This is a genomic window from Nitratireductor aestuarii, assembly GCF_014641695.1.
Taxonomy (GTDB): domain Bacteria; phylum Pseudomonadota; class Alphaproteobacteria; order Rhizobiales; family Rhizobiaceae; genus Chelativorans; species Chelativorans aestuarii.
Window position 1 is genome coordinate 1 of sequence record NZ_BMIF01000011.1, and the last position, 57671, is coordinate 57671.

The 57671-nt window shown below is 60.7% G+C and carries 42 protein-coding genes and 1 pseudogene (1 of these 43 running past the window's edge); 13 read left to right on the plus strand and 30 right to left on the minus strand.

The window, feature by feature from the left end:
- Nucleotides 1-1255 precede the first annotated feature (1255 nt).
- The 3 genes from IEX27_RS16105 to IEX27_RS16115 all read left to right on the plus strand — a co-directional run bounded on the left by IEX27_RS16105 (nt 1256) and on the right by IEX27_RS16115 (nt 5058).
- Nucleotides 1256-2383, plus strand: coding sequence for a porin (locus tag IEX27_RS16105; RefSeq protein ID WP_188722111.1), 1128 nt, complete (start codon nt 1256-1258; stop codon nt 2381-2383).
- Nucleotides 2384-2668: 285 nt separating this feature from the next.
- Nucleotides 2669-3604: a tyrosine-type recombinase/integrase gene (locus tag IEX27_RS16110; protein ID WP_188722112.1), complete on the plus strand. Its 936-nt coding sequence runs from the start codon at nt 2669-2671 to the stop codon at nt 3602-3604.
- Nucleotides 3605-3945: 341 nt separating this feature from the next.
- Nucleotides 3946-5058: a pyridoxal phosphate-dependent aminotransferase gene (locus IEX27_RS16115; protein WP_188722113.1), complete on the plus strand. Its 1113-nt coding sequence runs from the start codon at nt 3946-3948 to the stop codon at nt 5056-5058.
- A 78-nt stretch (nt 5059-5136) separates the two neighbouring features.
- On the opposite strand, the gene IEX27_RS16120 is transcribed toward IEX27_RS16115, so the two are convergent.
- Nucleotides 5137-6468 (minus strand): NCS2 family permease, encoded by a 1332-nt coding sequence (locus IEX27_RS16120; RefSeq protein WP_188722114.1) that lies wholly within the window; start codon nt 6466-6468, stop codon nt 5137-5139.
- Between the two features lie 295 nt (nt 6469-6763).
- Between IEX27_RS16120 and IEX27_RS16125 the strand changes: the two genes are divergently transcribed.
- The 3 genes from IEX27_RS16125 to IEX27_RS16135 all read left to right on the plus strand — a co-directional run bounded on the left by IEX27_RS16125 (nt 6764) and on the right by IEX27_RS16135 (nt 11250).
- Nucleotides 6764-7924, plus strand: a complete 1161-nt coding sequence (locus tag IEX27_RS16125) for an isovaleryl-CoA dehydrogenase (RefSeq protein WP_188722115.1) — start codon at nt 6764-6766, stop codon at nt 7922-7924.
- A 192-nt stretch (nt 7925-8116) separates the two neighbouring features.
- Nucleotides 8117-9724 carry a carboxyl transferase domain-containing protein gene (locus IEX27_RS16130; protein ID WP_188722116.1) on the plus strand — a complete coding sequence of 536 codons (1608 nt, stop codon included), beginning with the start codon at nt 8117-8119 and terminating at the stop codon, nt 9722-9724.
- Between the two features lie 212 nt (nt 9725-9936).
- Entirely contained in the window at nt 9937-11250 is a 1314-nt protein-coding gene (locus tag IEX27_RS16135) for an FAD/NAD(P)-binding protein (protein WP_188722117.1), read from the plus strand.
- On the opposite strand, the gene IEX27_RS16140 is transcribed toward IEX27_RS16135, so the two are convergent.
- Both IEX27_RS16140 and IEX27_RS16145 read right to left on the minus strand, forming a co-directional pair.
- Complete coding sequence (locus IEX27_RS16140) at nt 11247-11861, minus strand: DUF922 domain-containing Zn-dependent protease (protein WP_188722118.1); 615 nt, start codon at nt 11859-11861, stop codon at nt 11247-11249. The genes IEX27_RS16135 and IEX27_RS16140 overlap by 4 nt on opposite strands.
- 193 nt (nt 11862-12054) lie before the next feature.
- Complete coding sequence (locus tag IEX27_RS16145; protein WP_188722119.1) at nt 12055-15780, minus strand: TonB-dependent receptor; 3726 nt, start codon at nt 15778-15780, stop codon at nt 12055-12057.
- 566 nt (nt 15781-16346) lie between these two features.
- On the opposite strand from IEX27_RS16145, the gene IEX27_RS16150 reads away from it, so the two are divergent.
- A complete protein-coding gene (locus IEX27_RS16150) occupies nt 16347-18299 on the plus strand; it encodes an acetyl/propionyl/methylcrotonyl-CoA carboxylase subunit alpha (protein ID WP_188722120.1) in 1953 nt (650 codons plus the stop codon).
- Between the two features lie 29 nt (nt 18300-18328).
- On the opposite strand, the gene IEX27_RS16155 is transcribed toward IEX27_RS16150, so the two are convergent.
- Both IEX27_RS16155 and IEX27_RS16160 read right to left on the minus strand, forming a co-directional pair.
- Nucleotides 18329-18595: an SEL1-like repeat protein gene (locus IEX27_RS16155; RefSeq protein ID WP_188722121.1), complete on the minus strand. Its 267-nt coding sequence runs from the start codon at nt 18593-18595 to the stop codon at nt 18329-18331.
- 346 nt (nt 18596-18941) lie between these two features.
- Entirely contained in the window at nt 18942-19637 is a 696-nt protein-coding gene (locus IEX27_RS16160) for a glutathione S-transferase family protein (protein ID WP_188722122.1), read from the minus strand.
- Between the two features lie 423 nt (nt 19638-20060).
- Here IEX27_RS16160 and IEX27_RS16165 point away from each other — a divergent pair, with 423 nt between their 5' ends.
- Nucleotides 20061-21557 (plus strand): AMP nucleosidase, encoded by a 1497-nt coding sequence (locus IEX27_RS16165; protein ID WP_188722123.1) that lies wholly within the window; start codon nt 20061-20063, stop codon nt 21555-21557.
- A gap of 206 nt (nt 21558-21763) precedes the next feature.
- Entirely contained in the window at nt 21764-22795 is a 1032-nt protein-coding gene (locus IEX27_RS16170; protein WP_188722124.1) for an endonuclease/exonuclease/phosphatase family protein, read from the plus strand.
- Nucleotides 22796-22811: 16 nt separating this feature from the next.
- Here IEX27_RS16170 and IEX27_RS16175 read toward each other — a convergent pair whose 3' ends face one another.
- On the minus strand, nt 22812-24500 hold the full coding sequence (locus IEX27_RS16175; protein WP_188722125.1) for an electron transfer flavoprotein-ubiquinone oxidoreductase: 1689 nt from the start codon (nt 24498-24500) through the stop codon (nt 22812-22814).
- A gap of 234 nt (nt 24501-24734) precedes the next feature.
- Between IEX27_RS16175 and IEX27_RS16180 the strand changes: the two genes are divergently transcribed.
- Nucleotides 24735-25598, plus strand: coding sequence for a uracil-DNA glycosylase (locus IEX27_RS16180; protein ID WP_188722126.1), 864 nt, complete (start codon nt 24735-24737; stop codon nt 25596-25598).
- 12 nt (nt 25599-25610) lie between these two features.
- Here IEX27_RS16180 and IEX27_RS16185 read toward each other — a convergent pair whose 3' ends face one another.
- Entirely contained in the window at nt 25611-26549 is a 939-nt protein-coding gene (locus tag IEX27_RS16185) for a DMT family transporter (RefSeq protein WP_188722127.1), read from the minus strand.
- 147 nt (nt 26550-26696) lie between these two features.
- On the minus strand, nt 26697-29006 hold the full coding sequence (locus IEX27_RS16190; RefSeq protein ID WP_188722128.1) for a xanthine dehydrogenase family protein molybdopterin-binding subunit: 2310 nt from the start codon (nt 29004-29006) through the stop codon (nt 26697-26699).
- A gap of 126 nt (nt 29007-29132) precedes the next feature.
- Between IEX27_RS16190 and pepN the strand changes: the two genes are divergently transcribed.
- From pepN to IEX27_RS16205, 3 genes are all read left to right on the plus strand, one after another.
- Nucleotides 29133-31766, plus strand: coding sequence for an aminopeptidase N (gene pepN, locus IEX27_RS16195; protein ID WP_188722129.1), 2634 nt, complete (start codon nt 29133-29135; stop codon nt 31764-31766).
- A 206-nt stretch (nt 31767-31972) separates the two neighbouring features.
- Nucleotides 31973-34282: a PAS domain-containing sensor histidine kinase gene (locus IEX27_RS16200; RefSeq protein WP_188722130.1), complete on the plus strand. Its 2310-nt coding sequence runs from the start codon at nt 31973-31975 to the stop codon at nt 34280-34282.
- Nucleotides 34283-34361: 79 nt separating this feature from the next.
- The gene (locus IEX27_RS16205) at nt 34362-35543 is read left to right on the plus strand and encodes a serine hydrolase (protein WP_188722131.1); all 1182 of its coding nucleotides are present in this window, start codon (nt 34362-34364) and stop codon (nt 35541-35543) included.
- A 3-nt stretch (nt 35544-35546) separates the two neighbouring features.
- On the opposite strand, the gene IEX27_RS16210 is transcribed toward IEX27_RS16205, so the two are convergent.
- From IEX27_RS16210 to IEX27_RS16315, 22 genes and pseudogenes are all read right to left on the minus strand, one after another.
- Nucleotides 35547-38504 carry a bifunctional [glutamine synthetase] adenylyltransferase/[glutamine synthetase]-adenylyl-L-tyrosine phosphorylase gene (locus IEX27_RS16210; protein WP_188722132.1) on the minus strand — a complete coding sequence of 986 codons (2958 nt, stop codon included), beginning with the start codon at nt 38502-38504 and terminating at the stop codon, nt 35547-35549.
- Nucleotides 38505-38551: 47 nt separating this feature from the next.
- The gene (locus IEX27_RS16215; protein ID WP_188722133.1) at nt 38552-39958 is read right to left on the minus strand and encodes a sensor histidine kinase; all 1407 of its coding nucleotides are present in this window, start codon (nt 39956-39958) and stop codon (nt 38552-38554) included.
- Nucleotides 39958-40632 carry a response regulator transcription factor gene (locus tag IEX27_RS16220; protein ID WP_188722134.1) on the minus strand — a complete coding sequence of 225 codons (675 nt, stop codon included), beginning with the start codon at nt 40630-40632 and terminating at the stop codon, nt 39958-39960. Before IEX27_RS16220 ends, IEX27_RS16215 begins: the two co-directional genes overlap by 1 nt.
- 93 nt (nt 40633-40725) lie before the next feature.
- Nucleotides 40726-42252 carry a Do family serine endopeptidase gene (locus IEX27_RS16225; RefSeq protein ID WP_188722135.1) on the minus strand — a complete coding sequence of 509 codons (1527 nt, stop codon included), beginning with the start codon at nt 42250-42252 and terminating at the stop codon, nt 40726-40728.
- Between the two features lie 175 nt (nt 42253-42427).
- Nucleotides 42428-42892: a cytochrome c-type biogenesis protein gene (locus tag IEX27_RS16230; RefSeq protein ID WP_188722136.1), complete on the minus strand. Its 465-nt coding sequence runs from the start codon at nt 42890-42892 to the stop codon at nt 42428-42430.
- A 2-nt stretch (nt 42893-42894) separates the two neighbouring features.
- Complete coding sequence (locus tag IEX27_RS16235; protein ID WP_188722137.1) at nt 42895-44871, minus strand: heme lyase CcmF/NrfE family subunit; 1977 nt, start codon at nt 44869-44871, stop codon at nt 42895-42897.
- Nucleotides 44861-45319, minus strand: coding sequence for a cytochrome c maturation protein CcmE (gene ccmE / locus IEX27_RS16240; RefSeq protein ID WP_188722138.1), 459 nt, complete (start codon nt 45317-45319; stop codon nt 44861-44863). The genes IEX27_RS16235 and ccmE overlap by 11 nt, the downstream gene beginning before the upstream one ends.
- Nucleotides 45316-46425 (minus strand): c-type cytochrome biogenesis protein CcmI, encoded by a 1110-nt coding sequence (gene ccmI / locus IEX27_RS16245; protein ID WP_188722139.1) that lies wholly within the window; start codon nt 46423-46425, stop codon nt 45316-45318. The genes ccmE and ccmI overlap by 4 nt, the downstream gene beginning before the upstream one ends.
- A gap of 128 nt (nt 46426-46553) precedes the next feature.
- Entirely contained in the window at nt 46554-46931 is a 378-nt protein-coding gene (locus tag IEX27_RS16250) for an RT0821/Lpp0805 family surface protein (RefSeq protein ID WP_244630405.1), read from the minus strand.
- Between the two features lie 145 nt (nt 46932-47076).
- Complete coding sequence (locus IEX27_RS16255) at nt 47077-48501, minus strand: ATP-binding protein (protein ID WP_244630406.1); 1425 nt, start codon at nt 48499-48501, stop codon at nt 47077-47079.
- The gene (locus IEX27_RS16260) at nt 48494-49159 is read right to left on the minus strand and encodes a response regulator transcription factor (RefSeq protein WP_188722140.1); all 666 of its coding nucleotides are present in this window, start codon (nt 49157-49159) and stop codon (nt 48494-48496) included. The genes IEX27_RS16255 and IEX27_RS16260 overlap by 8 nt, the downstream gene beginning before the upstream one ends.
- A gap of 37 nt (nt 49160-49196) precedes the next feature.
- On the minus strand, nt 49197-49415 hold the full coding sequence (locus tag IEX27_RS16265) for a hypothetical protein (protein ID WP_244630411.1): 219 nt from the start codon (nt 49413-49415) through the stop codon (nt 49197-49199).
- 152 nt (nt 49416-49567) lie between these two features.
- Entirely contained in the window at nt 49568-53458 is a 3891-nt protein-coding gene (locus IEX27_RS16270) for a baseplate multidomain protein megatron (RefSeq protein WP_188722142.1), read from the minus strand.
- 6 nt (nt 53459-53464) lie between these two features.
- The gene (locus IEX27_RS16275; RefSeq protein ID WP_188722143.1) at nt 53465-53920 is read right to left on the minus strand and encodes an NlpC/P60 family protein; all 456 of its coding nucleotides are present in this window, start codon (nt 53918-53920) and stop codon (nt 53465-53467) included.
- Nucleotides 53917-54804 (minus strand): phage/gene transfer agent baseplate hub protein, encoded by an 888-nt coding sequence (locus IEX27_RS16280; RefSeq protein ID WP_188722144.1) that lies wholly within the window; start codon nt 54802-54804, stop codon nt 53917-53919. The genes IEX27_RS16275 and IEX27_RS16280 overlap by 4 nt, the downstream gene beginning before the upstream one ends.
- Nucleotides 54804-55442, minus strand: coding sequence for a DUF2460 domain-containing protein (locus IEX27_RS16285; protein ID WP_188722145.1), 639 nt, complete (start codon nt 55440-55442; stop codon nt 54804-54806). The genes IEX27_RS16280 and IEX27_RS16285 overlap by 1 nt, the downstream gene beginning before the upstream one ends.
- A 44-nt stretch (nt 55443-55486) precedes the next feature.
- A complete protein-coding gene (locus tag IEX27_RS16290) occupies nt 55487-56044 on the minus strand; it encodes a phage tail tape measure protein (RefSeq protein WP_188722146.1) in 558 nt (185 codons plus the stop codon).
- Nucleotides 56029-56226, minus strand: a pseudogene (locus IEX27_RS16295) (phage tail assembly chaperone); the annotation flags it as partial. The pseudogene IEX27_RS16295 and the gene IEX27_RS16290, both read right to left, overlap by 16 nt.
- Before the next feature lie 38 nt (nt 56227-56264).
- Nucleotides 56265-56600, minus strand: coding sequence for a gene transfer agent family protein (locus IEX27_RS16300; protein ID WP_188722213.1), 336 nt, complete (start codon nt 56598-56600; stop codon nt 56265-56267).
- The gene (locus IEX27_RS16305; RefSeq protein ID WP_188722148.1) at nt 56600-57016 is read right to left on the minus strand and encodes a phage major tail protein, TP901-1 family; all 417 of its coding nucleotides are present in this window, start codon (nt 57014-57016) and stop codon (nt 56600-56602) included. The genes IEX27_RS16300 and IEX27_RS16305 overlap by 1 nt, the downstream gene beginning before the upstream one ends.
- Nucleotides 57017-57065: 49 nt before the next feature.
- On the minus strand, nt 57066-57470 hold the full coding sequence (locus tag IEX27_RS16310) for a DUF3168 domain-containing protein (RefSeq protein ID WP_188722149.1): 405 nt from the start codon (nt 57468-57470) through the stop codon (nt 57066-57068).
- 144 nt (nt 57471-57614) lie between these two features.
- A protein-coding gene (locus IEX27_RS16315; protein ID WP_188722150.1) for a phage head closure protein crosses the window boundary here: on the minus strand, nt 57615-57671 show its 3' portion. It continues 279 nt past the right edge of the window; the window shows 57 of its 336 coding nt (coding positions 280-336); its start codon lies off the right edge, out of view; its stop codon occupies nt 57615-57617.

The window sequence follows — 57671 nt, forward strand, 5'->3', positions numbered from 1 at the left end:
GCTCACCCGAGACCCCCTGTCCCCTTCAAAAATCTCCATCTGTCCAACTGTCCTTATGCCTGGGAATAAGGACAGGGTCTGAACAGTTTTATCCAATATTCACAGGCGGCCTCGCTCGGACGGATACGTTGTCCGTTACGCCCTCAACGCTGAAATACTGCGTCTGAGAGAGCTCAACAAAGGGTTTCAGGCCATTAAGCTGAATAGCGTCTAGAAGGTTGCCCTCATGGGACCCCAAGGGGTGGAGAGTTTCAAAGCCGAACTGTTGGTTTCCAGTCTGACCTGTCCATGTGAATGTGCCAGAGTGTTTGGTCCACGGATTTCTTAGAGGTGATGAATTGCCGTCAGGCTGCGCAGCTCCCGTTATTAGCTGAGGTGCGTTACACGTCCCCGTACCGCATGTCCCTGATCCCGCAGTAGTGTCGCTACTGGTGGCCGTGGTGATTGTCTGCAATTTAACCCCATCCGAGTTGGAAATACTGAATTCCATCGTCTCGGCGGCGATGGTTCGATGGGTATGGCTGAATTCCCAGTCGACAACTTCACCCTGGATTAGACACACAGTTTGATACAAGCGGGAAGCCTGCCAGGTGCTTAGTTCAGCATGCTGTGCGCCTTCAGCTGACACAAGATAGCCCGATGGGGTAAATACCTGGCCGGATTTCCAGATATCAATCAAGGGAACGAGTGTATTTGTACTTTCGAAATCTGTTGTTCCCCCATTATTAGTGCACCAAGGATCAGCGGGATCGTGTGTCGTACTCCAGCCGTCAACATCACTAATGGGCATTAGTGCCGAACCTACGGAGGCCTTAGGGCACACGTTCTTATCGCGAGGAAGAACAGGCTGTTCAAATCCCAGATTGACAAAGCTTCGCTGCACGGCTTCCGCGGTGCCGGTCCAGCCGAGCGACAGGAGCGCAATTGCGAAAATTAGCTTGAGCGTTGTTATGCGAACCAAGGGTTCAAGCCTCAATCTGATGTTGACGTCTGAATCGGCGAAACAAACGCGCAACTTCACGCCGCAAGGCAAAGGCGATTCGCACAGGACTCACTCGGCAGTGCTTCTGCTGAAGCTGATACGAAGAGGCCGGCAATAGGGAACTAAGCGGAACCACATCGGGCCAGCTGCCGTGCCAGCGCGCCGCGCCAAGAGTCCCAAAAACACGCTTTTTGTCCGAAAATACGCCTCCAAAAGCACCTAACCTATTGAAAAGATAGGTTGTAGTGTCTGTTTCTGACTGGAGGTCAGAAAATGAACATTAAGAGCCTTCTTCTCGGCTCCGCGGTCGCCTCGGTGGCTTTCACCGGCGCTCAGGCTGCTGACGCAATCTTCGTTCCAGAGCCAGAGCCAATGGAATACGTCCGCGTTTGCGACGTTTACGGCGCAGGCTTCTTCTACATTCCTGGCACCGAGACCTGCCTCAAGGTTGGCGGCTACGTTCGTTACCAGATCAACTGGAACGAAGGTGACGATGGCTGGCGCAAGCAGAGCCGTGCTCAGCTGACGCTCGATGCTCGCAACGAGACCGAGCTTGGCACCCTGCGCTCCTTCGCTGAGCTGTGGTTCCAGAACAACACGCCGAACAACGGCGGCAGCGACGACGGTCTTCGCGTTCGTCAGGCCTTCATCGAGCTCGGTGGCCTCTACCTCGGTACCAAGATCACCCTGTGGGACGGCGCTCTCGACGGCGAGTACGACAACTTCGGCTTCTCTGATGAAGTCCACACGGTTGGCTACAACTTCGCAGCTGCTAACGGCGTGAACGTCGGCATCGCTCTCGAAGAGTACGACGACAACCTCGACTACACGCCGAACGTTGTTGGTAAGGTTGGCATCAAGCAGGGTTGGGGTTCGCTCAACGTTTTCGCAGCTTATGACGCAACCGCTGAAGAGTGGGCTGCCAAGGCAATCGCCAACGTAAAGCTTGCTGACCCGCTGACTCTGCAGCTCGCAGCTGCATACTCCTCGGGTAACAGCGTTTACGCACCGACCATGGGTTCGTATGGCACCTCTTTCACCGGTTTCAACTTCGGTTTCCCTCCGAGTGGCATCAGCACGGTGCGCTTCTCCGCAGCTCGTACCTACGAGTGGACCCTTGGTGCTCACCTGAAGTATGACGTCAGCAACAAGCTCACCCTCGGCGTTGGTGGTCAGTACTACGCAGACGCTCATAACCGCACCTTCGTGAGCCCGCTCGACGTGACCTTTGGTCCGGATGACCGTACGTTCGGCGGCGGTGATGACTGGGCAGTTGGTGCAGTTGTCGACTACAAGGTCGCTAAGGGCTTCGACGCCAAGCTCGCAGTCAACTACGTCGATGGCGACAGCTACGCAGACGGCGCTTGGAACGGTTTCCTCCGTCTGACCCGCAGCTTCTAAGCTGATTTATCCACAGGCCTCGGCGGTTTCTACCGCCGGGGCTTGATTAATTAGCCGACATACCTCTTGATTGGCCCGGGGATTATCTGGGGCGATGTGGGGATTGTCATGTCTTTAATTTTGGGGGGCGACGTACGCCTGCCGTTTGGCAGGAGGTTGCGGCGCGCAGGTTCTAGGACAGGCGTATACGCGGATCTGTATGATCTGGCTGGTCTGCAATTCGTTCGTCGCTTGGTGGGGTCAATCGTAGTCGATTTTGCGGCTAGACAGCGATAGGCCCAAGCAATGACACAAGTACAGTCTGTGGCAGGAGGAAACTCCTGGCCTGCGGGTGCGGTTGGACGGTACTCGGTAACCTATGGCAGCCCTGAGCTGCACGTGGTAACCGAATTCAGCCTGAGAGAGCTGTTTGCGAAGTACGGCGACATTCTCTGGGAACCGGGCAGCCATAAATACAACGTAACCTCTTTCATAGGCGAGCTCGACGAGCTGCTTCTGGGACAGCGCTTCAGTGCGTTCAGCCAGGACATGCTTGATGAGCTGGTAGGCAAGCTACGATCGCGTGGTAACAGCAACGCAACCATCAATCGGAAGATGGCTGCGCTCAGCAAGTTGCTGCGGAAGGCCTATAAGATGGGGTCGATACACAGTCTGCCGGAGTTTCGCCGGCAGAAGGAACGCGCGGGGCGGATACGTTTCCTCGATCAGGACGAGGAAGAACGGCTCTTTGCAGCCATTCGCGCGCGCAGCGAAGACGCATGGCGTCTCAGCATTTTTCTCGTCGATACTGGCGCCCGTCTGGGCGAGGCTATTGGTCTGACCTGGAACGATGTGCAGGCTGGCCGTGCCAGCTTCTGGATCACCAAGTCTGCCCGCAGCCGCACGGTTCCGCTCACCAAGCGGGCGATGGCAGCGGTGAAGGTGCCGAAGAACGGCTACGATGGCCCGTTCGCCATGCTGCGCCAGGCGCCCTTCCGGGCGATCTGGAACGAAGCCAAGGCCGAGGTTGGGCTGAACGACGACGAACAGCTTGTGCCACACGCGCTTCGGCACACCTGCGCATCACGATTGGTTCAGGGCGGCATCGATCTACGCCGCGTACAGATGTGGCTGGGTCATCAGACCCTCACCATGACCATGCGCTACGCTCACCTTGCGACCAACGATCTCGATCCTTGCGTTGACGTTCTTGAACGCAAGAAAAAGCGCAAGACGGGCTGATTTCGGGCAGATGAAGCAGCACAGTGTGTGAACTGTGCTGCAAGTTTCGCGATCTGGGACCGCGCGCCGAGCAAGGCGTGCGGTCCGACTATTTCTGCCCGGGGCTTCTACGCCTTCGGCTGACGGCGAAAGAGCAGCTTTCTCCATAAGCTTTCAGAACCGGCACATTGCCATAGTCTCCGCTACGCGCAAATGGCTGCTCCCCCAATCCGCACAGTCACCCGCAGTTGCCTGGAGCCGTGGCACTAACGGCCTCTCTGCCGCTGACGCCAAAATTCCATTTCGATTCATGTGTCCGTGGAGTATGACACATCACAGAAACGAGCGGATCCAGCGGCGTCATGAACAATCGTCCAAGTCTTACACCTCTTGTAGAGTCCCTTCCTGCCACCGTTCCCTTCGTGGGACCTGAAACGCAGGAGCGAAACCGCGGTCGGCCCTTCCGCGCCCGCATCGGCGCCAATGAAAGCGGGTTTGGGCCCTCCCCTCGCGTCATCGAGGCGATCCGCAACGCAGCACCCGATGTGTGGATGTATGGCGACCCTGAAAACCATGAACTGAGGGCTGCCCTCGCCCAACACCACGGGGTGGCGCCTGAGAACATCGCAATCGGCGAAGGGATCGACGCGCTACTCGGCCTGATCGTGCGCATGTACATTGAGCCCGGCGCACCGGTCGTCGTGTCGCTCGGCGGGTATCCCACCTTCAACTTCCATGTCGCTGGCTTCGGTGGACGCTTCGTCAATGTCCCCTACGACGGCGATCGCGAGAACCTGCAGGGACTGCTGGAGGCGACGATCAGCGAGAACGCGCCGCTCGTCTACCTCGCCAACCCGGATAATCCGATGGCGACGTGGTGGGATGCCGCGGATGTCACGCGGTTCATCGAGGCTCTACCGGAAACGACTATGCTCATCCTGGACGAAGCTTATTGCGAATTTGCGCCGACAAGCGCGATCCCGCCGATCGACGTCTCGCGCCCCAATGTGCTGCGGATGCGTACCTTCTCCAAGGCCTATGGCATGGCCGGCATGCGTTGCGGCTATGCGATCGGCGAAGCATCCGCCATCGCGCCATTCGACAAGATCCGCAACCATTTCGGCATGACGCGCCTGACGCAGGTCGCAGCGCTCGAAGCGCTGCGTGACCAGCCGTATCTGCAATCGGTCGTCGATCAGGTGGCTGCTGCGCGCGACCGGATCGGCAGGATAGCAGCCTCTCACGGCCTCACCACCCTGCCCTCCGCAACGAATTTCGTCGCGCTCGATTGCGGCGCTGACGGTACGTTTGCCATGCGCGTGCTTCAGGAACTCGGCCATCGCGACGTATTCGTCCGCAAGCCGATGGGTCCGCATCACGACCGCTGCATTCGAGTGAGCGTTGGCCCGGAAGCAGAGATGGACCTCTTCGAGAGCGCCTTTGCGGAAGCGCTGGAGGCTGCGCGGAAAGGCTGAGCGCGCCACATTCCCAGACAAGAAAAGGCCCGGTCACAGCGATGTAACCGGGCCTTCTCTATTGGATGAGTGCGTTCGTTACTCGCCGCCAACCATCACGAAACGGATGACGAAGAGCACAGCGACGATCCAGGTAGCCGGATGAACGTCGCGGAAACGGCCCGTCAGCGTCTTCAGCACGGCGTAGCTGATGAAGCCGAAGGCTAGACCATTCGCGATCGAATAGGTGAGCGGCATCATCAGGGCTGTCAGTGCAGCGGGAGCTGTCTCGGTGATGTCCGACCACTCGATTTCGACCAGCTCACGCATCATGAGGCAGGCCACGTAGAGCAGCGCTGGCGCGGTTGCATGTGCCGGTACCGAGCCAGCCAGCGGTGCGAAGAACAACGCGGCAAGGAACAGCACGGCGATGGTGAGAGCGGTGAGGCCCGTACGGCCGCCGGCCTGCACACCCGAAGCGCTTTCCACGTAAGCGGTCGTGCTCGAGGTACCGAGCAGCGAGCCGGCAACGATCGCGGTGCTGTCAGCCAGGAGCGCGCGGCCGAGACGGTTCGGCTTGCCTTCCGGGATCAGGTTTGCGCGCTTGGCAACGCCGATCAGCGTACCCGTAGCGTCAAACACCTCGACCAGAACCAGCACGAGGATCACGAAGACCAGACCGCTGTGCAGGGCGCCCATGATGTCGAGCTGGAGGAACGTCGGAGCGATCGACGGAGGCATGGACATGATGCCGCCGAAGCTGCTTACGCCAAGCAGCATCGAGATCACGGTGATGATCAGAATGCCGAGCAGGATGGCGCCGCGGATCTTGAGCGCGTCGAGCGCCGCGATGATCAGGAAGCCCGCCATTGCGAGCAGCGGTTCCGGCGCGGTGAGGTCGCCGAGGCTGACCAGCGTTGCCGGATTGTCGACGACGATCTTGGAGGTTTGCAGCGCAATGATCGCCAGGAACAGACCGATACCTGCCGCAACGGCGCTGCGCATGGACTTCGGAATGCCGTCGATCAGCCAGCTGCGAACGCCCGTGACCGTGAGGATCAGGAAGATCATACCGGAAATGAAGACTGCACCCAGCGCCTGCTGCCAGGTGAAGCCCATGGCTCCGACCACGGTGAAGGCGAAGAATGCGTTGAGGCCCATGCCTGGGGCCATGCCGATCGGCCAGCGCGGCAGGAACGCCATGATGGCCGAGCCAAGCGCCGCGGCAATACAGGTCGCGACGAAGACTGCGCCCCGATCCATGCCGGTCGTTTCCAGAATGCTCGGATTGACGAAGATGATGTAAGCCATCGTCAGGAACGTGGTGAGACCGGCCAGCAACTCTGTGCGCACCGACGTACCGTTCTCTGACAGCTTAAAGAAAGAATCGAGCCCCCCTTGATTGCTCGATCTCGCAGATTGGTCAGTCATGAAACCGCCTTCCCCTTTCGACGCGCGACTCGCCGCGCTGAAAAACGATTCGAAGCCGACGGGGGTGGAAGTCAAGCGATCAGGGTCCGCTTCGCACAGTTTGCGGCAGGAATATGGCCGTTTAGAGTGCCGGACGATAGTCGCTGTGCCTTTGTGGCCACATCAATCATAACTGTCATCCCATACGCAATGCACCTTATATAGCTTGCCATGCTACGCAGGCCTGATCCAATTTGAGCCAGGAATGGAGTGCAGGCTTGTCCGGCGAGACGGCCAGTGACGCGGGAGGTACGCAATGTTCTCGGAATCGATGAGCTTCGGGTTGGGCGAGGAAATCGACGGGCTGCGGGAAGCCGTGCGGCGTTTCGCAGCCGACAGGATTGCGCCTTTGGCTGACGAGATCGACAGGAGCAACGATTTTCCCGCTCATCTCTGGAAGGAGATGGGAGCCATGGGTCTCCTCGGCATCACGGTGGAGCCGGAACTGGGCGGCTCCGGCATGTCCTACCTCGCCCATGTGGTGGCTATGGAGGAGATCAGCCGGGCTTCCGCCTCGGTGGCGCTCTCCTATGGCGCGCACTCCAACCTCTGCGTAAACCAGATACGGCGGTGGGGCACTGAAGCGCAGAAGTCCCGCTATCTGCCAGGGCTCTGCGAGGGCTCGCTCGTCGGTGCGCTCGCCATGTCAGAGACGGGTGCCGGGTCTGACGTCGTCTCGATGCAGCTGCGGGCGGAACGACATGGCGACAGGTTCATCCTGAATGGCTCCAAGATGTGGATCACCAACGGACCTGATGCCGACGTTCTGGTCGTATACGCCAAGACGGACCCGTCCGCCGGTAGTCGGGGAATCACGGCCTTCATCATCGAAAAGGGTATGGAAGGGTTCTCGGTCGCCCAGAAACTCGACAAGCTCGGCATGCGCGGTTCGAACACCGGCGAGCTGGTCTTCGAGGATGTCTCCGTTCCGGTAGAAAATGTCCTTGGGGAGGTAGGTCGGGGCGTTGAGGTATTGATGTCGGGGCTCGACTATGAGCGCGTCGTGCTCTCCGGCGGGCCGCTTGGCATCATGGCAGCCTGCATGGATGTGGCCGTGCCCTACGTGCGCGAGCGCAGGCAGTTCGGCCAGCCGATAGGTGCGAACCAGCTGGTGCAGGCGAAGATCGCCGACATGTACGTGGCGATGAACTCCGCGCGCGCCTACAGCTATTCAGTGGCAGCCGCCTGCGACCGTGGTGAAACCCAGCGCAAGGATGCGGCCGGCTGCATCCTCTACGCGGCTGAAAAGGCGACCCAGGTGGCGCTCGATGCGATCCAGCTTTTGGGCGGCAATGGCTACACCAATGACTATCCGACCGGCCGGCTGTTGCGGGACGCCAAGCTCTATGAGATCGGGGCGGGCACCAGCGAAATCAGGCGCTGGCTGATCGGTCGAGAGATCGTTTCGGCCGGCTGAGTTTTTCCATGCGACACTTTCCAGTGGGCGGACATGTTGCGCTTCCCGTCAGGCCCGCTACACTGACAACTCGTTCTAACCTATTGAATCTCAAGAAACGGTTCCGTTTCTCGAATGCAAGCGGTACGTGCTATGGTCAGCGAGTCACTGCTGATTTGGTCTTCATCCGCCTCTGTGATCCGGTGAGAGTAGATGCCCATCCTTAAATCGCAGATTTCTCCCTCCTCGTCCGCCTTCCGCGAGAACTCGGCCCGGATGCAGGGCCTTGTCACAGAGATGGCCGAGACGGCCGCGCTGATCTCCGCTGGCGGCCCGGAGGAAGCGCGCAGCCGCCATTTGGCGCGCGGCAAGTTGCTGCCGCGTGAGCGGCTGGCGGGGCTCCTGGATGTGGGATCGCCCTTCCTCGAAATCGGACAGTTCGCGGCGTGGAACCTCTATGGCAACGAAGTGGCATCGGCTGGCCTGATCGCCGGCATCGGCCGTGTCGAAGGTCGCGAATGCATGATCGTCGTCAACGACGCGACGGTGAAGGGCGGCACCTACTACCCGCTTACGGTTAAGAAGCATCTGCGCGCGCAGGAAATCGCGCTCGAGAACAACCTGCCATGCATCTACCTGGTCGATTCAGGCGGTGCGAACCTGCCGAACCAGGACGAGGTCTTCCCGGATCGCGAACACTTTGGCCGCATCTTCTATAATCAGGCCAACATGTCGGCGCGCGGCATCCCTCAAATAGCCTGCGTGATGGGCTCGTGCACTGCGGGCGGCGCCTATGTGCCCGCGATGAGCGACGAAACGGTGATCGTGCGCAACCAGGGCACGATCTTCCTGGGAGGCCCGCCGCTGGTGAAGGCCGCGACTGGCGAAGTTGTAACGGCGGAAGAACTGGGCGGAGCGGATCTCCACACGCGGGAATCCGGCGTCGCCGATCACTATGCGCAGGATGACCGCCACGCACTCTCGATCGTTCGCCGGATCGTGCGGAACCTGAACCGCAGCAAGGCATCGCAGCTGTCGCTGCAAAAGCCGGCCCCGCCGCTTTACGATCCATACGAAATCTACGGCATCACTCCGGCTGATCCTCGCCAGACCTACGACGTTCGCGAGGTAATTGCCCGCATCGTTGACGGCTCTGAGTTCGACGAGTTCAAGCAGAACTACGGCGCCACGCTTGTCACAGGTTTCGCGCATCTGCATGGAATGCCGGTCGGCATCCTTGCGAACAATGGCGTGCTGTTTTCGGAATCCGCGCTCAAAGGGGCGCATTTCATTGAGCTTTGCTGCCAGCGGAAGATCCCGCTCCTGTTCCTGCAGAACATCACGGGCTTCATGGTCGGCCGCAAATATGAGGCAGGCGGCATCGCCAAGGATGGCGCCAAGCTGGTGACCGCCGTTGCCACCGCGCGTGTGCCGAAGATCACGACGATCATCGGCGGTTCGTTCGGCGCGGGCAACTACGGCATGTGCGGCAGAGCTTTCTCGCCGCGCTTCCTCTGGACATGGCCGAATTCGCGCATTTCCGTCATGGGTGGCGAGCAGGCAGCAACGGTGCTTTCGATCGTCAGGCGCGAAGGCATCGAACGGAGGGGCCAGCAATGGTCGCCCGAAGAGGAAGCCGAGTTCCGCGCGCCGATCCTGGAAAAGTACGAGCGCGAGGGACATCCGCTCTACGCGTCGGCGCGCCTTTGGGACGATGGTATCATCGACCCGGCGAAGACCCGTGAGACCCTGGCCCTGTCACTTTCGGCAAGCCTGAATACGCCGATCGAAGAGACCAAAGTTGGTGTGTGGAGAATGTAGCTCCACTCCGACACCCGCGAAAATGCGGCTTTGCATCACTAAAGGATCGCGATAGAAGAGAACGAAATTCCACTCGGAGCGACATGCTTGCAGTCAGGCAGCTACCTGTCCGTTCTTACGGCAAATATATTCCATACTGCCTCACGGCATTCTGTCCTGGCACTTGCAGATGGTCATATTCTGCCCAACGCAGATAGACGCGAGCTGCAGGCATGATCGTAATCGTTGGCGGCGGCGCGACTGGCGCCATCTTTGCCGCGCACCTTCTGAAGGTCTCTGACGCCAACCGGATCGTGCTCGTCGAGAAGCGCGGCAGGGTGGGCCGCGGTCTGGCCTATTCCACCACCCTCCCCGACCATCTGCTGAACGTTCGTGCGCAGAACATGAGCGCCTTGCCGGATGACCCGGGTCACTTCGTGCGGTGGCTCACTGAGCGCGATCTGATGGACCCAAACGAGCCCTTCTTCTTTGCGCCACGCAAGGTCTACGGCGACTATCTGGAAGATCTGCTGCGCGAGGCGGATGCGGAACATTCCGGACGGCTGCAGATCATCAGCGATGAGGTCATTTCCGCTATTCCCCAGGCGTCAGGGGTTGAGGTTGAACTTGCATCAGGCCAGACCCTGCAGGCGAGCAGGCTGGTTCTGGCGACAGGCCATGACATAGAGCCGCTCAATCGCGACGAGATCTCAGTACGGATGGATACTCCTGAAGACACCGAGCTTCCCCCGGATGCGCCGATCCTGATCATGGGCAGCGGGCTCAGCATGGTGGATGCGGTGCTGTCTCTGGAAGCACGTGGCCATCGCGGTCCGGTGACAGTCGTCTCCCGCCGCGGATTGCTGCCGCAGCGGCAGGTACTGCCTCATCCAATTCCATTTACCGAGAATGACATTCCCTTTGGTTTGGAACCCTCCCGCTTCCTGGGCTGGCTCCGCGACCGCGTAAGAAAGCACGTTCAGGCGGGTGGCAACTGGCGCGACGTGGTCGACGGCTTGCGGCCCTACAACCAGCGCATCTGGCAGAGCTGGCCGGAGCCTTCCCGCAAGATTTTCCTGCGGCATGCAAAAGCCTGGTGGGACACGCACCGCCACCGCATGGCGCCCGAGGTGCATGACCGCATCCAGGCAGCGGTGCAGGAGGGCCGGCTTGCCATTCGTGCGGGCCGCATACTCCGCACGGAAAGGGCGGGCGCGGATTTCACCGTGACACTCAGGCCGCGGGGTTCACAGCAGGAAGAAACACTGCGCGTCGCCCGCGTCTACGACTGCACCGGCATCATTCGCAACATCGAGGATAGCTCCCGCGCTATCCTTCGTGGGCTGGTCGAGGCTGGACTGGCCAAGACCGATCCTTTGCGTCTGAGCCTGAACGTCACCCGCGACTGCCAGCTCATCGGCCGCGACGGTAAGGCTTCTGACCGACTCTATGCGTTGGGACCTCTCACCCGCAGCGAATTCTTCGAAATCGACGCGGTGCCGGAGATACGGGTTCAGGCGGCAGCACTGGCAAGGAAACTAAGCTAGTTCCCTGCCGAAGGAGAGCCAATTCCGTTGACCAGACCAAGGACGAGCGAATGGACATTGCCTCCGTCGCTCAACTCCTCCTTGTCGAAGGCGCGGCTCTGCCGCCGCTGCTCTTCCACGAGTGGCTTTGTGCGGTTCTCCACCTCCTTGCGGACGGCACGGCATCTTGGATCGTTCGGCACGAAGGTGCCCACAGTAGCGGCCTCGATGGCCTTCACCGTCTCAACGATCATCGCCCCGTGCACCCGCTCGTGCTTTTCCACCCCCTCGATGAAAGTGTTCCAGAGAGGCTGAAGCGCTTCGGGAAGCCTGTTGGAAGGCTTGGGAAGTCGATAGACGATGGTAAGGTGAGGCTTCGCGGCAGCAAGGATGCACCCACCATCGCGAGGTTGGTAGTCGCGTGACCACTTGAGTTCGAAGTCCGTGATCGCGATCGCCCTGCCCGCACCAGCCTTCGGACCGTTCTCCCCGATCGACCGGTAGAGGTCGATGCCGGTCTTGCCGGAAATCGCGTAGGTCTGAACCTTTTCCACCGGCGCCCAGCTTTGGGCCTGCGCCATCGATGACCACAAGACGACAGGTGCAACGCCTACGAACCGGTATATCTGCATGCCACTCTCCTAACCCTGACAGGGGTAGGAGAACGCCGCCGCTCATGCAAGCAAAAGAGCAGTTTCAGGGAGAGCGGGAAGAAAAAGCCCCGTCACATGGGAGGAGGTGTGACGGGGCGAGTATTTCAACATTGAGGTAGCCTTACTCACCCGATAACCGCCCTGTGCATCTCCAAGACACACAAGGCACGAACTAGAACTTACCCACGATGTTCAGGAATGGTCCCTTATCATCGAGTGTCAGGTCACGGAGGTCATCCGAGAAGCGGCCGAAGTTGTAGCCGGCGCCCACCTTGAAGTTGTTTCCCACGTGCCGGTAGAGAGCAGCCAAGAGACCGTAATCGACCGACTTGACCGCGGGCGTGAAGAAGGCACGGCCTTCCAGCAACGCATCCCAGTTCTTGACCACGTGCAGGTCGGTTCTGATGACGCCGAGATGCGCTGAGGACTGTTGCCATGGGCCCATCGATTTCGTCGCATCGTTGCGTATGCTGATCTCGCCGATACGGGCACCGTATTTTCCGCCGACCGACAGCCAGGGCAGCAGGTCATAGGTGACGTCAGCCGAGACGATGTGGCTGCGCTGCATGGGGCCTCCCGAGGTGTTTGACGACGACGAGATCTGGCCCAGCGTCGGCAAATCGTAGAGGAAGGTGTACCGCATCAGGGCGTTCAGCCTGTCATGGTCCACGGGACGATACGCGTAACCAAGCGATCCTTCGATGTAGTCGCCGTTGTAATAGGACCCCGCGCCGGACTGGGAGAGAACCGCATCACCGCTGACCAGCAACCTGCCGCTTTCGTCATGCTGCCATGCCACGCCCGAGGAGACCGCGTAGGTATTGACGTCACGGGTACGGTCATCGGAATTCTCGACACGGACTTCTGCGCGGGTCCTTGCAGACAGGCCTTCTTCCTCGTCGTTGTAGCCCACCGCGACGGACCCTGCGTACCGATCAAAATCCGAGTACTCGAGCTTGGTGTCTGGATTGACGCGATTATCCATGATCCGTCCGGCCTCGCCGCCGAGGTCGACAGTCCAGAGCGAGTTGGGGGTGTAGACCACACCGTAGGTTTGCGCCAGCGAGCGCCTGCGTCCGAACAGATCGTAGTTCGACTCGGCATAAGCGGTGGTTACGTCGTCGATCCTCCGCTTCACGCCGCCGACCAGTGAGCCGAGATCCCGACCGTGCAGCACATCGCTGCGCGTGAGGTCGAAGGCTCTGCTCGGATCAAGCCTATAGCCGATATAGTACTGGTCATCGACCGTGGGGCTGTAGTTCAACGCGGCCAACCCACCGACGCCGGACCGTCCGTAAGAAACCTCGCCTTCTGCCGAGATCTTTTCGGTCAGGGCAACCTCTGCACCGACACCAACGCGGTCGTTCTTTTCAATGCTGCCCTTCCGGAACAGGCTGTGTTGGCCAAATACGTAGTAGGTGTAATCCTCGTTCTGCTTGAAATCGAGACGCACGCCGACGTCGGCACGGTTTCCATCATATCCGTACTTTCCCGCAGCGATTGCGGTGGGAGAATGGAGCCGGGTGTGCGTTACACCGACGGTCGCCTTCAACTGGGGCATGAACTGCCAGCTCGCTGCGAACTTGGAGTCGCGCCGGCGCTGTCCTTCACCATCCTTGAGGTCATCCAGCGTTACGCCGGCGTCCATGGTTCCGGTGATCGGCATGGCGGCATGTGCGCCCCACACCCGTCGATTTGCCGACAACCGGTCCGACGTGGTCGAGAATCCGGCCTGCTTCTTTTCGTAATAGCCTCCGATCTTCCCGGTATCGATGCCGAATGGCCGAATGTCTGCCATGTCCAACTGGCCGCCGACGCGCCAGCCCAGTGCCGACTTACCACCCGTTCCCTCTTTTTCGGTCAGCGTAAGGCCACCATCCGTGGACCGGGCGAGACTGGAGTTCGTTCCCGACGAGCGTGCAACTTCCGCGTCGACATAAGTGGTCTGTGAACGGCGTACGAGAATGTCCGCGCCCACCGCCTTTGTCCTCTTTTCGTCCACGCGCTCGGTGTTACCGGTTACGCCAAGACGCACCGAGTCCCCGACCCATTGTTGCACCCGGCCACCGTAGACATAGTCCTTCGCATCACGGGCCCGCGGAATGTATTCGTAGCTGACCACCAGATACTGCTTGTCTCCGCCGAGAGCGCTGGACCTCACCGGGCCCACTCCGAGGCTGGTCGAGTTCAGCGGCCGCTTGAGGATCAAGACGCCCTGGATGTGGTCGAAGGTGTAATCTTCGCCGTGCGCCAGATACTTGCGCTCAATAACCCTTCCACTCACATCATCCCGCACCTCGACCATGACCGTTTCGGACCCGGAAGTGATGTCCTGACGCCGCAGGAAATAGGCCGATCCGCCGGTGCCGAGAAATTCATCCGTCTGCGGCACCGTGTCAGGCAGCGCGCCATAGGCGGAGACTTCCGTCTTCCGTTCGCCGTAACTCGTCTGGCTGTCCGAGCGCATCTCCAGGTTGGCGCCGTAGAGCCCTCTGCTGCTGGACAGGAATTTCGTGCCGGAAATGCGGGTCTTGTAATTTCCCCACATGACGTGACTGTCACCGCGCTCCACCCGGACGTAGAATTTGCCTTTGGTCGGAGCATCCTCGACCCATGTGGAATCGTCGCCGTAGACAGCATAGTACTTGTCAGGATCTATGCGCTTCAGGAACTCACGGGCATTTTTCGCGTCCATGTTCTTGAACAGGTACTTCAGATCGTTCTCGCCGGTGTCCGCAGCCGCGGTGATGAGCGTCTGCCCCTTCACCTTGCCTTTCAGGTAGAAGGCGATGCGCCCCTTCTTGTAGATCGTATCGAACTCGCCCTGGCGCACGTCTTCGATACCCGGATCTCCGGTCTGCTTGCCGAAGGTTGCTTCGGCCAGACCGACGTAGAACCACTCGTTCGTCGGAATGTTGACATCACGGCTGAAGTAAAGCCCGCCGCCCTTCATCGGTCCGTCGACTGCAATGTCGATCAGATGGTCGCCTGGTGGCAGGATCCGCTGGGTGACGAATGCGCCATTCGGATCAACCGGGATAGGTTCATCGAAAACGGTGATCGTGTAGCCTTCGGGAACGTTCTTGCCGTGAACGGTGACCGCGCCTCCATGAACTGGAATGTTGCGAAACGCAGTGCGGTCTTCGGCCATTCCGGGCGCCACCGCTTGGACGGCATCTGAAAGCAGCTCTCCCTCTGACCGTTTCAGCGACAGCGGTATGGTTTCATCAAACCTGTCACGGTCATCATAGACGCGAAGCACGTATTGATATTCCGAGTCTCCGCCGCCCGGCATGGTCCAGTCCGCCAGACCGGTTATCCCGATAGGCAGCACGGCAACCGGGGTCCGGGTATCGCCGACGCGGAAAATCCGGACTTCTGCCCTGGTTATGAAAGCCTGGTAGTTCGACGTTGCAAGAAAGCTGATCGGCTCCCCCGCCGCATAGGCACGGCGGATGGGTGCTGTGGAAACATTGAGCAATGGCTTCTGGTCGAGCCCGTCGAACTTCAGCTGAATATCGACCGCAGCAAGATCAACGTCGGTCTTGCGCTGCTTGAAGACATTTGGATCGTCAGGCTGCGAACCGAATGCCCCCTCGCCGATGATCACCCCGGTTTCATCGACTGTCTGGCCGTCGACGCTGATCTTGAATGGAACCGCTGCCTGATCCGCAAGTGTTTCTTGCTCCAGGTTTGGTGTGATCGGCAGCCTTCCCAGGCTGCTGTTGTCGTACATCTTCCCGCGCATCTGCGGCCTGCAGCCATCGTCAGCGCATTCATCGACGATCGCGCCTTGCTCTACAATGACCTCGTAGTCAGCCGAGTTACCGGCGGTGACCAGCATGACGGCAGCCAAGGCGCTAGTGGCGAACAGGATCTGCTTGCGGGTTTTGTTCATCGTTGGAAGGCCGTTAGTTCTGCTTGTTAGAATTGTGCGGGTCATTTGCTACCTCGATGGCCTGTCGTGTTCCGGTGGACTGCGCCGGGAGCGGCCTCTCCATTTTTTGCAAACGCATGGTCCGTCATGCTGGCCCAGCTGCATGAATGAGCATGGCCACTGCTGAGAGAGCGGCCGGCTGATGCGCCCGCGATCATTCTTGCGAGTACACGCGTCTGTTTACCAACCGGGGCGTGTACACGTGCTACACGAGTATCTTCCATGAACACTCCTCATCGTCGGGCAATGAAATGGACTGCAACTGGGCAGGAACTCGCAACTGGGAAGGAAACGGCATGGCAGGCAATGCGATTGCCAATGACATCCCATGGGAACAGAACACGCCTGACCATAACTGCGCATGGATCGGATTCGTAAGTGAACGACGGGTTCGTTTACCGTAACCAACCCGATCCGACCCACATCCTCAGCTTGTCTTGAGGTTATGGCCGCAGGGACTGATGCACGCTATAAGAGCTCTGATCGGGAAGACGCATTCGCTGGCAAGCATCATCCGGGAGAGACAAATGTTCAGCAAGATTCTGGTTGCCAACCGCGGAGAGATTGCCGTCCGGATCATCGAAGCCGCACGCAAGCTGGGGATCGCCACGGTGGCAGTCTATTCGGAGGCTGACCGTCGAGCGCTCCACGTGGAGATGGCGGACGAAGCGCTGTGCATTGGCGGCGCTGCTCCTGCCGAAAGCTATCTGTGCAGTGACAGTATCATCAAGGCAGCGCTACGTTCAGGCGCCCAGGCTATCCATCCCGGATACGGTTTTCTTTCCGAAAATCCCGATTTTGCGGCGGCGGTCGAGGCTGCAGGTCTGGTGTTCATTGGTCCCTCTCCAGCCTCCATCCGGGCCATGGGCCTCAAGGATACCGCCAAGCAGCTGATGGAAAAGGCAGGCGTCCCCGTTGTTCCCGGCTATCATGGCGACGCCCAGGAACTGGTTGTTCTCGCAGGCGCGGCGCGCAACATCGGCTATCCCGTCCTGATCAAGGCGCGTGCGGGCGGTGGCGGCAAGGGTATGCGCCGCGTCGACCGGCCGGAGGATTTTTCGGCAGCCCTGATGGCGGCGAAGCGTGAGGCGCAGGCTGCCTTTGGCGATGGCCGCGTGCTCGTTGAAAAACTCGTCGAAGCGCCACGGCACATCGAAGTGCAGATCTTCGGCGACAAGCACGGTAACATCGTCCACCTGTTCGAGCGCGACTGCTCGGGCCAGCGCCGGCACCAGAAGGTGATCGAGGAAGCGCCCGCCCCCGGCATAGGCAAGGCCATGCGCGTCGCCATCACCGAGGCTGCTCTGCGCGCCGCGCGCGCTGTCGGCTACTACGGCGCCGGAACGGTGGAGTTCATCGCTGACGCGAGCAAGGGCTTACGGCCGGATAAATTCTGGTTCATGGAGATGAACACGCGCCTGCAGGTCGAACATCCGGTGACCGAGATGGTTACGGGGATCGATCTGGTTGAGTGGCAGCTGCGTGTGGCCGCAGGCGAAGCTCTTCCGCTCGAACAGTCCGACATTACGCTCAAGGGGCACGCCATCGAGGCGCGCATCTATGCGGAAGATCCGGAGCGCGACTTTCTTCCCTCGACCGGGACCCTTCATCATCTGCGTTTTCCGGAGAAGGTTCGCGGTGCGGAGCTGCGGGTCGACAGCGGGGTCAGGGAAGGCAGCGTCGTCAGCCACTACTATGACCCGATGATCGCCAAGATGATCGTGCACGGCCAGGATCGCAGGGGCGCCATCACTGCGTTGGCAGAGGCGCTGAACAGCACCCAGATTGCCGGTTGCACGACAAACATCGCCTTCCTGCGCCGCATGCTGGATGACGAGGAGTTCATTGCCGGAAACGCTGAGACAGGTCTGATCAGCCGCAACAAGGAGAGGCTGACCACCCTTCCCGAGCCGACGCCCCGGCTCGTCGCGTTCGCGGCGCTGGCAGCCAGCGGCGTGAAGCATGATGCTGATGCACAGGATCCGTTTGACGCTCTCGTGTCCTACGGTCATTTCCATGCGCTTGCACATCAAGGCACGCTTACCTATCGGGAAAAGCCGATCCACTATTGGATCAAGGGCCTCGGCAATGGCCGCTTTGAAGTCCGCGTGAAGATGCCGGGTGGCAGGGAGGAAGCATTTGCGCTTGCACCCTCACAGGTGCCGGTCGCGGCCCGCTGGCTCAACAACATTACCCTCTTCCAGGGCGCGGACAGCTTCACCTTCTCCACGGGAGAGTTCGACACGGCGCAGTCTGGCGCAGGGAACGGTGGCCAGTTACGTGCGCCGATGCCGGGGCTCGTGAAGATGGTGCGTGTCGCGCAGAAGGAGAAGGTGCAGGAAGGTCAGCCGCTGCTCATCCTCGAAGCCATGAAGATGGAGCATGCGATCACCGCTCCGCGCGACGGGATCATCGCCGATATCATCGCCGAAGGATCGCAGGTGGCCGACGGAACGCTGCTGGTGCAGCTGGAGGACTGACCAGCAGGCGCTCCGCCGATAATTCTATCCTAGTGCATGGTCATCCATGCGCGGGCTTCTCGCAGTGCGCGGGCAAGCTCAAGCTTGGACATGTTGGACGTGAGCTCGGCGCGCGCCCGGGCTGCGTGGCCGGATCCCCGGATTGCGGCGATGTTGAACCACTTGTGTGCTGCGACGAGGTCCCGTTCGCAGTCGCGGCCTTCAAAGTACATCATGCCGAGGCGGAAAAGTGCGTCAGCGTCTCCGGCATGGCGGACGCTGTCATTGTCGATGTCGCGGATGCTAGAAGATGCCATTTTTTCTGTCCCTGTTCTGTCCTGAGAGCCGCCCGCCGTTCTTGTGTAGCGGTGCAGCATTCATGGGTAGAAGATAGGGCCTGGACCTTGAAAGGCGCGTTAAACGCCGTGCTTAACGGGCGGCAAAGGAACTCTCAACAATGCGTAAACGGGCCATTTTTGTTAAGCATGGCACCCCTTGGCGTCTCTGGAATTGGCCTGCCTGGAGGGGTGGCGGTTGTTAACCTTTGCCTTTACCCTCTGCTAACCACAGTTTTCATCGAGAGCATTTCAGTTCGCCTGGAGTATGAAAAAGGCCCCGGCGGTGAAGCCGGAGCCTTCTGGAAATCTGTCATATTGTCGGGGGTTATCGCGCCCGCTGATTGAAGAGGACCTTCTTCTCCTCGTCCGTCATCGGCTTGCGCATCTCCTGCCCGACGGCAATGCCGCGCTGTACGGCGGGACGGGCCATCATCATGTCGAACCAGCGCTTCAGGTTCGGAAACTCGTTGAGGTCCTGGCCCTGCCCTTCATAGGAGCGGACCCAGCCGATGCAGGCCATGTCGGCGATCGAATAGTCGCCAGCCAGGAAATCGCGATCAGCCAGCCGCTTGTTCATCACGCCATAGAGGCGGTGGCACTCGTCGGTGTAGCGCTTGATCGCGTATTCGATCTTTTCCTTCGCATAGTTGCGGAAGTGATGGGCCTGACCGGCCATCGGGCCGAGGCCACCCATCTGCCAGAACAGCCACTGTTCGACTTCCACGCGCGCGCGTTCTTCAGACGGATAGAACTGGCCGAACTTGCGGCCGAGATACTGCAGAATGGCGCCTGACTCAAAGACGGAGATCGGCTCGCCGCCTGGACCTTCCGGATCGATGATCGCGGGCATGCGGTTGTTCGGGGAAATCTTCAGAAACTCAGGCTTGAACTGGTCGCCCTTGCCAATGTTGACATAATGGACTTCGTAGGGAATGCCCGCTTCCTCAAGAAAGATGGTGATCTTGAATCCGTTCGGAGTGGGCCAATAATGAAGTTCAATCGGTGCGTTCTGAACAGTCATGTCATGCTCCTCGTTTGTGAGCGCACGTAAGCACAAAATGCCGAACCTTGCCAAATGGTAACTAGACAAGAATCCCATGCTTGCGCATCTCTAGGTTTACGCTGTAAACAGCATTCGTTGCCGCTTTAGTTAGTATCAAGAGTATTCATCCCGACGATCAGCGGAAGGACCCTCTCATGCTAGCTCGCCGCTTTTCGATGATCTGCATTCTTACGGCTGTACTGGGCATTTATGCAGCCATCCATGCGGCAGACATCGATCCAACACACACGTCGGGGATCTCCTGCGAAGGCATGCACATCACTGGGTGTCAGACACGCTGAACGCCGAATGGTTCCCTGCCCCGATCCTGTTCCACTCCCCCTTCTTCGAAACGGCATTAAACTTCGCTCGAATGTGGCGCAGAACTTCGTATAATGAGGCATGGACAAGAGAACCTACCCACAGCCGATCGAGATAGTCGCCAGCCCGGAGACGCTGCCCGCGCGGGAATACACGAGCGGCGCGGAGGCCGTTGCGGCGCTGAAGTCGATTTACGAGCGAAACACTGCGTTTCTGCGTGACGCGTTCCACCATGTGCTCAACACCGGCGAAGTTGACCGGCGCTACCGCTCCTTCTACCCGGAAGTGAGCCTTTCCACCTCGTCCTTTGCGCAGGTGGACACGCGTCTGGCCTATGGGCATGTGGCAGCTCCGGGAACCTACTCCACCACCATCACGCGTCCCGACCTCTTCAGCGACTACCTGGTCACCCAGCTGGACCTGCTGATCCGAAATCATGGGGTCGCCCTTACGGTAGCGGAGTCCGGGATGCCCATTCCGCTGCACTTCGCCTTCATCGAAAATACCTATGTGGAAGGCGCGCTCCAGAAGGTGAGCCGCCCGCTGCGCGACCTGTTCGACGTACCGGATCTTGCGACGATGGACGACGATATCGTGAACGGCACCTACGAGCCCGCGCCGGGCGAACCCATGCCGCTTGCGCCATTCACCGCGCCGCGGGTGGACTATTCGCTGCACCGGCTGACGCACTACACCGCGACGCGGCCGGAGCATTTCCAGAACTTCGTGCTGTTCACCAACTACCAGTTCTATATCGACGAATTCGTCGCCTATGCGCGCGACCTGATGGCCTCCGGTGGCGGAGGCTATGAGAGCTTTGTCGAGCCCGGCAATGCAATCACGCTGGCGGGTCAGACCTCACCGGATGGCACGCCCCTGCAGCGCCTGCCGCAGATGCCTGCCTACCACCTGACGAAGCCCGGACATGCGGGCATCACCATGGTCAACATCGGCGTCGGCCCGTCCAACGCCAAGACGATTACCGACCACGTCGCCGTGCTGCGGCCCCACGCCTGGCTGATGCTCGGCCACTGCGCCGGCCTCCGTCACTCGCAGGCGCTGGGCGATTACGTGCTGGCGCACGCCTACCTGCGCCAGGACCACGTTTTGGACGATGACCTGCCGATCTGGGTTCCGCTGCCAGCCCTTGCCGAAATTCAGGTCGCACTTCAGGAAGCGGTGGCGGAAATCACCGGCCTGTCTGGTTACGAATTGAAGCGGATCATGCGCACCGGCACGGTCGCCACCATCGACAACCGCAACTGGGAACTGCGCGACCAGCGCGGACCGGTGCAGAGGCTGTCGCAATCCTGCTCGATCGCGCTCGACATGGAATCTGCCACCATTGCAGCGAACGGTTTCCGCTTCCGCGTTCCCTATGGAACGCTGCTCTGTGTATCCGACAAACCGCTGCACGGTGAGCTGAAGCTGCCAGGCATGGCGACTGACTTCTACAAGCGCCAGGTGGCGCAGCATCTGAAGATCGGCATTCGCGCGGTGGAAAAGCTGGCGGGCATGCCGACCGAACGCCTGCATTCGCGCAAGCTGCGCAGCTTCAGCGAGACTGCATTCCAGTAGGCGGAGCGTCGGCGATCCCAGACAGGAATGTGTGATTTGCCGCATGGCATAGCCGCATTCCTGTCACCTTCTGCCTGAACCCTGGGCGTCACGAGTGAATCGCGAGGAATACGCATGCAGTCGATGGCAGGGATGATCGATGATCCACTTGGGTGTGGCGAAGCGCCAGCTTGGATCAGCGGCAGGCAATAAGTTACAACTGGCCGATGAAAATCCTTCGCCGCTGCGCACCTTGTACGGCCCTGATTGCAGTGCTCCTCACCATTCCTCTGGTGCTGGGCTACTGGGGCTCGGCTCATCCCGCCCTCGATAGTTTCGCTCATTTCAGATTGCATCTGGCGGCGCTCATTGCAGTACTTGCTCTGCCGTCTCTGTTCGAACGGCGGTGGATCAGCATTTCCTTCGCCTTGCTTCTGCTGGCGATTGCTGCGACGGCGAGCACGTTGGCGAACCCGACGGGCGTCGCGATCGCCAACGCCAGCGCCAACATCGGGGAAGCTGGACCGGCGCGCTACAAGCTCCTGCAGATGAACCTGCGCTATGACAACCCTAAGCCGAAGGAAGTGCTGTCGCTCATCGGCCGGGTTCAGCCGGACGTGATCACACTGGATGAGGTTTCGGACTACTGGCGGGAGGAACTGAAGTTCATCGAACCATCCTACCCGCATCAAATCATCTGCACAGGCTCCTCGCATATCGGCGCGGTTGCAATCCTGTCGCGCCGCCCCTTCCTGCATCCCTCGCGCGCCGAGTGTCTCTCCAGAGGGTCACTGGCGATCGCCACCGTGAGCTTCGGTGGAGCGGCAGTTGACGTCGGCGCCATCCACCTGGGCTGGCCCTGGCCGAACGGGCAGCACTGGCACGTCGAAAGGCTGGAGCCGATGCTTTCTGCCAAGCTGGGTTCATCAGCCATCCTCGCCGGTGACCTGAATGCCGTGTGGTGGAGCCAGACGGCCCGTATGATTGCGACCGCCGCAGATCTAAAATCCCTTGGCAACATCGGTCCCACATGGCTGGTCGGGGGCGCTCCCGACTTCCTGCGCCGTTACGTCGGTCTGCCGATCGACAACCTGTTCGTCAAAGGCAGGGTCATTCCTGCATCGATCAAGCGCCTGCCCACGACGGGATCGGACCACCTGCCAGTGTTGCTGGAATTTGGCATCGTACCGGCTGAGGAGCAGCCATCGATGCAGGTGCGCACCCGCCAACTCCTCCTTGAAATGAAAAAGGCCGGGTGATCCCGGCCTTTAATCATTACATATTCATGTAGACTGGACCTTCGCCACCCTGCGGCGGTACCCAGTTGATGTTCTGGTTCGGATCCTTGATGTCGCAGGTCTTGCAGTGGACGCAGTTCTGCGCGTTGATCACGAAGCGGGCATCAGGCCGCTTGCGGATCTCGTCCGGCAGTCCCGCGATCGGGTTGCCGTCCGCGTCGGTCCACTCGTATACGCCTGCCGGGCAGTAGCGGGTGGAAGGGCCAGCGAAGACTTCCAGCTCCGAGCGCTTTTGCAGATCGAGATCAGCCACCTTGAGGTGAACCGGCTGGTCTTCCTCGTGGTTGGTGTTGGAGAGGAACACCGAGGACAGGCGATCGAAGGTGAGAACGCCATCGGGCTTTGGATAGTCGATCGGCTTGTACTTCGAAGCGGGCTCCAGCGAAGCCGCGTCGCTCTTGCCGTGCTTCAGCGTGCCGAAAGGCGAGAAGCCGAACAACGTGTTGGACCACATGTCGAGGCCACCGAGCGCAATCCCGGCCCAGGTGCCGAACTTCGACCAGAGCGGCTTCACGTTGCGGACGCGCTTCAGGTCCTTGCCGATTTCGGAGTTGCGCCAGCCGTCTTCATAAGCGGTGAGCTCGTCATGGGCGCGGCCTTCGGCAAGCGCTGCGACGACGTTTTCAGCGGCAAGGATGCCGGAGAGAACGGCGTTGTGCGAACCCTTGATGCGTGGAACGTTGACCATGCCGGCGGAGCAACCCATCAGGACGCCGCCCGGGAACACCGTCTTCGGAACCGACTGCCAGCCGCCCTCGGTGATGGCGCGTGCGCCATAAGAGATGCGCTTGGCGCCTTCAAAGGTGCCACGGATCGAGGGATGCGTCTTGAAGCGCTGGAATTCCTCGAAGGGCGACAGATACGGGTTCTTGTAGTTCAGGTGAACCACGAAGCCGACTGCAACGAGGTTGTCGTCGAAATGATAGAGGAACGAGCCGCCGCCGGTTGAGCTGTCGAGCGGCCAGCCGAACGAGTGCTGCACCAGGCCACGCTTGTGGTTCTCGGGCTTGACCTCCCAGAGCTCCTTGAGTCCGATGCCGAATTTCTGCGGCTCGCGGCCTTCCGACAGGCCGTACTGTGCGATCAGCTGCTTGGCGAGCGAACCGCGCGCACCTTCGCCGATCAGCACGTACTTGCCCAGAAGCGCCATACCGGGCTGGTAGTTCGGTCCGTGCGAACCGTCACGCTCCACGCCCATGTCGCCGGTGATGACGCCAGTGACAGCGTTGTTCTCGTCGATGATGAGTTCGGCAGCGGCAAAGCCCGGGTAGATCTCGACGCCGAGCGCCTCGGCCTTTTCCGCCAGCCACTTGCAGACGTTTCCGAGCGAAACGATGTAGTTGCCGTGATTGTTCATCAGCGGAGGCATGGCGGCGTTCGGCAGGCGGACGGACCCTGCCGGGCCAAGCACCAGGAAGTGGTCGGCTTCAACGGGCGTCTTGAACGGATGGCCTTCCTCTTCGCGCCAGCCGGGCAACAGTCGGTCGATCCCGACTGGGTCTACGACGGCACCCGAAAGGATGTGCACGCCAACTTCAGCGCCTTTTTCCAGAACGACAACAGAAAGATCGGGATTGAGCTGTTTGAGCCTGATCGATGCGGCAAGTCCGGCAGGACCGGCGCCCACGATCACAACATCGAATTCCATACTTTCACGTTCTGTCATTCACGCCTCCAAAAACGCCATCGTCCGCGCATCTATAGCGGTTGTTGCAGGGGCTATAGCGCATTGCAGCATAAGGTAAAACATTAATTGGCCATTCCCGTGCTTCAATCTCTCATGTGAATTCCGGCTGTAATCCAGTCTCTCCGTGGTTGGCGCCGAAACAGGGAGCCATTTTTCGGTCGATACAGGCTCCCGGCCCTTGCCATGCGTGCGGTAAAGTGGACATTAGAACCCATGATGTCCTCAGCCCCACTTGATCCTGCGACATTGCGAGACCTGCTCGCGTTCTATGCCGATGCCGGGGTCGATATGGCACTGGAAGAGGACCCGCAGAACCGGCTCGCTGAACCCGCGCCCGCCCAAGCCGCGCAGCCCGTTTCGCAGCCGCAGCAAACGCATGAACAGCCTCGCCGCAACGCTTCTGCCCCGCCGCCGGTTTCAACGCCTCCTACACAATTCGCTGGCGGCCAGCAGGTTGCCGTTCCGGATGAGGGACAGGCGCTTCGCGCCCGCGACATGGCAAAGGAAGCCAGGACGCTCCAGGAGCTCTACGAGATCGTGGCAGGCTTTGAGGGCTGCAACCTCAAGTTCACAGCCAAGAACATTGTGTTCGCTGACGGCAATCCTGAAGCTGACCTGATGCTGGTGGGTGAAGCACCCGGACGCGATGAGGATCTTGAGGGCAAGCCGTTCGTGGGTCGCTCCGGCAAGCTGCTTGACCGCATCCTCACGGCAATCGGGCGTGATCGCAAAACCGCCTATATCTCGAACGTCATTCCGTGGCGTCCGCCGGGCAACCGCGATCCCTCGCCGATGGAAACGGAAATCTGCCGGCCCTTCATCGAACGGCACATCGAGCTGGCCCGCCCGAAGGTTCTGGTGACGCTCGGCAATCCGTCGACAAAGACACTGCTGAAGACGACGGCAGGCATCATGCGCATGCGTGGAACCTGGGCTGTCCATACGACGGCTGGTGGTCTTGAGATCCCGACCATGCCGACGCTTCATCCGGCCTACCTGCTGCGCAACCCCGCGCATAAGAAGCTCGCCTGGCAGGATTTTCTCGCCATCAAGATGAAGCTGGAAGAGCTGCGGTAGACCGTCAGGCGTCTATACCGATTTGCTGGTGACCTGCCGCACACCAAGCTGACGTTCGCGCCAGATGATGAAGAGGCCTGAGCCGGCGACAATCGTTCCGCCCACGAGCATGTAGAGCGTGGGCACGTCTCCAAAGACAAAATATCCGATCACGACAGCCAGAATGATCGAAGTGTATTCGAACGGCGCGATGGTGGAGAGGTCGGCAAAGCGATAGCTGTGGGTGAGAAAGAGCTGACCGATGCCGCCGAAGATCCCCGCGGTGATCAGGAGGAGAACTTGCGTCTGGTTGAGAACTGCCCACCCGAATGGCATAGTGGCCAGTGCAACAATCGATGACGTGGTCGAAAACCAGATCACGATGGTCGACGTCTTCTCGGTACTGACCAGACGGCGAACCAGCATCATCGCGACGGCCGACATCAGAGCACCCGCCAACGCTGCCAGAACGCCTGCTGCCTCACCCACGCTCAGTCCATGGCCGCGCAAAAGCGTGAGGCCGGGCCAGGCAAGGATTACAACCCCGACGAAGCCGATCGCCACAGCGCTCCACCGATACATGCGCACGGTTTCGCCCAGGAAGAGCGCTGAGAACACGACAACGAACAGCGGCTGGGCATAGCCAAGCGTAATCGCATCGGGCAACGGCAGATGTGTGATCGCGATGAAAGTCAGCATCATCGAGGCAACGCCAACGAAGCCTCTCAGGAAGTGGCTGAGTGGCCTCGAGGTATAAAAGGCGGTCTTTAGCTCCCGCTGATAGGAGAGCAGAACAATGATCGGCAGCAACGCAAAAAGCGACCGGAAGAAAACGATCTGTCCGGCAGGAACGTCACCGGCGGCTTTGACGACCGAGTTCATAACCATGAACGAGCACACCGAAGCGAGCTTGAGAGAGATGCCAACGAGTGGCTCCCGCTTCACGTCAATTCCCTGCGCAGAAACGCTCATGATTGCCTGAGACTTACCGATGGTGCCGTTGGCGGATCGCCAACGGGAGAAATGGAAGGATCACCCATTAACAGCAATGCCGAGTCCTGGAAACGCATTTTCCGGGACTGGCCGCTGCTGGTGAAGAATTCCCGATATGCGAATTGTTCAGGCCGCTTTGGCCTGGTGAATCGCCTCCCAGATGCGGAGCGGCGTTGCGGGCATCTCGATATGCGAGATGCCGTAGGCCCGCCAGAGCGCATCAACCACGGCATTGAGGGCAGCCGGAGTTGCACCCACCGTACCCGCCTCGCCTGCACCCTTCATACCAAGCGCATTGGTGGTGGAGGGCACATGCCGTGTCTCGAACTGGATCATGGGCATCAGGTCGGCGCGCGGCATAGCGTAGTCCTGGAAGGTCGCAGTGATCAGCTGCCCCTCGTCGGAATAGACCGTGTCCTCCACCAGGGCCTGACCAACGCCCTGCACCACACCCCCGTGGATCTGCCCTGCGAGCAGGATCGGGTTCACCGTCACGCCGAAATCATCGACCACCGTGTAGTTCACGACCTCTGTGGTGCCGGTTTCCGGATCGATCTCCACCTCGCAAATGTGGGTGCCGTTCGGATAGGTCGGCTCTGGCTGGGTGAATTCACCAAAGCCCTTGACGTCTTCCGGGCTCTTCGCTGCCTTGGCGATCGCTGCGAAGTCGATGGCCCGGTCGGTGCCGACAATGCGGGCGACGCCATCTTCCAACTCGATGTCAGCGGGTGAAGCTTCAAGCTCGTCGGCCGCGATGACCTTGATCTTCTGGGCAAGGTCCTCGCCTGCGAGGGCGGATGACACACCACCGAGCGGAACTGAGCGCGAGCCGCCAGTGCCGCCGCCGCTGTCCAGCACATCAGTATCGCCCTGGTGCACCTTCACCTTTGAGACATCGATATTGAGCTTTTCGGCGACCAGCTGCGCATAGGCGGTGACATGCCCCTGCCCGTTCGACTGCGTGCCGATCGCCAGCATGACGGTGCCGTCGCTCTCCAGCGTCAGGTGCGCAGGCTCGGATCCCGGGAAGGCGCAGGCCTCGATATAGGTGGACATGCCAATGCCCCGGATCTTCCCGCGGCTCTTGGCTTCCTCCAGACGCTGGTCGAAGCGATCCCAGTCGGCAAGCTCCATCGCGCGGGTCATGTGGCCGTCGAGCTCGCAACGGTCGTAGTTGCGGCCGCCCGGCGTCAGGTAAGGAAACTGGTCCGGCCTGATGAAGTTGCGCCGCCGGATCTCCTCGCGCGGCATGTTAAGCTGGCGAGCGCATTCCTCGACCAGTTTCTCAATGAGGAAAGCGGCCTCGGGGCGGCCAGCGCCACGGTAGGCATCGACCGGACATGTGTTGGTGTAGACGCCCTTTACCGTCACATCCATCGCCTGAATGTCATAGACGCCGGTGGTCATGGTGATGCCGCCGGTAGCGATGAACGGCCCGAACTGATGTACATAGGCGCCCAGGTTGGAAAGAAGCTCCACGCGGATGCCGAGGAAGCGGCCGGATTTGTCAAGCGCCATTTCGGCAGTGACGAAGTTGTCGCGTCCCTGGCTGTCGGTGAGGAAGTGTTCGGTGCGATCACTCAGCCATTTGACTGGGCGACCGATGCGCTTTGCGGCCTCCAGCACCAGTGCATATTCGCGGAAGACAAAGCCCTTGGTGCCGAACCCGCCGCCCACATCCGGCGTGATCACGCGCAGCTTCTGCTTCGGCAGGCCGAACACGTCCGCCAAAATCTCCTGGAAGGAGTGGACGCCCTGCGAACCCACGGTCAGGACGAACCTGCCTTCGTCATCCTTCCATTCGCCGATTGCGGCGCGGGTCTCCATGTAATTGGCGACAAGACGATTGTTGTAGAAGCTGATATTGACCCGAAGATCCGCGCGGGCAAACGCTTCGTCGGTCGCGGCTTCGTCGCCCATTCGGTAGACGAACGCCTGGTTGGTGCCGAGGTCAGGCCAGACCAGCGGCGTGGCGGGATCAAGGGCCGTCGCCGTCTGCACGGCGGGGTCCTCCGCCTCATAGTCGACTTCGATCAGCTCGGCGGCATCCTGCGCCGCAAGCCGTGAGTCGGCGACGATGAAGGCCACCGCATCGCCGACATATTGCACGCGGTCACGGCAGAGAATGGGAATGTCGCGCGAAGGGGCACGGCTGCCATCCGGTTGGCGGGGCATGCGTCCCTCTACCTGCAGATCTTTCAGATGCGCGACATCTGCCCCGGTCAGGATCAGGTGAACGCCTGGAGCTGCGCGGGCTTCGTCCAGGGAACCGATGGTAAAGCGTGCCTTGGCGATCGGCGAACGCAGCACATAGCCATGCAGAGCACCCTCCACGGAGATGTCATCCGTGTAGCGCCCGCGCCCGATGATCAGTGCATCATCCTCCTTGCGAAGAACCGATGCCCCCATGCCGAATTTCGGTGTGAAAATCGTCATGCTACGTTCCCCTGCAATATGATGAGATAAAATGTGGACTGTGGGTTAGTGTTGTCCACCTTCATAAAAGTGTAAAGAGCCCGGGGGTCAACCTCGTCTCTCAAACAGCCTAGCAGGAGATTGCCGATGCGCACGGATTCAGGTCAGGTTTTCCGTCTGGAAGATTACAAGCCGAGCGACTACCTGATAACGCATACGGACCTCCTGTTCCGGCTCGATCCGACCGCGACACTCGTCACCGCGAAGCTGTCGGTGAAGCGCCGCGATGGCGTTGCGGCAAATGCCCCTGTCGTGCTGGATGGCGATGGCCTGGTGCTTGAAAGCCTCTCGATCAACGGCATGCCTGTGTCGGACGACCGCTACAAGGCAACGCCGGACAGCCTGGAGATCAGCGGCCTTCCGCAGGAAGCAAGCTTCGAGCTTGAGATCGTCACCCGGATATCGCCGGTAACCAACAAGGCGCTGATGGGTCTCTATCAGTCGAGCGGCAACTACTGCACGCAATGCGAGGCGGAAGGCTTCCGCCGGATCACCTACTTCCTCGACCGGCCCGACAACCTCAGCACCTTCACGGTCCGTATTGAGGCGAAGAAGTCGGAAGCACCTGTCCTGCTATCCAACGGCAATCCGGTTGAGCAGGGTTCGCTCGACAGCGAGTGGCACTATGCCGTCTGGCATGACCCGTTCCCAAAGCCGTCCTACCTCTTCGCGCTCGTAGCCGGTGACCTCGGTTCCATCCATGACACGTTCACCACCTCGTCAGGCCGCGAAGTTGCCCTTGGCATCTATGTCGAGCACGGCAAGGAGCCGCTCGCGACCTACGCGATGGATGCCCTGAAGCGTTCGATGCGTTGGGATGAGGAGCGCTTCGGCTGTGAATATGACCTGAGCGTCTTCAACATCGTCGCGGTCTCGGATTTCAACATGGGCGCGATGGAAAACAAGGGGCTCAACGTCTTCAACGACAAATACGTGCTGGCCGATCCGGAAACCGCCACCGACGCCGACTACGCCAATATCGAGGCGATCATCGCGCACGAGTACTTCCACAATTGGACTGGAAACAGAATCACTTGCCGTGACTGGTTCCAGCTTTGCCTCAAGGAAGGACTGACCGTTTATCGCGACCATGAGTTCTCGGCCGACCAGCGTTCCCGCCCGGTGAAGCGCATCGCCGAAGTGCGAAATCTTCGCGCGCTGCAATTCCCCGAGGATCAAGGCCCGCTCGCCCATCCGGTCCGGCCGCGCCGTTACAAGGAGATCAACAACTTCTACACCTCGACCGTCTACGAAAAGGGTTCTGAAGTTGTCCGCATGATCCACACGATCCTGGGTGCGGAGCAATTCCGGGCCGGCATGGACCTCTACTTCCAGCGCCACGATGGCCAGGCCGTGACGATCGAGGATTTCATCGCCTGCTTCCAGGAAGCGTCCGGTCGCGCTCTCACCCACTTCGCCCTCTGGTATCATCAGGCCGGAACGCCTCGCGTGAACGTCACCTCAAGCTATGAGGCTGACACCGGTGACTTCGTGCTGAACGTCGAGCAGTCAGTGCCGCCGACACCGGCGGAGTCGATGAAGAAACCCCTGCATATACCTCTGGCCTATGGGCTTTTGGGACCGAATGGTGAGGACATGGAGGTGGGCAGCGTCGAAGGCGCGACGGTCGCCGACGGCGTGATCCATCTGACTGAAGGCAGCCAGACCGTTCGCTTCCGGGGTATCGGCTCTCGTCCGGTGCTGTCGCTCAATCGCGGCTTCTCTTCACCGATCGTGCTAAAGCAGGATCTGACCAAGGAAGACCGACTCTTCCTCGCCCGCCATGACTCCGACCTCTACAACCGCTGGGAAGCGATCAATGCGCTTTGTGTCGAGGCGCTCATCGCAGCCTCAACGAGCGGCAGCTATGACTTTGACCCGGCACTCGTCCAGTGCCTGGTGGAAATGGCGTCGAACGAAAGCCTTGAACCGGCCTACCGTGCTCTGGCGCTGAGCCTCCCCACGGAGGCTGACATCGCACGAGAGATCGGCAGCAACGTAAATCCCGATGCTGTGCTAGCTGCACGGTCTGCCCTGAGGCTCGCGATCGGAAGCGCAGCGCGGGACGCGTTCGGCAGGATCTATGATGCTCAGGCGGATCGCCAGCCCTTCAGCCCGGATGCGGCAAGCGCGGGAAAACGCTCTCTGCGCAATATCCTGCTCGACTATCTTGTAGCGGCGGACGGTTCGCCTGAACTCGCTTCCCGCCAGTTCGAGGCGGCCGACAACATGACCGACCGGGCAGCCGCCCTCTCCGTTCTCGCGCACCAGTATCCGCAGCATGAGGCAACGCAGAAGGCGCTCAGCGCCTTCGAGGAGCGTTTCTGCGACAACGCTCTGGTGATGGACAAGTGGTTCATCATCCAGGCCACGATCCCGGGTGCAGCAACGCTCGACCTCGTGCGCGGGCTGACCGCCCATCCGGCGTTCTCGCTCACGAACCCGAACCGCGTGCGCTCGCTGGTCGGCACATTCGCCTCCGGCAACCAGACGGGCTTCCACAGGGCCGACGGCGCGGGCTACCGTTTCCTGGCTGATACGGTGATCGCGCTCGACAAGCACAATCCACAGGTGGCTGCCCGTCTCTCGACCGCATTCCGCTCCTGGCGTTCCATGGAGGCAGGCAGGCAGGAGAAAGCCCGCAAGGCGCTGGCCTCCATCAACGAGGTGCCCAACCTCTCCCGCGACGTTAAGGACATCGTTGAGCGTACGCTTGGCTGATTTCGGCCGCTTAACGGTATCTTAACCACCTTCGCGCAATGCTCCGGGAGGATCGTTGCGCGCTTATTTCTGCAGCGACCACTGGACAAGGCGAATCAGCTTTGATTCCTTATGTATGATTCGCGAGGGTGGCGGATCGATGCATACCGCGTACTCAAGTGTCTTGGGGAAAGCGGCAGGGGACAAAGAACGAGGGAGCCTACTTTATGGCGAAGGCGGACGCGTGGGGATTGCCCACGGGCGGCCTATGGCGGCGCTGGCGTTGGAGCCGGCGCATCAAGGTTGAGGGCAATGCCAGGATCCTGGCGGCCCCTGCCTACGAACGTCTGCTCGCCATCGAGCCTTACCTGCGCAAGGCGATCCCTGCCCTTATCGTCCTCTTCCTGCTGGTGATCGCCGCAGTCCGCTTCCTGTCGCTCATGACCTGGCACGACGACATCGAACGCGATGCGAAGTCGATGCTCGGCCTGATGGCGAGCAATGTCGCTCAATCCGTGCAGATCGCCTCCAAGGAGGGCCTGCCCAGTGTGAACGAGGCCCGCACGCTTCTGAACGAAGCCACGATCCAGGCCGGCACGCCGCGCAGCTGGGTTGTCGCCATCACCAATGACGATTTCGTCACTCTTGCCGCAACTGGCGACCACGGCGAAGCGCTGATCAGCAAGCCGCTCGACAACATGATGTTCGGGGGCCAGCCGCTGTTCATGTTCGGTGAGCGCGCGGGCGTCCTGACCGTGCGCATGAACAACATCGACTGGTTTGCTTCCGTCAGCATCCTGCCGGGGCGCGCCGGCGCAGCGGTAGTGCTCGCGCCCGTCGACAGCGTGTTTTTGGGCTGGCGCCGCTCGGTCTCGCTCAACGTCACGCTCTTCGTGCTGATGGCGGGCGTGCTGATGGCGATCCTCTACGCCTATTTCAGCCAGGCTGCGCGCGCGGAAGCCGCTGATCAGATTTATGTCGAGGCACACCAGCGCATCGACCTCGCGCTGCTGCGCGGCAAGAGCGGCCTCTGGGACTGGGATCTGTCGCGCGGAAAGATGTACTGGTCGCGCTCCATGTACGAGATCCTGGGCTATGAGCCCACGGATGCCATGCTGTCATTCGGCGAGGTCGCGAGCATCGTCCATCCCGAGGACACCGACCTCTTCGCCATGGCGAACCGCATCGTTTCGCGTGAGATCGACCACATCGACCAGATCTTCCGCATGCGCAATGCTGCAGGCAACTGGGTGTGGATGCGGGCACGCGCCCAGGTCGTCGACCCCGATGCTTCCGAAATCCACCTGATCGGTATTGCGGTAGACGTGTCCGAGCAGCGCTCGCTGGCTCAGCGCTCCGAGGCTGCCGACCAGCGCCTTCGCATGGCGATCGAGAACATCACCGAGTCCTTCGTGCTCTGGGATTCCTCGAACCGACTGGTGATGTCCAACACCAAGTTCCAGCAGGACACCGGGCTAAGTCCCGCCGAGATCGTCCCCGGCATGCGCCGCGAGGAACTTGAGTACCGCATGAACCCGATCCGCGCAGAACGCCGCCTCACGCCCATGAGCGACAACAGCGGCGCGGTCACCCACGAGCGCCAACTGGCGGACGGCCGCTGGCTGCAAGTCACCGAAATCAAGACGCGCGATGGCGGCACCGTTGCGGTGGGTACCGACATCAGCCAGATCAAGCAGCAGCAGGAAAAGCTCGTGGAAAGCGAGCGTCGCCTGATGTCGACCATCCACGACCTCTATGTTGCGCGAAAGGCAGAGCAGGATCGTTCCCGCGAACTGGTCCTGCTGAACCGCGAATACATGAAGGAGACCGAGCGCGCCGAAGCCGCCAACCGCGCCAAGTCCGAATTCCTGGCGAACATGTCTCACGAGCTGCGCACGCCGCTCAACGCCATCATCGGCTTCTCCGAGCTGATGGAGCAAGGCATCTTCGGACCGCTCGGCAACGACCGGTATCAGGAATACGTCTCCGACATCTATGCGAGCGGCACCTACCTTCTGGGCGTCATCAACGACATCCTCGACATGTCGAAGATTGAGGCTGGCCAGTTCTCGATCAACCGCGAGGCGGTAGACCTGTCGCCGCTGATCCTGGAGACGGTGCGCGTCGTCTCGCTGCAGGCGACCAAGAAGGACATCGAGGTTCACACCGATATTCCGGACTCGCTGACAGTCCGCTGCGACCGCCGTGCGCTGAAGCAAATCCTGATCAACCTGTTGTCGAATGCGGTGAAGTTCACCGTCCAGGGCGGCAACGTCACGCTGCGCGCTCGTCCCATCGACGGCAAGCTCGTCATGCTGATCAAGGACACGGGCTGCGGCATTCCAAGCGACGCGCTGAAGAAGCTCGGCCGTCCGTTCGAGCAGGTGGAAAACCAGTTCTCCAAGAGCCACACCGGCTCGGGCCTCGGCCTTGCCATCTCGCGTTCGCTTACCGATCTCCATGGCGGCACGCTGCGCATCCGCTCCAAGGAAGGCGTGGGCACGGTCGTCCGCGTCACGCTGCCGCTGGACGAGTAATCGTCCGGTCTCTCGGAAGAATTAGCGAACAAAATCCCCGTCGGCCCGTTACGCTCCTGATGAAATCAAGGAGCTTTGCATGAAAACTCCTCTGACCTCACTTGTGCTCGCGCTGGCACTGCAGGCTTCGGTCGCACTGGCGCAGCAGGTTGAGCCTGAAGCGGCGATCGAGCGGGTGTTCACGGCAGACAAGCTTGAAGAGGGTTGGTTCTCGCCGGCCTTTCTCGAGGCTCTGTCGCTTCGCGAAATCGAGAGCTTCATCAAGAGCTTCGTCTCGCAGCATGGCAAGTTCCGCTCCGTGTCTGGCGAGGCTGGCGAATACGTCGTCGAGCTTGAGAAGGCGGAGGTGCCGGCGCTGATTGCGCTGGACCAGGAAGGGCGCATTGCGGCGCTGAGGCTGCAGGAGGCGATCCCCCTCGCCTCGCTCGATGAACTGGCAAAGACCATCGCTGAGCTTCCGGGCGAAACCTCGCTGCTCGTTATCAGCGGCGGACAGGACGTGGTCGCCGACAATGCGGAGGCGGAAATGGCAGTCGGCTCGGCGGCCAAGATCGCGATCATGAAGGCAGCGGCGGATGCAGTTCAGGGCGGAAAGCTGTCCTGGGACCAGACCTTCGAGCTCAAGGAAGAGTGGCGCTCGCTGCCTACGGGGATTCTGCAGGACTGGCCCGCAGGAACGCCGGTAACGCTTTCGACGCTTGCAAACCTGATGATCTCGCGCAGCGACAACACGGCGACAGACGCGATGGTCCAGATTGTCGGCCGTGAGGCGATCGAGGAGATAACTCCGACAAACAAGCCTTTCCTGACCACGCGAGAGTTCTTCACGTTGAAAGCTCAGCCCAACGCCGAGCTTTTCAGGAGCTGGGTCGATGCTCCCGCAGACAAGCGGCCGGAGTTGTTGGAGAGGCTGCGTGAGCTGCCTCTGCCGTCCGGCGGCGAGATCATCACTCGCCCTACGCTGGAGGTCGAATGGTTCATGAGCGGACGCGAACTCTGCGAACTCATGGAGGAGGTGAAGGACCTTCCCGCCATGTCGATCAACTCGGGCATGGCCTCGCCCGACGAGTGGGAGAAGATCGCCTACAAGGGTGGTTCCGAGGCTGGCGTGCTGAACCTCACGACATGGCTGGAGGATGCCGAAGGCACCAACCACTGCGTCGTCGCCACCTGGAACAACCCTGAAGAGGCGCTGGACGAGCGCCGCCTCATGTCCGCCTATCGGGGCGTGCTGCGCAACCTGGCGCCCGAAGGCGATTGATCATCAGGTTCCGATGAGGCGGTCGAAGTGTGCTCTCACCCGCTCGCTCGTCTCCTGCAGATGTGCTTCCAGCACGTCGAACTCAGGCAGGTCGAACCGCCCAAGCAGCGTGTCCGCAAGCTCCGGCGGGATGTCCTTGGGGTCCAGCGGCCCGGTTAGGCAGAGCCGCACCACCTGATCGATCTCCGTGTAGAGCCGATGGGCGTCCGTCAGCTCCACGACGATCTGCGGATCTGCGAAGGTGCCGGACAGGTGCTGGAGGATGTCATGCGTCCCGGTATGGCGGGGTCCGTCTACCTGCCCAAGCAACACCGCAATCTGCGCGATGAACTCAAGGTCCATCAGCCCGCCTGGCACCAGCTTCAGGTCCCAGGCGTTGCGCGGCGGCTTCTCGTTCAGGACAAGCTGGCGCATCTCCGCCGCGTCGTGTTTGATCTTCTCCGCAGAGCGTTCACTGCCGAGAATGGACTTCACATCCTCCTCGACCTCGGCGCAAAGACCTTCGTCACCGGCGATCGTGCGGGCACGCGTCAGCGCCATATGCTCCCAGGTCCAGGCTTCCGTGTTCTGGTACTTGCGGAAGGATTCGATGTGGGTCGCGACCGGCCCCTTGTTGCCGGAAGGACGCAGCCTCAGATCGAGCTCATAGAGCACGCCCTCGGCCGTCGGCGCGGAGACGGCAGCGATCAGGCGCTGGGTCAGGCGGCCATAGTATTGCGACGGCGCGAGCGGCTTTTCACCATCAGACTGTTCTGCCTGCGGGTCGTAGTCGTAGAGCAGGATCAGGTCGACATCGGACCCGGCAGTGAGCTCGCGACTGCCAAGCTTGCCCATGCCAAGGATCGCCACACGACCGCCGGTAACGCGGCCATGGATACGCTCGAACTCCTGCTGCACCGCATTGAGCGCAGACTGGATGGTAAGATCGGCAAGATCCGAGAACGCCCTGCCCGCGCGTGGACCGTCGATGCTGCCAGCGAGCAGCCGGATACCAATGAGGAAGCGCTGCTCGGCCGCAAAGATCCGGAGACGATCGAGCGTTTCCTCCAGCAGACGCGCTCCACCAAGGAAGTCAGCGAGTCGCTGGGCGAGATATTCCCGGCTTGGGAGTTCTGACAGAAGTGCTGGATCGAGCAGCCCGTCGAAGACATGCGGGCGCTTGGTAATGATGCCGGCAAGCCTTGGGGCGGCCCCCATGATCATCACAAGCATGCGCAGGAGTCGCGGGTTGGACTGCAGCAGCGAGAAGAGCTGGATGCCGGCAGGTAGGCCCGAGAGGAACTCATCGAAACGCATCAGCGCCTCGTCGGCCCGCTGCGTCTGTCCGAAGGCTTCCAGCAGCGCCGGCGTCAGTTCCGTCAGGCGCTCGCGCGCTTCGGCTGATTGCGTCGCCTTGTAGCGGCCGAAATGCCAGCCGCGGATGACGCGGCAGATGTCGCTCACGCGCTGGAAGCCGAGGCCGTGCAGCGTCTCCAATGTGTCGGGGTCGTCGACGTCGCCGGTGAAGACGAGATTGCCGAGGTGACGCGACAGCTGCGGCGCGGCCTCGAACAGGGCTGCATAGTGCTGCTCGACAGTGCGAAGCGTCGTGCGGAGCCGTTCGGCGAATGCGTCTTCGCCCGGGAAGCCGAGGAGGAGTGCGATGCGGCGGAGCCCCTCCTTGTCGCTCGGCAGGATATGCGTCTGCTCATCCGCAACCATCTGGATGACGTTCTCGACGTCACGCAGGAACCAGTAGCTTTCGACGAGGTCACGTTCCGCATCGGGCGTGATCCATCCTCTCGCGGAAAGCCTGCGCAGGTTGGTGACCGTCTCGCGGTCGCGCAATTCGGGGAACCGTCCACCGGCAATCAGCTGCTGCGTCTGGACGAAGAACTCGATCTCGCGAATGCCGCCGCGTCCGAGCTTCACGTTGTGCCCCAGCACGGCGACCTCGCCGTGGCCCTTGTGGGCATGGATCTGCCGCTTGATCGAATGGACGTCGGCGATGGCCGCATAGTCGAGATACTTGCGCCAGACGTAGGGCTGCAGTTCGCGCAGGAACGCCTCTCCGGCCGCGATGTCTCCGGCCACCGAGCGGGCCTTGATCATGGCGGCGCGTTCCCAGTTCTGGCCGCGGCTTTCGTAGTAATGGAGGGCTGCATTGATCGGGAGTGCAAGCGGCGTCGAGCCGGGATCTGGGCGAAGCCGCAGGTCGGTCCGGAAGACATAGCCGTCTTCCGTGCGATCCTGCAACACGCGGATCAGGCGGCGCGTCAGGCGGACGAAGGTCTCGACCGCTTCATAGGGCTCAGGGATAGCCGGCGCGGTCGGATCGACGAGCACGATCAGGTCGATGTCGGACGAATAGTTAAGCTCGCTCGCGCCAAGCTTGCCCATGGCAAGAACGATCCAGCCTGAGCCGGGTCCAGGGTTGGCGGGGTCCGGAAGTTTCAGTTTCCCCTGCCGATGCGCATCCAGCAGCAGGAAATTGACGGCAGACCGGACGCAGGCATCCGCGAGCTTGCTCAAGCGGTGGACGGTGGTCTCTGCATCCGTACCAGCAAGGTTGCCAAGTCCGATGAGGAAATGAGCCTCGCGCTTCAGCCGACGCAGCACCTTCATGATGCTTGCTTCGACGACTCCTTCCGCCAGGGCGGCGGCTGCGATCTGGTCGAAGAGCGAATTCAGATACGTCTCAAGCGGCGTGTCGAACAGAGCTTCCAGCGTTTCCGGAAACATCTGCATGCCATCGCGCATGTAGCTCGAAAGGCTCGCTGCGGTACCGAGAAACGTCGTAAGATCCCCGGACCCGGTGAGAACGCTCCGAAGCCGTGAAAGCCCCTTCTCTTCCGCCAGTTCGGTGAGCGTGGTGAGTTCTTCCTGAGCCTTCGCCGCGTCCATCGGCTGGAGCGCACGGACAGGCGTTCCGAACCAGGCTGTTCCGTTTGCAAATTCCGGGGGAAGGGATTCAGTATTCATGGGCAAACCGCAATGCTTGAGGCGAAGCGGCGCAACTGCCGCTCGCTTCAGCCATTCTTGCCGTTTGAAAACACCATGGCAACTGTGAGACCCGCACTATTTCGGCCGTCAGTTAATACAAGTTCGCCTTGATGGAAGGCCATGACGGCGCGGGCAAGGCTTAGGCCCAGCCCGGATCCCGGCTGGTTGCGGCTCTTCTCTAGCCGCACGAAACGTTCGGTCGCTCGGTCCCGCTCTTCCTGCGGAATGCCAGGGCCGTTGTCTATGACCTCAAGGCGCACCGCATCCGCACTGTTGGCAAGCGTAACGGTGACGCTGGGAGCCTCGCGCGAACCGGCGGAATACTTGATGGCATTGTCGACGATGTTGGAAAGCGCTTGCGCCAGAAGCTCACGATTGCCATTGACCTCGATGCTACCGGTGACGTCGGAATGGAGCATCACCCCAAGCTCTTCCGCAACGGGCTCGTAGAGTTCCACCACATCTCCGACGATGGCCGAAAGATCGACCTTGGTCGTCGCCTCAGCGGAGTAGCCGGCTTCGAGCCGGGAGATCATCAGGATTGCGTTGAAGGTTCGGATCAGCTGGTCCGATTCCGCGATCGTACGCTCCAGCGCCTCGCGTGCAGCGTTTTCATCGCCGGTTTCAGCGAGAGCGGCTTCGGCGCGATTGCGCAAACGCGTAAGCGGCGTTTTCAGGTCATGGGCAATATTGTCGGAGACCTGCCGCAGACCTTCATTCAGCGCGGCGATGCGCTCCAGCATGGCATTGAGGTTCTCGGACAACCGGTCGAACTCATCGCCGGAACCGGAGACCGGCAGCCGGCGGGTGAGATCGCCACCCATGATCTGGATGCTGGCCTCCGAAATGCTGTCGATCCGCTTCAGTGCCTTGCGTCCGACGAAGAACCAGATGAGCGCCGCACCGATGCCCATCATGCCCAGTGCCGCCATCAGCGCGCGGCGGACGATATAGCGATACTGCTCCGGTTCGCCGAGATCGCGGCCTACGAGCAGGATCATCTGATTGGGCAGCCTCGATACATGAGCAACTGCCTGGTGCACCTCCTGCAACTCACTCGTCTCGCCGTACCGGCTGTAATAGAAGGGCTGCTCAGTCCAGCCGGCGATATCCAGAACGCCGGGTTCGATCATCTCCACATTGCCGGAGAGGATCAGGCCGTTGTGGTCGGTGATCATGTAGAGATTGGCGCCCGGCTGGCGGGAGCGAATGGAGATCATCCGGACCAGACCGGTGATGCCGCGACGTTGGTAAGCCGTCGTCAGCGAGGCCATTTCTTCAAGAATGGCTTCCTGCGTCTGCGTGGTGATCATCCGCTGCGAGAGCGACGAGACATAGACGACGAGCACCACGGCGCAGGCGGCGAAAAGCAGGATGAACAGCGCGGAAAGCCGCGCCGCCGTGGTATTCATCAGGGCGCGTAGGCGATGCATTAGTCGGCCCGGATCATATAGCCTGCACCGCGCACCGTGTGGAGGAGCGGCTTGTCGAAACCCTTCTCGATTTTGCTGCGCAGCCGCGAGATATGGACGTCGATAACGTTCGTCTGCGGATCGAAGTGATAGTCCCAGACATTCTCGAGCAGCATGGTGCGCGTAACCACCTGTCCCGCATGGCGCATCAGGTATTCAAGCAGCCGGAACTCGCGCGGCTGCAGCGTGATTTCTTCGCCGCCTCGGGTGACGGTATGGGACAGCCGGTCCAGTTCGAGATCGCCGACCTTGTAGACCGTGTCGATGTCCTTCGCGCCGGTACGACGGTTGAGCACTTCGACGCGCGCAAGCAGTTCTGAAAACGCATACGGCTTGATCAGATAGTCGTCGCCCCCAGCCCTGAGGCCCGTCACGCGGTCATCGACCTCGCCCAGCGCGGAGAGAATGAGGGCTGGCGTCTTGTTACCCTTCGACCGGAGCTCGCGGATGACAGACAGGCCGTCGCGCAGCGGGAGCATGCGATCGACGATGTAGACGTCATAGGTGCCGGTATCGGCCAGTGCGAAGCCGGTCTCACCATCCAGCGCCGTATCGGCAGTGTGCCCTGCCTCCGCGAAGGCCTTCTTCAGGAAAGTGGACGCTTCACGGTCGTCTTCTATGATGAGGATCTTCATTCCGCCCAGCCGCCGGTTTCGATTACTTCCAGCAATTTATAGGAAATGGCCGGGGGTATGAACATACGCCCCGGCCATTATACCGTTACGCTATCAGCTGATCGGCAGCGTGATGAAGCGGTTTGCGTTATCGCGGACGATCTGCACGAAGATCCGGTTACGGCCAGCCTTGCGTGCTTCGTCAGCCGCGGCCTTCATGTCCTTCGCCGAGGAGATCGGCTTGGAGTTGACGGAGCGGATGATGTCGCCGGGCAAAATGCCGGAGCTTTCGGCATCGCTGTCAGGCTTGACGTCCGTAACCAGCAGGCCGTTACCATCGTCAGCCGGGGTCACCGAAAGACCAAAGTTGGTTTCGGTGGCTTCGGGAGCCTGGTCCTTGGTAGAAGCCCTGGCGGTCTGTTCCGCTCCCGGCATCTTGCCAAGCTTCACGCTCAGGGTCTCGGTCTTGCCATTGCGCCACACGACAACTTCGACGTCGGCGTTCGGCTTCTGGTTACCGATCTTGCGGGCCAGATCTCTTGAGGATGCGACGTCGTCGCCGTTGACCGAGATGATGATGTCGCCAGCCTTGATGCCGCCCTTTTCGGCGGCTTCGCCGCTGTTGACGTCGTTGATCAGGGCGCCCTTGGCGTCGGCAAGACCGACGGATTCCGCGATCTCCTTGGAGACGTCAGCAATCTGGACACCGAGCCAGCCGCGCTCGACGGCACCGTCCTTGATGAGGTCGTCAACGACGTTCTTCACCAGGGCGGCCGGGATGGCGAAGGCGATACCCACATTGCCGCCGGACGGCGAAAAGATGGCGGTGTTCACGCCAACAACTTCACCTGCAAGGTTGAAGGTTGGGCCACCCGAGTTGCCACGGTTTACGGCAGCGTCGATCTGAATGAAATCGTCGTAGAAGCTTGCACCGATATCACGGCCGCGGGCGGAGATGATGCCAGCGGTGACAGTGCCGCCGAGGCCGAAGGGGTTGCCCACCGCGACGACCCAGTCGCCGACGCGCATCTTGGACTCATCCGCGAAATCGACATAGGTGAACTTTTTGCTGGACTGCGCCTTGAGCACGGCGAGATCGGTGCGCGGATCGGTGCCCACCAGGTCAGCCTGCAGCTCGGTGCCATCGCTCATGACGACCGTGTACTCGCTGCCGCCCTCAACAACGTGGTTGTTGGTGACAATGTAGCCGTCTTCAGAGATGAAGAAGCCGGAGCCCTGTGCCGAAGGGCGAGGCTTCTGCGGACCGCGTTCGCGGGGCCGCATACCGCGCGGGCCCTGACCCTGCTGCCCTTCGCCACGGAACTGGTCGAAGAAACGGCGCAGCGGGTGATCTGGTGGCAGGTCCTCGAAACCGGGCATGCCGGGGAACGGAGAGCCCGCAGCAGCGGCCTCAGGAGCTACGCTGCTCACCCGGACGCTTACCACCGCAGGTGAAACGAGTTCAACCACGTCAGCAAAGCTGGGGGCTTCAACGGGCTGTGAGAGCTTGACCGGATCCGCCAGAACAGGGGCGACGCCGGTGGATATGGCGCCGAGGCCAACCGCACCGGTCAGGGCGAGGGTCGCCACGGTTGCGATGAGACTCTTCCGTGCTCTGAACGTCTTCTTCTCAGAATTCATGTTGGAAATGCTCCTCTTGGCACTCGTAAGGCTGTGTAAATGGTTACCGTTGCCCAACAGATAGGTCGCCATACATTACGGCGCCATTTCCAAGTCATGAAACTTTGGTAATGTTTGAAGAATGAACGGGGAGGTTATGGGGGATGTGGACTGAGCCACGGCCCTCAGGCGTGGCCTATTCCTTGGATTCCAGCACCTTCTGGAGTGCTGCTTCTTCTTCCGGCGAGAGCTGCTCGATCGCGCGCTTGCCCGCGCGCTTGCGGTAAGCGGTGAAGGCAAAGGCACCGCCTACAAGCAACACCAGCACCGGCGTTCCCCAGAGAATGAGGTTGCGCGAATTGAACTGCGGCCGCAGCAGCACGAACTCGCCGTAGCGGGCCGTGAGGTAGTTGATGACCTGCTCATCCGTATCACCGGCGACTAGCCGCTCGCGAACAAGGACGCGCAGGTCTCTCGCCAGCTCGGCGTCTGAGTCGTCAATCGACTGGTTCTGGCAGACCATGCAGCGCAGATTGGCCGACAGCGCCCGGGCGCGCGCTTCAAGTGCCGGATCGTCCAGCACCTCATCGGGGGACACAACAGCACCTGCCTGTCCAAGCATGGTGCAGAAGAGAACAAGCGCTAGCAGGATCGAACGCATGGTCAGGCCTCTGCCTCGACTGCAGTCTTTCGGCGGGTGGGCGCACCGACGCGCAGGCGACGGTCGCAGAGCGACAGGCCACCGCCGAACATCATGACAAGAGCGCCGATCCAGATCAGCGTCACACGTGGTTTCCACCAGGCGTGGACGACAAGGCCGTTCGGCGTTGCCTCGCCGATGGAAACGTAGAGTTGGCTCAGGCCAAAGGTGCGGATGCCTGCTTCGGTGGTGGGCATGCCGCGCGCGGGATAAAGGCGCTTGGCGGCAGCGATTTCGCCGAGCCTGCGACCATCCGGCCCCGTAAGATCAAAACGTGCCTGATCTTCCGTGAAGTTCGGACCCTTGAAGGGCGTGACGCCGCTGAACTTCAGCGTATAGCCGCCAGCTTCGACAACATCGTTCGGCTTCATCAGCACTATCCGCTCGATTTGCAGCGTCGTGACGCTGACAAGGCCGATAACCGTAAGACCAATTCCCGCATGGGCGAAGGCCGTGCCGAAGACGGAAAGCGGCAGCCCCTTGAGGCGGCTGAAGACGACCGAGAGAGAGTTCTTGCCCACGCCCGCCTTGAAGGCGATATCGGTCAAAGCGCCGAAGATCAGCCAGAAGCCAAGGCCGAGACCGAGCGCCGCCGCGGTCGATGTCTTGTCGGAGAAGAAGTAGGTGCCGATCATCACAACGAGCACAGCACCGAAGGCAAACTGCAGACGCTGCGCGGCTCCAAGCAGATCGCCGCGCTTCCAGGCAAGCAACGGTCCGAACGGTACGGCAAGCAGCAGCGGAACGACGAGTGGGATGAAGGTGAGATTGAAGAAAGGCGCACCGACCGAGATTTTCTCGCCCGTCAGCGCCTCGATCAGCAGCGGGTAAAGCGTACCGATGAGCACGGTTGCCGTACAGGTGCTGAGGATCAGGTTGTTGAGAACCAGTGCGCCTTCACGCGAAATCGGATGGAACAGGCCGCCCGAGGTCAGCGAGCTCGCCCGCAGGCCGAAGAGCGCCAGCGATCCGCCGATGAAGAGAAGCAGGATGATCAGGATGAACACACCGCGAGCCGGATCCGTGGCGAAGGCGTGGACCGACGTCAGCACGCCCGATCGCACGAGGAACGTGCCCATCAGGGAAAGCGAGAAGGTCAGGATCGCAAGCAGCACCGTCCAGATCTTGAGCGCGGACCGCTTCTCCATGACAATTGCAGAGTGCAGCAGCGCAGTACCGGCAAGCCACGGCAGGAACGATGCGTTCTCGACCGGATCCCAGAACCAGAAGCCGCCCCAACCCAGCTCGTAATAGGCCCAGTAGGAGCCCATGGCGATGCCGCCCGTCAGGAAGGCCCAGGCAAGCAACGTCCACGGACGGACCCAGCGCGCCCAGGCCGCATCGATGCGGCCTTCGATAAGGGCTGCCACCGCGAAGGAGAACGAGATCGAGAACCCGACATATCCGAGGTAGAGAAGCGGCGGATGGATCGCGAGGCCGATGTCCTGCAGCAGCGGATTGAGGTCCTTGCCTTCAATCGGCGCAGGAATGATCCGCGTGAACGGGTTGGACGTGAAGAGGATGAAAAGCAGGAACGCCACCGCGACCATGCCCTGAACGGCGATCACGTTTGCCCTGAGCGATGGCGGAAGGTTCCGGCCGAACACGGCAACCATCGCGGCAAAGAAGGCGAGGATCATCACCCAGAGCAGCATGGAGCCTTCATGATTGCCCCAGGTGCCGGTGATCTTGAACAGCATTGGCTTCGCCGAATGCGAGTTCTCCCAGACATTGAGGATCGAAAAATCCGAGACGATGTAGCCGTGGACGAGTGTCGTGAAAGACACAAGGATGAGCAGGAACCCGGCGATCGCCACCGTCTCGCCCACTCGCATCAGCTGGTAGCTCTTGACCCGCGCACCGACCAGCGGAACCGTCGCCTGGACGATGGAAAGCGCGAGCGCAAGGACAAGGGCGAAGTGACCGAGTTCAACCGCCATTCTTGGAACCACCTTCGCTTTCCTGCCAGACGCCCTTTTCCTTCAGGCCGTCGGCGACTTCGCGGGGCATGTAGTTTTCGTCGTGCTTGGCAAGAACGCTGTCGGCCACGAACAGACCGTCAGGCCCGAAGGTGCCCTCAGTGACAACGCCCTGCTCTTCGCGGAAGAGATCCGGCAGGATGCCTTCATAGCCAACCTTCACCGTGTGCTCGCCATCAGTGACGGCAAACTTCACGTGGGTGCCATCCATGCGCTCGATCGACCCCTTCTCGACCAGACCTCCGAGGCGAATTCTCTGCCCCGGAGCAACCGGTTTCGCGATCACGTCGGCAGGCATGTAGAAATAGGATGTCTGCTGCCCAAGCGCGAAGAACGTCAGGGCTGCCGCCACTGCAAGAAAACACATGCCGATGGCGATGATCGTCGCCCGCTTTTGTTTCCGCGTCATTCTTTTTCCTCGGGCAGAGTGATGCCAAGCTCCTGTGCAAACGTGCTCAGGTCGTTGGCGGATGGGCTGCCTTCACCCAGGGCTTTGATGCCGCGTTCAAGCGCGGCGCGTGCGTCTTCCTTGCGTTCCAGCACAATATAGGAACGCACGAGACGCTGCCAACCTTCCGGATCGTCGGGGCTTTCCTTCAGCCGTGCGTCCAATCGAGCCACCATCTCCTCGATCATCTGCTGCTGATCGTCGGAAGCCTGGCCCTCAGCGTTCGCTGGTTCGGACGCAGTGCCCTCTCCCCTCTGCGCCAGCGCCTGTCCGGCAACTTCTCTCCACGGGGAGTTTTCAGGGAGGTCCGCTAGCATGTTGGTCCAAAGAGCACGGGCCTCATCCATCTTGCCTTCCTGCGCACGCGCCAGGCCGACGAAGAACTGCGCCCGAGGCTCCTTGGGATCCATGGAAAGCGTCTTCTCGAAGGATGCAACGGCTTCAGCGGTCACAACGCCATCAGCCATGCCGACCAGCGCCTCACCAAGGACCGAATAGGTGTTCGCATTCGCGCCGCCAAGCGCGATGATCTGGCGGTAGGCACGCGCTGCATCCTGGTAGCGACCGAGCCGCATATAGACCGGTCCCAGCGTCTCCCAGCCCTTCAGGTCTTCCGGATTGCTGGCAAGATGTGTTTCGGCACGGCCGATGAGCTCGGCGATCGATGAACCGGCGGGATCGTTCTGCAGCCGTTCCGCGAGTGGCATCGCCGGCACACCCGGCGAGCCCAGGTAGCTGTAAAGCCCCCAGCTGATGACTGGTACGGCAAGAATACCGAACGCCGCGACAATGCGGACCACCGGTGCAGCGCCGCTCTTGCCGCCTTCGGCGCTGGCAGCCGCATTCATGCGAATGATGCGCCGGCCGATCTCGGCCCGGGCTTCAGCAGCGTCTTCCGTTGAAATCAGTCCGCGTTTGACGTCTCTGTCGAGCTCAGCCAGCTGGTCCTTGTAGACCGCGAGGTCATACTCTCCCTCTGCCGTGCTGTCGTTCCGGCGCAGGAATGGATACATCACCGCAAGTGAGGCGGAGGCGGTGAGAACGGCGGTTATGATCCAGAACGTCATGGGCCATCAAATAGCGGGAATTCGCGGTACTGCCAACCAAACCCGTTGCGGCCTTTTGACTAAGACATTCACGAGACTGAGAGGTTAGATCGTTTTCGCTGGTACGGACAGCGTCCCCGGAGACTGCTTCAGTTCAGAAGCGTCCAGCTCCCATCCGGGTTGCGGCAGGCCGTGCCACGGACCGACTGGGCCGGTCCGCCAGCGCGAACGACATGGGAATAAGGGCGGCAATCCTGCGATCCGACGCGGTAAGGCTGTGCTGCAATGACGGTACCGCCACGCCCGCTCTCACCCTGCCATTCGATCGGCTGCCCGGCCTGCGCATTTTCCAGCGCGCGCTGCTCGGCCGCCAACGCGGACGCAAGTTCACTGCGCGAGAGCTGAACATTCGCCTGCGAAACGAGGCCGGTCGATGCGCCAGAGGTGGCTGCGGCTGCAGGCGTGCTGAATCCGATACCACTCGTGGGCGCGCGCATGTTGCTGCTGCAGCCAGCGACAATCAGCATCCCCAAAGACCCAATCACAAGACATGCTTGACGCATGGAATTCCTCTTTTCTCACGCCCACGAGCAGACGCCAGTTTCACGCAGTAACAGGGCCGTCACCGATGGAATCCTGGAACGTCTACTTACGCGCATAAGCGGGTTATAATCAAGCAATGCGCAATTCTACTTCCGCGCGCAATCCACCAAGTTGAGACTTGCCGAGCGTCAGCCTGCCGCCGTACTCTTCGACCAGATCCGTAACGATATTAAGCCCGAGACCTGAGCCCTGCTTGGTTTCGTCGAGGCGCCGCCCTCGCTTGATCGCCTGCTTCGCCTGATCTTCCGGGATACCTGGCCCGTCATCCTCCACCAAAAGGCGGAACACGCTGCGCTCATCCCGCTTCGACGCAACGGTATCAAGAGAGACGACGATGCTGCTCTCGGCCCACTTGGCCGCATTTTCGAGAAGGTTTCCGATGATCTCTTCGAGATCTTCCTTTTCACCCGCGAAGAAAATCGCTTTCTCCGGTATGTTGAGCGTCAGGTCCTTGTCGCGCGCCAGCTTGCCGAAAACGCGCGCGAGCCTCTGCACCGTATCATTGACATCGGTGCGGACGGAAAGCGTGCTGCGCTGTGCTGCGGCTCGCGCCCGTTGCAGATAGTGGTCAATCTGCTTCTGCATCGCCTCCGCCTGATGTCCAATCAACTCGCCGCGCTGGTCTGCCATCGCGCGACCTTCGTTCATGATGACTGCCAGCGGAGTCTTGAGCGAGTGAGCAAGATTGCCGACCTGTTTGCGCGAGCGCTCGATGATCCGGCGGTTGCTCTCGATGAGCGCGTTCGTCTCTTCTGCAAGGGGTGCAATTTCGGCAGGGAATGGTCCGGTCAGCCGCTCGGCAGAACCCGCACGGATATTGGCGAGTGCGGCTGTGATGTTGTTGAGCGGTTTCAGAGCTAGCAGAAGTACGGCGACATTGATGATGATCATCCCTGCGCCGAACAGGGTGAGATAGAAGAGCAGACGCCGATTGAAACCCGCGATCTCGTTTTCAAGTTCGGTGCGGTTGCCCATCACGCGGAAGCGAACGATCCGGTCGCCCTGCCCCAGCACAACCTCAGCCTCCAGCACTTCGATCTGCTCGCCACGCGGACCTGCGGTCAGATATTGCCTGCGGAAATCGGAACCGAAGCGAACCGCCGGATCTGCTTCAGGCGGATCAAATCCAGCAAGCGACGAGGAACGCAGCGTATTGGTAAGTCCTTCGGAGACGGGCTCGACAGACCAGTACCAGCCAGAAAGCGGTTCGGAGAAGCGAAGGTCGCCGAGGTTGGGAGAGCCGGAAATCCAGCCGTCCTCGTTGGCGTTTACGGAAGCGATGAGGTTGAAGAGGTGCGCGGAGAGAACCGTCTCGAAACCGCGATGACTGACCTGTCGGAAGAGCGCCGTGATGATGGTGGCAACGACAACGAGCGCGATGATCGCCCAGAGCGACGAAACCGCGACAATGCGGAATGTCAGCGTTTGCGTAAGGCCGCGCAATCTCGCGCGAAAGTTGCTCATGGAAGCAGAATGACGCCCGAGGTCAGTCATTCGGCTCCCGGATCCGGTAGCCCATGCCACGGACGGTCTCGATCAGATCGACCCCAAGCTTCTTGCGCAGGCGGCCGACGAACACTTCGATCGTGTTGGAATCGCGGTCGAAATCCTGGTCGTAGAGATGCTCGACCAGTTCGGTCCGCGAAACAACAGCCCCCTTGTGATGCATCAGATAGGCGAGCATCCGGTATTCATGGGAAGTGAGCTTTAGGGGAATACCGTTTACGTCCGCCTTCGAGGTCGCGACGTCAAGCCGAAGTGGTCCGCAGACGAGTTCGGACGATGCATGTCCGGCGGCACGACGGATGAGCGCTCTAAGGCGCGCGAGGATTTCTTCCATGTGGAATGGCTTGGTGACGTAGTCGTCCGCGCCGGCATCGATGCCCGCGACCTTGTCGCTCCAGCGATCGCGGGCGGTAAGGATCAGGACCGGCATGTTGCGACCCGCCCGCCGCCAGCGCTCGAGTACGCTGATACCATCCATGACCGGCAAGCCGATGTCGAGGACGACCGCGTCGTAAGGCTCTGTATCACCCAGGAAATGGCCCTCTTCGCCGTCGAAGGCGCGATCCACGACATAGCTGGCATTCTCCAGCGCCGTGGTAATCTGCCGGTTCAGTTCCTTATCGTCTTCAACAACAAGAATTCGCATGCGAGCTCAAATCTCTCGAGACAGTCCGGTCATGCCGTCACCGTGCCGGCACCACAACTTCTTCCCGTCGCGGCCGTTCACCATTGCGACCGGGAACCAGCACGACGATCCTGCAGACCATCTGCCCTCCCCGGTTTTCCGCATTGGCAGCAGCCAGTTGCCCCCCCATCTCGGCGGCAACCCTTTGCCCGATGGCATAGCAATCCGCGCCTTGCGCGAGCAGAACCGGCGTTTCACCCTGCGAAAGAGCAGGCATCGCAGCAAGGCCAATCGCTGCGATCGTAAACAGTCCGGCAAGGGTGAGACGAGCGTTTTTCATGGGGCAGATTTAGGACAACGCTTCTGAATGGTTTATGAACGGTTGAGACCAATTAAGCACAAAAGAATGCTGCGAGCTACGGGCGACAATCAGTTCAAACTGAAAGTACGGTGGGCTGGAATGCCTGGCCCAACGGCGGCACTGATCTGGCGCACGCGAACGTCGATGGCGTCAGGTAGCGTGCCGAAATCGGCAGAGATTAAAGCTTCGCCATAGGTCCAGGACGGCTCTTCCGTCGTGACGGAACGGAGAGGCTCCGGGCCGCCAACCTCGAAAATTTCCACGAGATAGCGCTCCGCTGCTTCACCAAGCGGGACATCCTCGTTCAGCCAGCTATCGGCTTTCACACCACGGCAGCGCCTGGTCCATGAGAGGTGAAGCGCACCGTCAACCATGTTGTGACGGAGATGGACGGGCGAAAGCGGAAGCTGAGCCCGAATACCGCCCACGACTGAAAGGCTTACAAAATGCTCGTCCGTAAGATCATGACCGGTTGGTCCGACTTTCCAGTTGAGCTCAAGCCCGATTTCTTCCGGCCGCAGGCCTGCCGGCAATACCCTATCGTCCAGAAGTACGAACGGTGCGCCCGCATCAGCGCCAGCAGCCATGGCGTCACTGGTACCAAGCTGACCCCGCAGAAACGTTCTCAGCTCCCACAGGTTCACAGCCACTTCTTCCGCCCTCTGAAACTGCAGCACTTCCCACACTCCATTCGATGCAAGGACAGCACCTGCATTCGCCCCGTTCAATAGCTGTGGAATGCTGACGCTCTGCAATTCTCCGTCCCAGAGCTGCACCAGAAGCGTGGTCCCTCGATCAGGACGTCCTTCCACACTTGCACCGGCAAGCGGAGAAAGAATCTTCCCGATGGTCGCCCGTTCAGTAAGCACGGTCCGGAGGGCAAAACCGGAAGCCTCAGGCGAACTGTAGACCGCCTGGCTGCGCCACGGCTTCGCCCTCGTGGCAATCCGCAGACAATCCTGCGGCTGGTCAGTTCCCGTCGCGAGCGGAAGATCCATTAGCAATGCATGCGGTGGCCCGAAGGCAAAGGTGCGGTCGGCGAGTTCCGGCAATGTATTTTCCGATGCCGGGGTATCCGGAGCACGGACGATGTGGATGGCTCGAATTCTCTGGACCAATCCTTCCTCGATTTCCGTGACGAGATACTCGCGAGCCTCTACCTCAAGGCGAACGACACTTCCTACCCGGATGTCCTGCTCCGTGATCGGCAGCGAGAATGCGATCTCGTCGCGGCGATCCCAGGTCCTGCGCAGATAGTCGTTGACGAGTGCACTGGCCTCTCCTACGGCCAGCACGCCGGGGAAACTGACAAACGCCGTCCCCGCCCCTTCGGCACCGATCCTGTTGACCGAAGCAGTGGCCGACTGATGCTCATTTAGCTGGTCACGGAAATCGAGCTGCGCATTGGCTGGCAGGCTGATATCAGGCGTCCGCGTTCGCACGACCACATCGCCTTCATCGGGAATGACGAGATCCCTGATCGTTCGGGCTGTGGTCTGGTCACGGCCCTCTGTCGCAAATACCAGACAGTCCGCGCCAGCATGCACAGCAATTCCGAAGAGATTGATGATCGGCTCCAGCGAAGCCCTTGCCGTCGTTGGATTGTTGATGACATAGCCTTCGACCGTACCGTCAGCCCGCGTGGTATCAGCTTGCGGAAGTCCATGGTCAGTCAGGATGGCGTTGATGAGATCGGCGACCGCGATGCCGCTCAGCCGTCCGTTCAGCCAGTGCCCGTTGCTCCAGTTCTTGCCATCGCCCCATACCTCGGTCTCGACGGGAAAGTCAGGGAAGGGCCTGAGATCCCATGCCCAGATGCTGAGCTGGTCCGGATCGACCATCCGTCGATCATAAATCGGAGAAACCGGATTCCTGGTCTCGTCGCTCTCCTGCCAGTATTGATGATGCGCCAGCAGGAAGCGATGCTGCGCCAGATCCGTCCGGCCCCCATTTGAGAAATACGGTACGCCATTCTCAACGGACTTGCTGTCTGGAAACAGGTTGGGCTGGTTCGGCCCCTTGTCCACCGCCGCGCAACCAAGTTCCGTAAAATGGAACCGCTTTGATTTCGGCACCCAGGCAGTTGGTGCTTCCACCTCAACGCCGCCGATCCTGTCGAAATGCTGGTTCGACCACCAGGCATTCAGATCCTTGTAGCGGAAAACCCAGTGCTTCTCGTAGGCGGTGTCCTCGATGGGGCTTCTGGTTCGTTCATAACGATCGGAGGCGCTGGCATAATACCAATCGTACCCCTCGCCAGCAGCAATCCCGTTCTTCAGCCCCTCCAGATCATACGCCGAGGCAAACCCATCAGCGCCTCCAACACCCACGTCTTCATCACGCCAGTCGGAGAGCGGCATGTAATTGTCTATGCCTATGCAATCGACGGCGTCCGAAGACCAAAAACTGTCGAGATGGAAGAACACGTCTCCCGAACCATCCTGCGGATGGTAGCCGAAATACTCCGACCAGTCCGCGGCATAGGTAATCCAGGTATCGACACCCAGGATGTCGCGAGCGTCAGCGGCAAGATCCGTCAGCGCTTGAACAAATGGAAAGGCATTGCCCATGCCACGCACTCGGGTGAGGCCTGGCATCTCCGTACCAACGATAAAGCCATCCACGCCGCCTGCCAGTTCCGCCAGGTGTGCATAGTGGAGAATGTGACGCCTGAAGCTCCATTCCGTCGAACTGCCGGTAAAGTTGATTGTACTGCCGGCTGAAGCGAACTGCCCGGCGCCAGCGCTTCCAACGAACGCACTCACCTGGGCAGCTGCTGTGCTGGTCTGGTCAACGCTCCCGGCCTCGCCCGGCGCCGGGTGGCAGGTGATGCGCCCCCGCCATGGATAGGCAGCCTGCGACGCACCTCCATACGGGTCAGGCAGCGCATTTCCATGCGGCACATCCATCATGATGAATGGATAGAGTGCTACCTTCAATCCTCGCGCCTTCAACGCCTTGATGGCATCGATGACTGACTTGTCGGACGGGGTGCCGCCATAGGCTGCTCGATCCTCGTGTAGCGACACAGTATCCGCCGCCTCGCGCGCAATTCCTGAGACGGTCCACGCTTGTGAATATTCCCCACCGGCGTGAACCACCATCGGCTTGATCTTGCAGTCGCCAGCCCGCAGGTCCGTGCCGAACCACGTCACCACCAGAGCTACTTGCTCTAGGTTCGGGCAGAGTGCCATGAGCTCGTCGATCGCGGCCTCAAAATCCGTTGCATCGTGTAGGTTGTGGCGGTTCTCGGCTATCGTCTCCCCCGGTTCACCGGAAGATGTCACCAGGGTCGGGGAAAGCCCGTATTCCGTTGCTCCCGGGATAAGAGCAACGGACTTGATCCTGCTCCTCAGCTCTCCTGCCGGTCGCAGCACTTCAAACTGGAACTGCGGGATACGACGACCGTAGTCATCAATCGGAAACTGTTCGAAGACCACATAGGCTATCCCGCGAAAGGCCGGCGCATTTCCCATCCCCTGCTTTGATCTGATCAGCGGATCGGGTTGCTGGTCCTCATTCCCCCTGTAGATGCGCAGGTTCACTTCGCGAAGGTCTAGCTCACGCCCATCTGCCCAGATCCGTCGCACGCCAGCGATTTCGCCCTCGCATAGCGCAAAGGCAAGGTTGGCGTAGTAGGAATAGGTCGTTTGGCTCGGGCCTCCCCCCTTGGCCCCCTGCCGCGTCGTCGCGCTGCGCTCCTCAAAACGCGTAGCCCAGATCAGTGCGCCCCCAACACGCACTGTCCCATAGACGCGCGGCAGGGGGCTCCCCTCCTCCGCCACCATCATGTTTGCCGAGGTAAGCCGTGGCCCCTCATAGTGCTGGTTGCCGGTCAGGATTGCCCGGTCGACCATGTATCCGGCGAGCGCTCCCGCCGCCGATCCCACTGCCGCACCGACAGTACCAAATACGCCGCCGAGCCATGCGCCCGCAGCCTGCAAAACTATCGTTGCCACTTGGCTTTATTTCTCCGTCTTGACCGGAAAGGCAAAGATGCCGGCGATCCGCCGCCGCCATTGCGGCGCCAGCGGCGAGACCGTCACCGCGCTCCCCTCATAGGCATGGATGAACTGCGTAGCGTCCAGCAGGATGCCGGCGTGCTTGGCGGGTACGTTGCTTCGCCAGCGAAAGAGAACCAGCTTTCCCGGCAGCAGCTCATCCTTGCTGCAACGGATGAAATGCCTCTCCGCCGCCCGCAGAAGCCGTTCCTCTCCAGTGGCCTCCGCCCAGTCCTTGCTATAGACGCCTGCCTCTTCCGGCTCTGAACCGTAGAGCGATCGCCAGACACCCCGCACCAGGCCAAGGCAGTCGCAGGCGACCCCTTTCCGGCTCGCCTGATGGCGATAGGGCGTCCCAACCCACGCAAGCGCCTCGGCAATCACCATCTGCCCCCAGGCGTACTCCCTCTCATCGATCATTTGACGAGCGCTCCCCCGTCAAACACCTGTCCTTCCGAAACGTAGGTGTAGGCGAAATCATTGCCCGGCAGATGCGGAAAGCCGCGGAAGTTTACGCTGTTACTGAACTTCGCCTTGCAGGTTGCGAAGCGCTTGTCGCATCCGGCCGTGATGGTAAAACCGTCCCCCTCCTGCGCCGGGATCTCCAGCGGTCCTCTAAGATCGAGCCGCGCGAGACCGGCTTCAATCCTGTGTGCGATGACACGTTCCGGCCGCCCGCTCCTCTCGCCGGAGGTCCAGGTCAATACGCCATGGCTGAACCAGCCGTTCTCGAACCCCTCCAGTCCGGAAACCAGAACCGCATGGTCCCGGATGGCTTCGATGATCCCCTCGCCCTTGTACGCTGATGTATCCAGATCCACCCCGCACCGCGCATCGCCCAGCTCGGCGTCACAGGTGCGCCGCAGCGTCCGTCCATTGGTCTGGTCAAGCGCCCGTTCCGGGCTTTCAAGTTCTGCAACAAAGCGGCCATCCTGCCGCGTAATCTTGCCGATTACGGACCGACCAATGCGAGCGAATTGATCAGGGTCCCGCCAATTGACCAGCAGCGTCTCCACGGTCGCGCCATCATAAAAACCAGCTGCGATCTCCTCCTCTTCGATCGCCATGGAAGAGAGCACCCCCTCCACGTCCACGGCATCGACCGCCATGCCGAGCGATCGCCTGGCCTCCGTAGCGGATAGCCCGCTCTCCGGCTGGAACAGCGTATCGTCACACTCGATCGCCCGGTCATGGTCGGTGAACCCCAAGGCAGTGCCATCCCGGCGAGTCAGTCGCCAGCAATGGCAAACCGTCGTAATTTCCCCCGTCAGATGAGCTGCAAACTGCTCTGAAAGTGCTGCCATCAGAGCACCTCGATCAGCGGTATCGTCGGGATATGGCCGGCCTGAAACGAAGTAATGCTCGCCGAAAGCTGGTCCGTATCAAAACGAACCGCGACGTCGAACTCAAAGCCAGCCGTGATCACCGCACCTTCACCCGGAATAGCATCCGGCAGAAACACGATCTCTCCGCTGATGGGATCGACGGAAAAGTCCTCCGCCAGCGCCCTCTCCTCGTCGTCTACGGCGACAACGACGGTTCCTGCCACTGGATACTTGATGAGCCTCCTGTACGCATCCGCACCCGTCCCGTAGGTCTTGCTGATCTGGAACCTGCTCGTTTCGCCGTCACCTGTCCCGATCTTCTGGTCCGATGGCGAAACCGTTCCGATCGGCGTGCAGGACTTCATGTCGAACGGATCGCGGAAACGGAATGCGTGCAACGAACCCCTCCGTGCCTCGAAGAATTCCATTACCTGATAGAGATCCTCCACCGACCGAATACCCGTGCCAGCATCATACTGCCGGCGCGACTGGCTGGTCCTCGCGTTTCTCTTTTCTGCACCTGAAGTCAGTTGAACGATCTCATTCCGCCTCACCGGTCCGCCGGTTGCGCCAAACGCAATCCGGACCGGGAAACGGACGTCATGAAAACTGTCCATCCCTTGGCCCCCGCCAGTTCTGTCATTTGAAGTATGAAAACGGCCTACAGATTGCGCGCACCGCGCGAAACCGCCCGCGCCAGCATTGAGGTGATCTGTGCTTCCGACCGTTTGAAGGACGAAGCATCCTGCGCGGTGACATTGAACACCACCTGCACACCGCCGCCACCGCCACCCATGGCGGCGACGCCCAGACGGCCATCAGCAGTCCTCTGCAAGGGCATGATCGCCTCAGCCCCTGCCTCTCCCATCAGGCCGATGTTCTTTCCTGCCGGAAAATACGTCGGGCTCGAAACCACGCCGCCGGAAGCGAAGGGCACGACGTCCCCCTTTGCGAACGGCGTTATGCCGCCCAGAAGACTGCTGAAGAAGCCTCCCGCCAGGTTTTTGAGCGGGCTCAGCCCCTGCTCCAGCGCCATGCCCGCAAGGTTGAGCCCGATCCTGCGCAGCACATCCTCAAGCGACTTGCCGCTGAGTGCGGCTCCCTTGAGAGCGCCAGTCAGTTGCGATCCAAACGTCTGCGATAGAGTGCTGAGATTGGACAGCGCACGCTCAAACGGCGCCGTGTCAGCCACGATCGGCACCCTTACTTCTTCTGCCATTCATTGCCCCCTTGTCCATCATCGGGGAACTGCTGCATCAATCTCTGCAACTCGTTCCGCCGCATATTGCTGCCGGAACCCACGCCCAGCGCCTCCAGCGCTGCCGAAAGCTCCAGCGGGCTCATGGCCCAGAATTCCCGTGGCGACAGCCGCAACAGCACGAACGCGATGCCCATCACCTGGCTCCAGGGAAACGCTTCACGTTCGGCCGCTGCGGCCTCTAAGGGTTTGCCGTGCCGGCACTTTCCGGCTCGCCAAACGTCACAGCCAGCAGTTCAGCAACGATGCGGGCGAACCCCACCACGCCCTCGTCGCACTGCATCCCGAGCACCTGCTCGTCGGTGAGATCGTTGCCGCCGCCTCGCAGCCCCGCTCCAAGGATCGCCGCCATGTCACGGGAAGCAAGCTGCCCGCTCGCAAACCGCTGAACCAGACCGTTGATGTCCTGCGTCGCAAACGCAGACTCAAGCTCTGCCAGCGCGCCGAGTGTCAGGCATAGCCGATAGTCCTTGCCGTCCAGTCGCGCGCTGATCTCGCCACGCCTGCGATTGACCATCATGACGACACCGTGAAGGTGAGCGCACCGGCGGATTCAAGCGCCATATCGAACGTCAGTTCCCCATCGTGGTTGCCTGAATATTCAAGTGATGTGATCTGGAACGGTCCGGCAACGATGCCAAAGGATGGTATCGCAAGCTGCCAATTTGAAATCTGGCTGTTGAAGAACCGTGAGCGGATTGCCGCGTCGGATGATGCATCCTTGAAGATGCCCGATCCGCTGATCGACGCGCGCTGGACCCCAGTGCCCGCCAGCAGCTCCCTCCATCGCCCCTCCGACTCCGCGTCGGTAACGTCGACCGTCTCGCTGTTGAATGCGAGACGCTTGCTTCTGAGCCCGGCGACCGTCGCGAACGTCCCTTCGCCATCCATGTCGAGCTTGAGGATTAGATCCTTGCCCTTCTGTGCGACCATATAGGTCTCCCCCAATTCGTGTAACGGAAGAAAAATCGGATCCGTCGCGTCAGACGGGCTCCATCACGGCGCGGAAATGCATCGCTCCTTCATAAACATCGAGATCGTCATCATATCGGATCTCGGTCGACTCCAGCCTGTGGTTGACCAGATAATGGCTAGTCAGCGCCATCGAACCTTCCAGCCCATCACCCACATGCCCCATCAGCTGCAGCAATTCCTTGCGGCCTCGATGCTTGGACCAGACGTGCAGCGTATACAAAACCTCGCTGCCAGGGATCTGATCCGTGCTCCAATCGTAAACGTCAGCTTGGCCAAAGGTGATATAGGGAAAAGGCAGCGCTGCAGGTGTCAGGTCGTGGATCTTTGCTCCGCCCAACGCAGTGACCAATGGCGCATGCTCGGTCAGGGCGGTGAACACTGCCTGCTGAAGATCAAGTGCGGCTGCGCTCATGGCGTGGCTCCTTCACCTTGAGAGACACCCTCCCTTGAGCTGCGTGCCCTTCCCCAAGTCTGCCGATGGCCTTTGCCGCAAGCGACCGGCTCTTCAGGCGCAAGGCCTTCAGCAGACCATCAGGTTTGAACGACAACGAAACCTTCACGCCCCCTCCTCCCTGACCTGGCACAGGAGATAACGCCCCCGCTCGTCCAGGTC

Excerpts from the sequence above, each read along its gene's own strand:
- IEX27_RS16280 (WP_188722144.1), bottom strand. The coding sequence starts at position 54,804 with ATGGCAGCACTTTCAGAGCAGTTTGCAGCTCATCTGACGGGGGAAATT.
- IEX27_RS16250 (WP_244630405.1), bottom strand. The coding sequence starts at position 46,931 with ATGCTGATTGTCGCTGGCTGCAGCAGCAACATGCGCGCGCCCACGAGT.
- IEX27_RS16310 (WP_188722149.1), bottom strand. The coding sequence starts at position 57,470 with ATGAGCGCAGCCGCACTTGATCTTCAGCAGGCAGTGTTCACCGCCCTG.
- IEX27_RS16220 (WP_188722134.1), bottom strand. The coding sequence starts at position 40,632 with ATGAAGATCCTCATCATAGAAGACGACCGTGAAGCGTCCACTTTCCTG.
- IEX27_RS16200 (WP_188722130.1), top strand. The coding sequence starts at position 31,973 with ATGGCGAAGGCGGACGCGTGGGGATTGCCCACGGGCGGCCTATGGCGG.
- IEX27_RS16160 (WP_188722122.1), bottom strand. The coding sequence starts at position 19,637 with ATGACTGTTCAGAACGCACCGATTGAACTTCATTATTGGCCCACTCCG.
- IEX27_RS16230 (WP_188722136.1), bottom strand. The coding sequence starts at position 42,892 with ATGCGTTCGATCCTGCTAGCGCTTGTTCTCTTCTGCACCATGCTTGGA.
- IEX27_RS16275 (WP_188722143.1), bottom strand. The coding sequence starts at position 53,920 with ATGATCGATGAGAGGGAGTACGCCTGGGGGCAGATGGTGATTGCCGAG.
- IEX27_RS16120 (WP_188722114.1), bottom strand. The coding sequence starts at position 6,468 with ATGACTGACCAATCTGCGAGATCGAGCAATCAAGGGGGGCTCGATTCT.
- IEX27_RS16185 (WP_188722127.1), bottom strand. The coding sequence starts at position 26,549 with ATGAGCGTTTCTGCGCAGGGAATTGACGTGAAGCGGGAGCCACTCGTT.
- ccmE (WP_188722138.1), bottom strand. The coding sequence starts at position 45,319 with ATGACGCGGAAACAAAAGCGGGCGACGATCATCGCCATCGGCATGTGT.
- IEX27_RS16140 (WP_188722118.1), bottom strand. The coding sequence starts at position 11,861 with ATGCAGATATACCGGTTCGTAGGCGTTGCACCTGTCGTCTTGTGGTCA.
- IEX27_RS16180 (WP_188722126.1), top strand. The coding sequence starts at position 24,735 with ATGATGTCCTCAGCCCCACTTGATCCTGCGACATTGCGAGACCTGCTC.
- IEX27_RS16110 (WP_188722112.1), top strand. The coding sequence starts at position 2,669 with ATGACACAAGTACAGTCTGTGGCAGGAGGAAACTCCTGGCCTGCGGGT.
- IEX27_RS16255 (WP_244630406.1), bottom strand. The coding sequence starts at position 48,501 with ATGACTGACCTCGGGCGTCATTCTGCTTCCATGAGCAACTTTCGCGCG.
- IEX27_RS16150 (WP_188722120.1), top strand. The coding sequence starts at position 16,347 with ATGTTCAGCAAGATTCTGGTTGCCAACCGCGGAGAGATTGCCGTCCGG.
- IEX27_RS16145 (WP_188722119.1), bottom strand. The coding sequence starts at position 15,780 with ATGAACAAAACCCGCAAGCAGATCCTGTTCGCCACTAGCGCCTTGGCT.
- IEX27_RS16125 (WP_188722115.1), top strand. The coding sequence starts at position 6,764 with ATGTTCTCGGAATCGATGAGCTTCGGGTTGGGCGAGGAAATCGACGGG.
- IEX27_RS16235 (WP_188722137.1), bottom strand. The coding sequence starts at position 44,871 with ATGGCGGTTGAACTCGGTCACTTCGCCCTTGTCCTTGCGCTCGCGCTT.
- IEX27_RS16105 (WP_188722111.1), top strand. The coding sequence starts at position 1,256 with ATGAACATTAAGAGCCTTCTTCTCGGCTCCGCGGTCGCCTCGGTGGCT.
- IEX27_RS16155 (WP_188722121.1), bottom strand. The coding sequence starts at position 18,595 with ATGGCATCTTCTAGCATCCGCGACATCGACAATGACAGCGTCCGCCAT.
- IEX27_RS16285 (WP_188722145.1), bottom strand. The coding sequence starts at position 55,442 with ATGGACAGTTTTCATGACGTCCGTTTCCCGGTCCGGATTGCGTTTGGC.
- IEX27_RS16115 (WP_188722113.1), top strand. The coding sequence starts at position 3,946 with ATGAACAATCGTCCAAGTCTTACACCTCTTGTAGAGTCCCTTCCTGCC.
- IEX27_RS16290 (WP_188722146.1), bottom strand. The coding sequence starts at position 56,044 with ATGGCAGAAGAAGTAAGGGTGCCGATCGTGGCTGACACGGCGCCGTTT.
- IEX27_RS16215 (WP_188722133.1), bottom strand. The coding sequence starts at position 39,958 with ATGCATCGCCTACGCGCCCTGATGAATACCACGGCGGCGCGGCTTTCC.
- IEX27_RS16135 (WP_188722117.1), top strand. The coding sequence starts at position 9,937 with ATGATCGTAATCGTTGGCGGCGGCGCGACTGGCGCCATCTTTGCCGCG.
- IEX27_RS16225 (WP_188722135.1), bottom strand. The coding sequence starts at position 42,252 with ATGAATTCTGAGAAGAAGACGTTCAGAGCACGGAAGAGTCTCATCGCA.
- IEX27_RS16260 (WP_188722140.1), bottom strand. The coding sequence starts at position 49,159 with ATGCGAATTCTTGTTGTTGAAGACGATAAGGAACTGAACCGGCAGATT.
- IEX27_RS16210 (WP_188722132.1), bottom strand. The coding sequence starts at position 38,504 with ATGAATACTGAATCCCTTCCCCCGGAATTTGCAAACGGAACAGCCTGG.
- ccmI (WP_188722139.1), bottom strand. The coding sequence starts at position 46,425 with ATGACGTTCTGGATCATAACCGCCGTTCTCACCGCCTCCGCCTCACTT.
- IEX27_RS16190 (WP_188722128.1), bottom strand. The coding sequence starts at position 29,006 with ATGACGATTTTCACACCGAAATTCGGCATGGGGGCATCGGTTCTTCGC.
- IEX27_RS16130 (WP_188722116.1), top strand. The coding sequence starts at position 8,117 with ATGCCCATCCTTAAATCGCAGATTTCTCCCTCCTCGTCCGCCTTCCGC.
- IEX27_RS16175 (WP_188722125.1), bottom strand. The coding sequence starts at position 24,500 with ATGACAGAACGTGAAAGTATGGAATTCGATGTTGTGATCGTGGGCGCC.
- IEX27_RS16165 (WP_188722123.1), top strand. The coding sequence starts at position 20,061 with ATGGACAAGAGAACCTACCCACAGCCGATCGAGATAGTCGCCAGCCCG.
- IEX27_RS16305 (WP_188722148.1), bottom strand. The coding sequence starts at position 57,016 with ATGGTCGCACAGAAGGGCAAGGATCTAATCCTCAAGCTCGACATGGAT.
- IEX27_RS16170 (WP_188722124.1), top strand. The coding sequence starts at position 21,764 with ATGAAAATCCTTCGCCGCTGCGCACCTTGTACGGCCCTGATTGCAGTG.
- IEX27_RS16300 (WP_188722213.1), bottom strand. The coding sequence starts at position 56,600 with ATGGTCAATCGCAGGCGTGGCGAGATCAGCGCGCGACTGGACGGCAAG.
- IEX27_RS16265 (WP_244630411.1), bottom strand. The coding sequence starts at position 49,415 with ATGCCTGCTCTTTCGCAGGGTGAAACGCCGGTTCTGCTCGCGCAAGGC.
- pepN (WP_188722129.1), top strand. The coding sequence starts at position 29,133 with ATGCGCACGGATTCAGGTCAGGTTTTCCGTCTGGAAGATTACAAGCCG.
- IEX27_RS16205 (WP_188722131.1), top strand. The coding sequence starts at position 34,362 with ATGAAAACTCCTCTGACCTCACTTGTGCTCGCGCTGGCACTGCAGGCT.